The 57,671-nt window shown below is 69.6% G+C and carries 47 protein-coding genes and 1 pseudogene (1 of these 48 cut by a window edge); 37 read left to right on the forward strand and 11 right to left on the reverse strand.

All coding sequences use genetic code 11. From position 1 onward, the window contains the following. Positions 1–704: 704 nt before the first annotated feature. From AQJ46_RS30330 to ispG, 4 genes are all read left to right on the forward strand, one after another. A complete protein-coding gene (locus tag AQJ46_RS30330) occupies positions 705–2,636 on the forward strand; it encodes an acyl-CoA dehydrogenase family protein (RefSeq protein ID WP_059208580.1) in 1,932 nt (643 codons plus the stop codon). A gap of 77 nt (positions 2,637–2,713) precedes the next feature. Further along, positions 2,714–3,970: a 1-deoxy-D-xylulose-5-phosphate reductoisomerase gene (dxr, locus tag AQJ46_RS30335; protein ID WP_059208581.1), complete on the forward strand. Its 1,257-nt coding sequence runs from the start codon at positions 2,714–2,716 to the stop codon at positions 3,968–3,970. An 8-nt stretch (positions 3,971–3,978) separates the two neighbouring features. Then, positions 3,979–5,271, forward strand: coding sequence for a M50 family metallopeptidase (locus AQJ46_RS30340; protein WP_107117362.1), 1,293 nt, complete (start codon positions 3,979–3,981; stop codon positions 5,269–5,271). Positions 5,272–5,441: 170 nt separating this feature from the next. Continuing rightward, on the forward strand, positions 5,442–6,599 hold the full coding sequence (ispG, locus tag AQJ46_RS30345; RefSeq protein WP_059208583.1) for a flavodoxin-dependent (E)-4-hydroxy-3-methylbut-2-enyl-diphosphate synthase: 1,158 nt from the start codon (positions 5,442–5,444) through the stop codon (positions 6,597–6,599). A gap of 10 nt (positions 6,600–6,609) precedes the next feature. Here ispG and AQJ46_RS30350 read toward each other — a convergent pair whose 3' ends face one another. Next, positions 6,610–7,347 (reverse strand): GNAT family N-acetyltransferase, encoded by a 738-nt coding sequence (locus tag AQJ46_RS30350; protein ID WP_059208584.1) that lies wholly within the window; start codon positions 7,345–7,347, stop codon positions 6,610–6,612. Positions 7,348–7,472: 125 nt separating this feature from the next. Here AQJ46_RS30350 and AQJ46_RS30355 point away from each other — a divergent pair, with 125 nt between their 5' ends. From AQJ46_RS30355 to AQJ46_RS30365, 3 genes are all read left to right on the forward strand, one after another. Then, positions 7,473–8,321, forward strand: coding sequence for a GNAT family N-acetyltransferase (locus AQJ46_RS30355; protein WP_057616683.1), 849 nt, complete (start codon positions 7,473–7,475; stop codon positions 8,319–8,321). A gap of 49 nt (positions 8,322–8,370) precedes the next feature. After that, positions 8,371–8,901 carry a GNAT family N-acetyltransferase gene (locus tag AQJ46_RS30360; RefSeq protein ID WP_059208585.1) on the forward strand — a complete coding sequence of 177 codons (531 nt, stop codon included), beginning with the start codon at positions 8,371–8,373 and terminating at the stop codon, positions 8,899–8,901. 74 nt (positions 8,902–8,975) lie between these two features. Then, a complete protein-coding gene (locus tag AQJ46_RS30365; protein WP_059208586.1) occupies positions 8,976–10,679 on the forward strand; it encodes a proline--tRNA ligase in 1,704 nt (567 codons plus the stop codon). Between the two features lie 42 nt (positions 10,680–10,721). Here the strand turns inward: AQJ46_RS30365 and AQJ46_RS30370 are convergent, their stop codons facing one another. From AQJ46_RS30370 to AQJ46_RS30380, 3 genes are read right to left on the reverse strand one after another with little or no spacing between them, the layout of a single operon-like run. Next, positions 10,722–11,612, reverse strand: a complete 891-nt coding sequence (locus AQJ46_RS30370) for an aminoglycoside phosphotransferase family protein (RefSeq protein WP_059208587.1) — start codon at positions 11,610–11,612, stop codon at positions 10,722–10,724. Between the two features lie 28 nt (positions 11,613–11,640). Beyond that, positions 11,641–12,126 (reverse strand): ferritin-like domain-containing protein, encoded by a 486-nt coding sequence (locus tag AQJ46_RS30375; protein ID WP_059208588.1) that lies wholly within the window; start codon positions 12,124–12,126, stop codon positions 11,641–11,643. Beyond that, positions 12,123–12,644, reverse strand: a complete 522-nt coding sequence (locus AQJ46_RS30380) for a hypothetical protein (protein ID WP_059208589.1) — start codon at positions 12,642–12,644, stop codon at positions 12,123–12,125. Before AQJ46_RS30380 ends, AQJ46_RS30375 begins: the two co-directional genes overlap by 4 nt. A gap of 175 nt (positions 12,645–12,819) precedes the next feature. Here AQJ46_RS30380 and rimP point away from each other — a divergent pair, with 175 nt between their 5' ends. The 9 genes and pseudogenes from rimP to AQJ46_RS30425 all read left to right on the forward strand — a co-directional run bounded on the left by rimP (position 12,820) and on the right by AQJ46_RS30425 (position 24,686). After that, the gene (rimP, locus tag AQJ46_RS30385; protein ID WP_059208590.1) at positions 12,820–13,335 is read left to right on the forward strand and encodes a ribosome maturation factor RimP; all 516 of its coding nucleotides are present in this window, start codon (positions 12,820–12,822) and stop codon (positions 13,333–13,335) included. 2 nt (positions 13,336–13,337) lie between these two features. Beyond that, positions 13,338–14,324 carry a transcription termination factor NusA gene (gene nusA, locus AQJ46_RS30390; RefSeq protein WP_057616701.1) on the forward strand — a complete coding sequence of 329 codons (987 nt, stop codon included), beginning with the start codon at positions 13,338–13,340 and terminating at the stop codon, positions 14,322–14,324. A 129-nt stretch (positions 14,325–14,453) separates the two neighbouring features. Next, on the forward strand, positions 14,454–14,735 hold the full coding sequence (locus AQJ46_RS52610) for a YlxR family protein (RefSeq protein WP_079072482.1): 282 nt from the start codon (positions 14,454–14,456) through the stop codon (positions 14,733–14,735). A 162-nt stretch (positions 14,736–14,897) separates the two neighbouring features. Continuing rightward, on the forward strand, positions 14,898–18,044 hold the full coding sequence (gene infB, locus AQJ46_RS52615) for a translation initiation factor IF-2 (protein WP_079072483.1): 3,147 nt from the start codon (positions 14,898–14,900) through the stop codon (positions 18,042–18,044). Positions 18,045–18,181: 137 nt separating this feature from the next. Then, on the forward strand, positions 18,182–18,475 hold the full coding sequence (locus AQJ46_RS30405) for a DUF503 domain-containing protein (protein WP_059208592.1): 294 nt from the start codon (positions 18,182–18,184) through the stop codon (positions 18,473–18,475). Positions 18,476–18,511: 36 nt separating this feature from the next. Continuing rightward, a complete protein-coding gene (gene rbfA, locus AQJ46_RS30410; RefSeq protein ID WP_057616708.1) occupies positions 18,512–18,964 on the forward strand; it encodes a 30S ribosome-binding factor RbfA in 453 nt (150 codons plus the stop codon). Then, entirely contained in the window at positions 18,961–19,866 is a 906-nt protein-coding gene (truB, locus tag AQJ46_RS30415; protein ID WP_059208593.1) for a tRNA pseudouridine(55) synthase TruB, read from the forward strand. The genes rbfA and truB overlap by 4 nt, the downstream gene beginning before the upstream one ends. Before the next feature lie 306 nt (positions 19,867–20,172). Next, positions 20,173–23,611 (forward strand): annotated as a pseudogene (locus AQJ46_RS30420) (trypsin-like peptidase domain-containing protein). A gap of 124 nt (positions 23,612–23,735) precedes the next feature. Next, entirely contained in the window at positions 23,736–24,686 is a 951-nt protein-coding gene (locus tag AQJ46_RS30425; RefSeq protein ID WP_059208594.1) for a bifunctional riboflavin kinase/FAD synthetase, read from the forward strand. Positions 24,687–24,756: 70 nt separating this feature from the next. Here AQJ46_RS30425 and AQJ46_RS30430 read toward each other — a convergent pair whose 3' ends face one another. From AQJ46_RS30430 to eccE, 4 genes are all read right to left on the reverse strand, one after another. Beyond that, positions 24,757–27,753, reverse strand: coding sequence for an SCO5717 family growth-regulating ATPase (locus AQJ46_RS30430; RefSeq protein ID WP_059208595.1), 2,997 nt, complete (start codon positions 27,751–27,753; stop codon positions 24,757–24,759). Between the two features lie 305 nt (positions 27,754–28,058). Beyond that, positions 28,059–28,385 (reverse strand): DUF397 domain-containing protein, encoded by a 327-nt coding sequence (locus tag AQJ46_RS30435; protein WP_057616714.1) that lies wholly within the window; start codon positions 28,383–28,385, stop codon positions 28,059–28,061. A 137-nt stretch (positions 28,386–28,522) separates the two neighbouring features. Further along, the gene (locus AQJ46_RS30440) at positions 28,523–29,350 is read right to left on the reverse strand and encodes a hypothetical protein (RefSeq protein ID WP_057616716.1); all 828 of its coding nucleotides are present in this window, start codon (positions 29,348–29,350) and stop codon (positions 28,523–28,525) included. Further along, positions 29,350–30,675 carry a type VII secretion protein EccE gene (gene eccE / locus AQJ46_RS30445; RefSeq protein WP_059208596.1) on the reverse strand — a complete coding sequence of 442 codons (1,326 nt, stop codon included), beginning with the start codon at positions 30,673–30,675 and terminating at the stop codon, positions 29,350–29,352. Before eccE ends, AQJ46_RS30440 begins: the two co-directional genes overlap by 1 nt. A gap of 195 nt (positions 30,676–30,870) precedes the next feature. Here eccE and eccB point away from each other — a divergent pair, with 195 nt between their 5' ends. From eccB to AQJ46_RS30530, 17 genes are all read left to right on the forward strand, one after another. Continuing rightward, on the forward strand, positions 30,871–32,433 hold the full coding sequence (gene eccB, locus AQJ46_RS30450) for a type VII secretion protein EccB (protein ID WP_059208597.1): 1,563 nt from the start codon (positions 30,871–30,873) through the stop codon (positions 32,431–32,433). A gap of 314 nt (positions 32,434–32,747) precedes the next feature. Continuing rightward, the gene (locus tag AQJ46_RS30455; protein ID WP_007385064.1) at positions 32,748–33,068 is read left to right on the forward strand and encodes a WXG100 family type VII secretion target; all 321 of its coding nucleotides are present in this window, start codon (positions 32,748–32,750) and stop codon (positions 33,066–33,068) included. A gap of 67 nt (positions 33,069–33,135) precedes the next feature. Beyond that, entirely contained in the window at positions 33,136–33,429 is a 294-nt protein-coding gene (locus AQJ46_RS30460) for a WXG100 family type VII secretion target (RefSeq protein ID WP_057616722.1), read from the forward strand. 133 nt (positions 33,430–33,562) lie between these two features. After that, positions 33,563–34,861, forward strand: coding sequence for a type VII secretion-associated serine protease mycosin (gene mycP / locus AQJ46_RS30465; protein WP_404828488.1), 1,299 nt, complete (start codon positions 33,563–33,565; stop codon positions 34,859–34,861). Between the two features lie 5 nt (positions 34,862–34,866). Then, positions 34,867–35,181 carry a hypothetical protein gene (locus tag AQJ46_RS30470; RefSeq protein WP_059208598.1) on the forward strand — a complete coding sequence of 105 codons (315 nt, stop codon included), beginning with the start codon at positions 34,867–34,869 and terminating at the stop codon, positions 35,179–35,181. Positions 35,182–35,219: 38 nt separating this feature from the next. Then, positions 35,220–36,641 carry a WXG100 family type VII secretion target gene (locus tag AQJ46_RS55575; protein ID WP_079072485.1) on the forward strand — a complete coding sequence of 474 codons (1,422 nt, stop codon included), beginning with the start codon at positions 35,220–35,222 and terminating at the stop codon, positions 36,639–36,641. Positions 36,642–36,729: 88 nt separating this feature from the next. After that, entirely contained in the window at positions 36,730–38,046 is a 1,317-nt protein-coding gene (locus AQJ46_RS52625) for a S8 family serine peptidase (RefSeq protein ID WP_167368237.1), read from the forward strand. A 123-nt stretch (positions 38,047–38,169) separates the two neighbouring features. Next, entirely contained in the window at positions 38,170–39,027 is an 858-nt protein-coding gene (locus AQJ46_RS55580) for a hypothetical protein (protein WP_159064067.1), read from the forward strand. Positions 39,028–39,128: 101 nt separating this feature from the next. Further along, a complete protein-coding gene (locus AQJ46_RS30490) occupies positions 39,129–40,295 on the forward strand; it encodes a S8 family serine peptidase (RefSeq protein ID WP_059208602.1) in 1,167 nt (388 codons plus the stop codon). Between the two features lie 246 nt (positions 40,296–40,541). Continuing rightward, positions 40,542–41,066 carry a hypothetical protein gene (locus AQJ46_RS30495; RefSeq protein ID WP_059208603.1) on the forward strand — a complete coding sequence of 175 codons (525 nt, stop codon included), beginning with the start codon at positions 40,542–40,544 and terminating at the stop codon, positions 41,064–41,066. A gap of 264 nt (positions 41,067–41,330) precedes the next feature. Next, the gene (locus AQJ46_RS30500; RefSeq protein ID WP_225887419.1) at positions 41,331–41,765 is read left to right on the forward strand and encodes a hypothetical protein; all 435 of its coding nucleotides are present in this window, start codon (positions 41,331–41,333) and stop codon (positions 41,763–41,765) included. An 87-nt stretch (positions 41,766–41,852) separates the two neighbouring features. Next, on the forward strand, positions 41,853–44,042 hold the full coding sequence (locus AQJ46_RS30505; RefSeq protein WP_059208604.1) for a DUF6571 family protein: 2,190 nt from the start codon (positions 41,853–41,855) through the stop codon (positions 44,040–44,042). 71 nt (positions 44,043–44,113) lie between these two features. After that, a complete protein-coding gene (locus tag AQJ46_RS30510) occupies positions 44,114–44,683 on the forward strand; it encodes a hypothetical protein (protein ID WP_225887424.1) in 570 nt (189 codons plus the stop codon). A 171-nt stretch (positions 44,684–44,854) separates the two neighbouring features. Next, entirely contained in the window at positions 44,855–45,772 is a 918-nt protein-coding gene (locus tag AQJ46_RS30515; RefSeq protein ID WP_225887420.1) for a hypothetical protein, read from the forward strand. Positions 45,773–46,017: 245 nt separating this feature from the next. Further along, positions 46,018–46,341 (forward strand): hypothetical protein, encoded by a 324-nt coding sequence (locus tag AQJ46_RS30520; RefSeq protein WP_059208606.1) that lies wholly within the window; start codon positions 46,018–46,020, stop codon positions 46,339–46,341. After that, a complete protein-coding gene (locus tag AQJ46_RS30525) occupies positions 46,338–47,468 on the forward strand; it encodes a WXG100 family type VII secretion target (protein WP_059208607.1) in 1,131 nt (376 codons plus the stop codon). Before AQJ46_RS30520 ends, AQJ46_RS30525 begins: the two co-directional genes overlap by 4 nt. Further along, the gene (locus AQJ46_RS30530; protein ID WP_059208608.1) at positions 47,465–48,916 is read left to right on the forward strand and encodes a hypothetical protein; all 1,452 of its coding nucleotides are present in this window, start codon (positions 47,465–47,467) and stop codon (positions 48,914–48,916) included. The genes AQJ46_RS30525 and AQJ46_RS30530 overlap by 4 nt, the downstream gene beginning before the upstream one ends. A 743-nt stretch (positions 48,917–49,659) precedes the next feature. On the opposite strand, the gene AQJ46_RS30535 is transcribed toward AQJ46_RS30530, so the two are convergent. Together AQJ46_RS30535 and AQJ46_RS55585 are read right to left on the reverse strand one after the other, a co-directional pair. Beyond that, entirely contained in the window at positions 49,660–51,333 is a 1,674-nt protein-coding gene (locus AQJ46_RS30535; RefSeq protein WP_159064068.1) for an outer membrane protein assembly factor BamB family protein, read from the reverse strand. Then, on the reverse strand, positions 51,333–52,823 hold the full coding sequence (locus tag AQJ46_RS55585) for a hypothetical protein (protein WP_159064069.1): 1,491 nt from the start codon (positions 52,821–52,823) through the stop codon (positions 51,333–51,335). Before AQJ46_RS55585 ends, AQJ46_RS30535 begins: the two co-directional genes overlap by 1 nt. Positions 52,824–53,321: 498 nt before the next feature. Here AQJ46_RS55585 and AQJ46_RS30545 point away from each other — a divergent pair, with 498 nt between their 5' ends. The 4 genes from AQJ46_RS30545 to AQJ46_RS30560 all read left to right on the forward strand — a co-directional run bounded on the left by AQJ46_RS30545 (position 53,322) and on the right by AQJ46_RS30560 (position 56,021). Further along, a complete protein-coding gene (locus tag AQJ46_RS30545; protein WP_159064070.1) occupies positions 53,322–53,672 on the forward strand; it encodes a hypothetical protein in 351 nt (116 codons plus the stop codon). A 68-nt stretch (positions 53,673–53,740) separates the two neighbouring features. Next, on the forward strand, positions 53,741–54,055 hold the full coding sequence (locus AQJ46_RS30550; RefSeq protein ID WP_057616756.1) for a hypothetical protein: 315 nt from the start codon (positions 53,741–53,743) through the stop codon (positions 54,053–54,055). Further along, positions 54,052–55,353 carry a putative T7SS-secreted protein gene (locus AQJ46_RS30555; protein WP_059208612.1) on the forward strand — a complete coding sequence of 434 codons (1,302 nt, stop codon included), beginning with the start codon at positions 54,052–54,054 and terminating at the stop codon, positions 55,351–55,353. Before AQJ46_RS30550 ends, AQJ46_RS30555 begins: the two co-directional genes overlap by 4 nt. After that, complete coding sequence (locus AQJ46_RS30560; protein WP_059208613.1) at positions 55,353–56,021, forward strand: hypothetical protein; 669 nt, start codon at positions 55,353–55,355, stop codon at positions 56,019–56,021. Before AQJ46_RS30555 ends, AQJ46_RS30560 begins: the two co-directional genes overlap by 1 nt. A 6-nt stretch (positions 56,022–56,027) precedes the next feature. Here AQJ46_RS30560 and AQJ46_RS30565 read toward each other — a convergent pair whose 3' ends face one another. Further along, positions 56,028–57,671, reverse strand: partial view of a hypothetical protein gene (locus AQJ46_RS30565; RefSeq protein WP_059208648.1) — the 3' portion only. Its footprint extends 144 nt past the window's final position; the window shows 1,644 of its 1,788 coding nt (coding positions 145–1,788); its start codon lies off the right edge, out of view — the gene reads right to left on this strand; its stop codon occupies positions 56,028–56,030.

Here is a 57,671-nt window from a genome sequence, read left to right on the forward strand (position 1 = left end):
CTGGAGTCGGTACGTCTTGTGCGGGGCCCGCCTGGGGGTCGCGCGCGTGTTCTGGGGTCGTCCGGACCCTCGGACCCCTGCACCTGCGGCGCCGCCCTGGCCCCCGAGAGGCCGTCGGGATTCCCGGCCCGCTGGACCCGCAGGGCCGCCGCCTGGGCCTCCGGGGCGGGCCTGGATCCTCGGACCCCCCAGGGTCCCTGAGGCCGTCGACAGCGAGACGGTCGACGTCCGGTTCCGCACCTACCCCCGCAGCCTGCACGTGGACCGTCCTCCAAGCCCGCCCGGACCTCCGGTACCCGCGCAGGGCCACCCGGACCTCGCCCCTCAGGGCCTCTGAGACCGTCGGCAGAACGTCCTGCGCGGTGACCACCCCCAGGCCCGCCCCGGCCCGGCGGCAACCCTTCCCCAGGGGCACACCGACCGGAACGGCTACGCCGGGCCAACACCAGCAAAACCGCCTCGAGCTCGACGCCTTCCCCGGTCACTCGTCCGGCGGAAGCTGCTGAGCAACGGCAAATACGAGACCGGCACGCAGCTCTCCAAAGGCCCTGGCCGACTGGACACCACGTCGTTTTCCGTCGACATCGGCCGAACGGCCGCACGAAGGGTGGTGGCCTCGCCCCGGATCGGGTACATACGATCGGGTAGCACCCGTCGGTAACCATACGGCCCCCAAGATCCCGATTCACGACGAGGTGAGCCTGATGTCCGCACCATCCACCAAGCCCGTCGTCACCGAGCGCGAGGCCCGCGAGGTGGCGGAGGCCGCCCGGGAACAGGACTGGCGCAAGCCCAGCTTCGCCAAGGAACTGTTCCTCGGGCGTTTCCGGCTCGACCTCATCCACCCCCACCCGATGCCCCCCGAGGAGGACGCCCAGCGCGGCGAGGACTTCCTGGCCAAGCTCCGCGACTTCTGCGAGACCAGGGTGGACGGCGCCCTCATCGAACGCGAGGCCAAGATCCCCGACGACGTCGTGGACGGCCTCAAGGAACTCGGCGCCTTCGGCATGAAGATCGACACCAAGTACGGCGGTCTCGGCCTCACCCAGGTGTACTACAACAAGGCACTGGCCCTCGTGGGCTCCGCGAGCCCCGCGATCGGCGTGCTGCTGTCGGCCCACCAGTCGATCGGCGTACCCCAGCCGCTGAAGCTCTTCGGCACGCAGGAGCAGAAGGAGCGGTTCCTGCCCCGCTGCGCCCGCACCGACATCAGCGCCTTCCTCCTCACCGAACCGGACGTCGGCTCCGACCCGGCACGCCTCGCGACCAGCGCGGTACCCGACGGCGACGACTACATCCTCGACGGAGTGAAACTGTGGACCACCAACGGGGTGGTCGCCGACCTGCTCGTCGTGATGGCCCGCGTCCCCAAGTCAGAGGGCCACAAGGGCGGCATCACCGCCTTCGTCGTGGAGACCGCCTCGCCCGGCATCACCGTCGAGAACCGCAACGCCTTCATGGGCCTGCGCGGCATCGAGAACGGCGTCACCCGCTTCCACCAGGTCCGGGTGCCCGCGGCCAACCGCATCGGCCCCGAGGGCACAGGCCTGAAGATCGCCCTGACCACCCTGAACACCGGGCGCCTCTCGCTGCCCGCCTCCTGCGTGGCCGCCGGCAAGTGGTGTCTGAAGATCGCCCGCGAGTGGTCCGCGGCCCGCGAACAGTGGGGCAAGCCGATCGCCCACCACGAGGCCGTCGGCTCCAAGATCTCCTTCATCGCGGCGACGACCTTCGCCCTGGAGGCCGTACTCGACCTCTCGAGCCAGATGGCCGACGAGAACCGCAACGACATCCGTATCGAGGGTGCCCTCGCCAAGCTCTACGCCTCCGAGATGGCCTGGCTCGTCGCCGACGAACTGGTCCAGATCCGCGGCGGCCGGGGCTTCGAGACCGCCGATTCCCTCAGGGCCCGCGGCGAGAAGGCGGTCCCCGCCGAACAGGTCCTGCGCGACCTGCGCATCAACCGCATCTTCGAGGGCTCCACGGAGATCATGCACCTGCTGATCGCCCGCGAGGCCGTCGACGCCCACCTCTCGGTCGCGGGCGATCTCATCGACCCGGAGAAGTCCCTCGGCGACAAGGCGAAGGCGGGCGCGAACGCGGGCGTCTTCTACGCCAAGTGGCTCCCGAAGCTGGTGGCGGGTCCTGGCCAACTCCCCACCTCCTACGCCGAGTTCAAGCGCGAAGTAGACCTCTCGGTACACCTGCGCTACGTCGAACGAACGGCCCGCAAACTCGCCCGCTCCACCTTCTACGCCATGTCCCGCTGGCAGGGCCGGATGGAGACCAAGCAGGGCTTCCTCGGCCGTATCGTCGACATCGGCGCCGAACTCTTCGCGATGAGCGCGGCCTGCGTACGCGCCGAACTCCTCTACACCACCGAACCCCACGGCCGCGAGGCCTACCAACTCGCCGACGCCTTCTGCCACCAGTCCCGTCTGCGCGTCGAGGAACTCTTCGGCCGCCTGTGGAACAACACCGACGACCAGGACCGCAAGGTCGTCAAGGGAGTCATGTCCGGCACCTACGGCTGGCTCGAGGACGGGATCGTCGACCCCTCGGGCGAGGGCGTCTGGATCGCCGACGCGACCCCCGGCCCTTCGGAGAAGGAGAACATGCACCGGCCCATCCGGTGACAAGGCTGTCCCCCTCCCGCAACCCGAGAGGGGGACGCGCTGTCCTCACACACCGTCCTTACGGCCACAATGGAGGGATGAGCGACAGTCCAGCCCCTCTCGCCGACCCGCACCTGGTCTACAACCCCCTCCCGGGTGACGGTCCCAAGGACGTGGTGATCCTCGGCTCCACGGGCTCCATCGGCACCCAGGCCATCGACCTCGTGCTGCGCAACCCCGACCGGTTCCGGGTGACCGGGCTCTCCGCCAACGGCGGCCGGGTCGCGCTCCTCGCCGAGCAGGCGCACCGGCTGAAGGCGCGGACCGTCGCGGTCGCCCGCGAGGACGTCGTACCGCAGCTGCGCGAGGCGCTCAGTGGTTTCTACGGCACGGGCGAGCCGCTCCCCGAGATCCTCGCCGGCCCGGACGCGGCCACGCAGGTCGCCGCCTCCGACGCGCACACCGTCCTCAACGGCATCACCGGCTCCATCGGCCTGGCCCCGACCCTCGCCGCCCTGAAAGCGGGCCGCACCCTCGCGCTCGCCAACAAGGAGTCGCTCATCGTGGGCGGCCCGCTGGTGAAGGCCCTCGCCAAGCCCGGGCAGATCATCCCGGTCGACTCCGAGCACGCCGCCCTCTTCCAGGCCCTGGCCTCCGGGACGAGGGCCGACGTACGCAAGCTCGTCGTCACCGCGTCCGGCGGCCCCTTCCGAGGCCGTACGAAAGCCGACCTCGCCCAGGTGAGCGTCGAGGACGCCCTCGCCCACCCCACCTGGGCCATGGGCCCGGTCATCACGATCAACTCCGCGACCCTCGTCAACAAGGGGCTGGAGGTCATCGAGGCACACCTCCTCTACGACATTCCCTTCGACCGCATTGAGGTGGTCGTGCATCCCCAGTCGTATGTCCACTCGATGGTTGAGTTCACGGACGGATCCACGATCGCCCAGGCGACGCCCCCCGACATGCGCGGGCCGATCGCCATCGGCCTGGGCTGGCCCGAGCGCGTCCCCGACGCGGCGCCCGCCTTCGACTGGAGCAAGGCGTCGACCTGGGAGTTCTTCCCGCTCGACAACGACGCGTTTCCTTCGGTCAACCTTGCGAGACACGTGGGACAGCTCGCGGGCACGGCCCCGGCGGTGTTCAATGCCGCCAACGAGGAGTGCGTCGAGGCCTTCCGGGCCGGCGCACTGCCGTTCAACGGGATCATGGAGACCGTGACCCGGGTGGTGGACGAGCACGGCACCCCGCGCGGGGGAACCTCGCTCACCGTCGCGGACGTCCTCGAAGCGGAGACCTGGGCGCGGACCCGGGCCCGGGAACTGACGGCACAGACGGCGGAGGCCCGTGCATGACGACCCTGATGTTCATCCTCGGCATAGGGCTCTTCGCCTTCGGCCTCCTGGTGTCGATCGCGTGGCACGAGCTGGGGCACCTGTCCTTCGCCAAGCTCTTCGGTATCCGCGTGCCGCAGTACATGGTCGGCTTCGGCCCGACCGTCTTCTCGCGGAAGAAGGGCGAGACGGAGTACGGCATCAAGGCCATCCCCTTCGGCGGCTACATCCGCATGATCGGCATGTTCCCGCCCGGCGACGACGGCCGTATCAGCGCCCGCTCCACCTCCCCCTGGCGCGGCATGATCGAGGACGCCCGCTCGGCCGCCTTCGAGGAACTCCAGCCCGGCGACGAGAAACGCCTCTTCTACACCCGTAAGCCCTGGAAACGCGTCATCGTGATGTTCGCGGGCCCCTTCGCGAACCTGATCCTCGCGGTGGCGCTGTTCCTCACGGTCCTCATGGGCTTCGGCATCTCCCAGCAGACCAACACGGTCAGCTCCGTCTCCAAGTGCGTGATCTCCCAGAGCCAGAATCGCCAGACCTGCAAGGCCTCCGACCCCGCCTCCCCGGCCGCGGCGGCCGGCCTCAAGGCGGGCGACAAGATCCTCTCGTTCAACGGTGTACGGACGGACGACTGGAACAAGCTCTCCGACCTCATCCGCGCCAACCCCGACAAGACGGTCCCGATAGTCGTCGAGCGGAACGGCAAGGACGTCACCCTCACCGCGAAGATCGCCAGCAACCAGGTCGCCAAGAAGGACTCCAGCGGGCAGTACGTCCAGGGCGAGTACGTCACCGCCGGCTTCCTCGGCTTCAGCGCGGCCACCGGCATCGTCAAGCAGGACTTCGGCGACTCCGTGGTCTGGATGGGCGACCGCGTCGGCGAGGCCGTCGACTCCCTGGCCGCCCTGCCCGGCAAGATCCCGGCCCTGTGGAACGCGGCCTTCGGCGACGCCCCGCGCGAGCCGGACTCCCCGATGGGCGTGGTCGGCGCGGCGAGGGTGGGCGGCGAGATCTTCACGCTCGACATCCCCCCGACCCAGCAACTCGCCATGGCGCTCATGCTGGTCGCGGGCTTCAACCTCTCCCTGTTCCTCTTCAACATGCTCCCGCTGCTCCCCCTGGACGGCGGCCACATCGCGGGCGCCCTGTGGGAGTCCCTGCGCCGCAACCTGGCGAAGGTCCTCAAGCGCCCGGACCCGGGCCCGTTCGACGTGGCGAAGCTGATGCCGGTGGCCTATGTGGTGGCGGGGATCTTCATCTGCTTCACGATCCTCGTCCTGATCGCCGACGTCGTTAACCCGGTGAGAATCTCCTAGCCATACGGTGTTCGAGGCGGCCCGGCACGGTGTGTGCCGGGCCGCTCTCCATTGAGTGGGTTTGACGGCCGTGATGTGCCCGCGCCCGGTCCCTTGCCGTAATCTCGAAGTCCGGAGCCCGGCGCTGACGGGACCTGGACCTTGATCCACGACTTGGGGTTGCACAGCAGATGACTGCGATTTCTCTCGGCATGCCGTCCGTTCCGACCAGGCTCGCCGAACGCCGGAAGAGCCGGCAGATCCAGGTCGGTTCGGTCGCGGTGGGCGGTGACGCCCCGGTGTCGGTCCAGTCGATGACGACCACGCGCACCTCGGACATCGGCGCCACGCTCCAGCAGATCGCCGAGCTCACGGCGTCCGGCTGCCAGATCGTGCGCGTGGCCTGCCCGACCCAGGACGACGCGGACGCGCTAGCGACCATCGCGCGCAAGTCGCAGATCCCGGTGATCGCGGACATCCACTTCCAGCCGAAGTACGTCTTCGCGGCGATCGAGGCCGGCTGTGCGGCCGTACGCGTCAACCCCGGCAACATCAAGCAGTTCGACGACAAGGTCAAGGAGATCGCGCGGGCCGCGAAGGACCACGGCACCCCGATCCGCATCGGCGTCAACGCGGGTTCGCTGGACCGCCGGCTGCTCCAGAAGTACGGCAAGGCGACCCCCGAGGCGCTGGCCGAGTCCGCACTGTGGGAGGCATCCCTCTTCGAGGAGCACGACTTCCGGGACATCAAGATCTCGGTCAAGCACAACGACCCGGTCGTGATGGTCGAGGCGTACCGCCAGCTCGCCGCCCAGTGCGACTACCCGCTGCACCTCGGCGTGACCGAGGCGGGCCCGGCCTTCCAGGGCACCATCAAGTCGGCCGTGGCTTTCGGCGCGCTGCTCTCCCAGGGCATCGGCGACACCATCCGGGTGTCGCTGAGTGCCCCGCCGGTCGAGGAGGTCAAGGTCGGCAACCAGATCCTGGAGTCCCTGAACCTCAAGCAGCGCGGCCTGGAGATCGTCTCCTGCCCGTCCTGCGGCCGCGCCCAGGTCGACGTCTACAAGCTGGCCGAGGAGGTCACCGCGGGCCTGACCGGCATGGAGGTCCCGCTCCGCGTCGCGGTCATGGGCTGCGTGGTGAACGGCCCCGGCGAGGCCCGCGAAGCCGACCTCGGCGTCGCCTCCGGCAACGGCAAGGGGCAGATCTTCGTCAAGGGCGAGGTCATCAAGACGGTCCCCGAGTCGAAGATCGTGGAGACCCTCATCGAAGAGGCGATGAAGATCGCCGAGCAGATGGAGGCGGAGGGCATCGCCTCCGGCGAGCCGTCGGTGTCGGTCGCGGGCTGACCTCTGTGGCTCACCGGTGCCGCATCCAGACGTTCGGCTCCTGATAGACGCCGACGTCGGCGTCCCGGTCGACCCGCAGCACATTCAGCCCGTCCGGGATGACGTAGTCGCCGGACTCGGGGAGGGCGAGGTCCGTCCAGCCCTCCCACTCGGCGACCGTGCCGGTCATCGTCTGCGAGACGGGGGCCGGGGCGAGGATCCGGGCGCCGAGCCGTTCGTGGGTCCGGATCCAGGGATCGAGGGCGGTGCCGTCCTCCCGCCGCCATCGCAGGAACGACTCGATGGGCGTCAGCGGATAGCGGGCCTTGGTCGTGGGCCGCACGGGTGCGACGACCCGCGCCAGCCCCGCATCCTGTCCGGCCTCCCGCAGGGCGGTGAGCATCCGCCCGGCGAGCCCCTGCCCCTTGAGCGACGGGGTGACGATCGCCCCGCAGATCACCAGGGTGTCGGGTTCGACGCCCTGCTCGTGACCCTCGACGGCCCGCACCAGCGCGTCCGTGTATCCCGAGGGCAGCGCGTCGGCCGGGCCGTCCCACCGCAGCGGCACCCCCCACCCGGCGGCGACGGGAACCCCGTCCGCGTCCAGCAGCATCAGATCCAGCCCCGCGAAGAACTCCCGTACCCGGCCGATGTACTCCTTCACCAGCCGGTCGGCGGTGATGAACTTGGGGAAGCCCTCGCTGAACAGCTCCGCGAGCTGCTCGTCGGGCCATTTCCGGGCGTCGGATCGCACTGGGGTCGAGATCATCCGACGTTCCTATCAGCGCGGGTCGGGCGTGTCAGCAACGAACGGCCCCCGAACTGGGGGCGGCACGGCTCAGCTTCCGCAGGTACAGTGCGGAGATCAGCAGACCCCAGTGTGAGGCCCCGCCCGTGTTGACCCAGACGACCTCCCGGGTCCTCGAACCGAGCGACCTGGACGCCGCGCTCGCCGTGCTCGGCCGCGATCCGGTCGCGAACGCCTTCGTGACGTCGAGGGTGCAGGTCGCCGGCCTCGACCCGTGGCGGCTCGGCGGCGAGATGTGGGGCTGGTACGAGGACGGCATGCTCACGTCCCTCTGCTACGCCGGTGCCAACCTGGTCCCGATCTGCGCGACCCCCCGAGCCGTCCGCGCCTTCGCCGACCGCGCCCGGCGTTCCGGCCGCCGGTGCTCCTCCATCGTCGGCCCCGCCGAACCCACCGCCCAGCTCTGGCGCCTGCTGGAACCCAGCTGGGGCCCGGCGCGGGAGGTCCGTGCCCAGCAGCCCCTCATGGTCACCGACCGCATGCCCACCGACATCGCCCCGGATCCGTACGTCCGCCGCATCCGCAAGGACGAGATGGAAACGATCATGCCGGCGTGCGTGGCGATGTTCACGGAAGAGGTCGGCGTCTCCCCGCTGGCCGGCGACGGCGGACTCCTCTACCAGGCCCGCGTCGCCGAACTGGTCGGTTCCGGCCGCTCCTTCGCTCGCCTCGACGAACACGGCAAGGTCGTCTTCAAGGCGGAGATCGGTGCCGCGACGGACCGGGCCTGCCAGATCCAGGGCGTGTGGGTGGCCCCCGAGTACCGGGGCAGGGGAGTGGCGGCCCCGGGGATGGCGGCGGTACTGCGGTACGCCCTGGCGGATGTGGCCCCGGTGGTGAGCCTGTACGTCAACGACTTCAACACCCCGGCGAGGCGGACGTACGCAAGGGTGGGCTTCCAGGAGATCGGCGCCTTCATGAGCATCCTCTTCTGAGCCGACCCGCCCCCGGCACACACCTGAAACCCCCCTGTACGCTGCCCGCATGGACCTCGTCATCGGCCCCCTGGACCTGTCCGCCCACGTGGACGAGGCCCTGGCAGTACAGGCCATCGCCTTCGGCCTCGGCGCCGACGAGGTAGCGGTCCGCCGCCAGATCGTGCTCCGCCACATGACCTATCCCGGCGCGAGGGCCCTCGGCGCGACCGTCGGAGGAAACCTCGTCGGATTCGTGTACGGCATGCCCAACAACCGCACCCACTGGTGGTCCACCGTCGTGGAGCCCTACCTCCGCGCGCAGCACAACGACATCTGGCTCGACGACTCGTTCGTGATCACCGAGCTCCATGTCCACCCCCACCACCAGAACCGCGGTATCGGCCGCACCCTGATCACCGCGATCACCGACAGCGCCGCCGAGCCCCGCTCGATCCTCTCCGCGATCGACACCGACAGCCCCGCCCGCGGCCTGTACCACTCCCTCGGCTACCAGGACCTCGCCCGCCAGGTCCTCTTCCCGAGCGCCCCGAAGCCGTACGCCGTGATGGGCGCCCCCTTGCCCCTGCGCCGCCGCTGAACCGATTTCCACCGGCACAGCCCGCCCGGCTAACCTCCTAGCCATCACCCTTATCCGGCAGGAGTACGAGAACCATGGCGAAAGCACCGGTCCAGCGCATGTCCCAGTTGATGGCGAAGACGCTGCGCGACGACCCGGCGGACGCCGAGGTCCTCAGCCACAAGTTGCTCGTCCGCGCCGGGTACGTCCGCCGGACCGCGGCCGGCATCTGGAGCTGGCTGCCGCTCGGCAAGAAGGTGCTGGCCAACGTCGAGCGGATCGTCCGCGAGGAGATGGACGCGATCGGCGCCCAGGAGGTGCTGCTCCCCGCCATCCTGCCGCGGGAGCCGTACGAGGCGACCGGCCGCTGGGCCGAGTACGGCCCCGAGCTGTTCCGCCTGCAGGACCGCAAGGGCGGCGACTACCTCCTCGGCCCGACCCACGAGGAGATCTTCACCCTGCTGGTGAAGGACCAGGCGTCCTCCTACAAGGACCTGCCGGTCATCCTCTACCAGATCCAGAACAAGTACCGTGACGAGGCCCGCCCGCGGGCAGGCGTCCTGCGCGGCCGTGAGTTCCTGATGAAGGACTCGTACTCCTTCGACACCGAGGACGAGGGCCTGGCCCGGTCCTACGCCCTGCACCGCCAGGCCTACCAGAAGGTCTTCGAGCGCCTGGGCCTCGACTACCGCATCTGCGCCGCCACCGCCGGCGCGATGGGCGGCTCCAAGTCGGAGGAGTTCCTCGCCCCCGCAGAAGCCGGCGAGGACACCTTCGCCGACTGCCCGAACTGCGACTTCGCGGCCAACACCGAGGCGATCACGTACGAGTTGAAGCCGGTGGACGCGGCCGGCGTCGCCGCTCTCGAGGAGATCCCCACTCCCGACACCCCGACCATCGAGACCCTCGCCGCCCACCTCGGCGTCGAGGCCTCCGACACCCTCAAGAACCTCCTCGTGAAGGTCGACGGCGAGATCGTGGCCGTCGGCGTCCCCGGCGACCGCGAGGTCGACATGGGCAAGGTGGAGGCGCACTTCGCGCCCGCCGCCGTGGAGCTGGTGAGCGCCGAGGACTTCGTCGGCCGTCCCGACCTCGTCCGCGGTTACGTCGGTCCGCAGGGCCTGGGCGAGAAGGTGAAGTACATCGCCGACCCGCGCGTGGCCCCCGGCACCGCCTGGATCACCGGCGCCAACAAGGAGCACACGCACGCGAAGAACGTCGTCGCGGGCCGTGACTTCGAGGTCGACGAGTACGTCGACGTAGTGGTCGTCCAGGAGGGCGACCCGTGCCCGAAGTGCGGCACCGGCCTCAAGCTGGACCGCGCCATCGAGATCGGCCACATCTTCCAGCTCGGCCGCAAGTACGCCGACGCCCTCAAGCTCGACGTCCTCGGCCAGAACGGCAAGCCGGTCCGCGTGACCATGGGCTCCTACGGCATCGGCGTCTCCCGGGCGGTCGCAGCCCTCGCCGAGCAGACGGCCGACGACAAGGGCCTGTGCTGGCCCGCCGAGGTCGCCCCGGCCGACGTGCACGTCGTCGCCGCGGGCAAGGCCCTCCAGATCGAACTGGCCCTCGACGTCTCCGAGAAGCTGCGTGAGGCGGGCCTCAGGGTCCTTGTCGACGACCGCGCCGGGGTCTCTCCGGGTGTGAAGTTCACCGACTCCGAGCTCATCGGCGTACCCAAGATCCTGGTCGCGGGCCGCCGCTCCGCCGAGGGCGTCCTGGAGCTCAAGGACCGCCGCAGCGGTGAGCGCGAGGAGCTGACGGTGGACGAGGCGATCGCCCGCCTGACCGCTTGAGCGTACGGCGGCGGTCGCACCGGCGGCCGCCGCCCTACGGCCTCAGAGCCACCCGGCGAACTCCAGCAGCAACTCGGCATCCTTGGGCCGTCCCACCCGTAGCGCCCGGACCCCCGACTCCACGGCTCGGAACAGCGTCCACCCCCGCAACCGTTCCTGATCCACCTCAAGTGACTCCGCGAGCCGCTTGATCCGCCGGCGGGTCGTAGCCGCCCCCGACGGGGAGGCGATCAGGTCCTCCACCCGGTCCCGCACCAGCCGGGCGAGATCGAACGCACACTCCCCGACGACAGGATCGGGCCCGACAGCGAGCCAGGGCGACCGCACACCGGAAAGCACCTTGCTCTGCCGGAACGTCCCGTGCAGCAACCGCTGCTCCGGTGGCGCGGCCAGCAACGACTCCCGCGCATCGAGAGCCGCGCTCACCAGCCCCGCCACCTCAGCGGAGGCACCCCGCATGACCGCGGCCTGTCGCCCGGTCCGCTCGGCCACCGTCTCGAAGACATGGTCACCCGGCGGCTCCACCCACAGCCGCCGCAGCGCCCCGGCAGCCTCGAGCAGCGCTTTCGCCTCCGGCAGGGACCGCACGGACACATCCGGATGCAGCCGCTCGAGCAGCAGCACTCCCTCGGCGGCAAAGGGCTCCAGCAGTTGTACGGCCCCTCGTCCCTCCCAGTGCGCGAGCGCCGCCCGCTCGCTCTCCGGCCGGGCCCGGGCCGGGGCCAGCTTGAGCACGGCCGGCGTCCCGTCAGCGCGCCGCACGAGCACCACGAGGCTGCTGCGTCCCCCGGGCACCTGAACCCGCTCCACGGTCAACTCGCGCAACGCGACCGCCTGTTCGGCAGTCTCGGGCAGCCTCTCCACCCAGTCGTCATCGTCCGGCGCGCTCTCGCCGAGCGCCCGCACCAACCGCTGCGGTGGTTCGAAAGCCATGCGCGAGTCGTTTCCTTCCAGTACCGGGTTACGCCGAGGGAGCCGACGAAGAAGCCGGGCCATAGGCCGAGGACGACATCGTGACCGCCCGCTCGGCGAGCCCAGGGAAGGCTACGCTCTCGCCGCGCCAGCGCACCGCCCGCACCGCTGCCTCCCGCAGCGCCTCGGCGGCCGTGCTCCGCCGCCCGCCCTCGGTTGCCCGCACCAGGTCGGAGTACACCCCGGCCACCCGCTCCTCCAGGTCGGCGGCGAGCCGTACCGCCGCTGCCGAGTCCGGCACCGGAAAGGGCAGCGCGTACGCCGCGGCCGCGGCCACCGGCTTCCCGCCCATGTTCCGCACCTGGCGCACCAGCCCGTCCCGCCGGGCCCGGTGGGCGTCATAGGCGGCCCGGGCCTCCGCTCGCCGGCCCACACCGATCCGGCCGCCGACGACGCCGTAGCCGTACACGGCCGCGTGCTCGGCGGCCAGCGCCTTCTGGAAGGCCTCCAGCTCCTTGTCGTCCCCGTCGCTCACCGGCTCCCCTCCATCAGCAGATACGCGTGCGCCGCACCGGCCGCCGCCACCGAGGCCAGCAGCCGGGCCAGCTCGCCCGGTACGTCCAGCAGCGCCTTGGCCCGCCGGTCCGCGAGCGCCCGTTCGGCGGCGGCGAGCTGGGCGAGGGCGTCCTTCTCGGTCGTGGGCACCGTGACCGAGGGCGAGGGCGAGGCCGGCGACGCGGTGGGCGAGGACGTGGCGACCGTCTCCCCGAACGCCTCCGCATGCCGTACCGCTTCCGCCCGCAAGGGCCCCACCTGCTCCGCCAGCGCCGGATACGCGGCGAGGACGGCGTCGTACCGTTCGACGATCCCCCGGCTGTCCCGAGCCGCACGCGCGCGTGCCCGCTCGACGACGGACGGACTGCCGGCGGTGCCCTCCTCGGTGCTCCCGGTCCCGTCGGAGCAGCCGGCCAGCAGGGCGCCCCCGGCGACCGAGGCGAGCAGGGATCTTCTGCGCGGCCCCGAAGGGACGTGCGGCGGAGGGGGGTACGGCACGACAGACGTCCTCGGGAAGCTCGTACGAACACACGGGCGGGAGGTCACCCCGCTGGCGATCACGGTACCCGCGCATCCGAGGTCACCTGGACGGCAACACCCCCTGCGACCGGATACCCTTTCACCAGACACGCGACCTACCCACAACAGCACACGCGGCCGAGGAGTCACCCGGATGAGCACGACCCAGAGCGAGAGGCTGCGAGAGCTCCTGGAACCGCTCGTCACCTCCCAGGGCCTGGATCTCGAAGAGATCGCAGTGGACTCCGTAGGACGAAAGCGAGTGCTGCGCGTCGTCGTCGACTCGGACACCGGTGCCGACCTGGACCAGATCGCCGAGGTGAGCCGCGCGCTCTCGGCGAAGCTCGACGAGAGCGACGCGATGGGTGCGGGGGAGTACACCCTCGAGGTCGGTACCCCCGGCGCTGAGCGCCTCCTCAAGGAGCACCGTCACTACGTGCGCTCCGTGGACCGGCTGGTGAAGTTCCAGCTGACCGAGGGCGGCGGCGAACTGGTCGCCAGGATCCTGAAGGTCGACGACGAAGGCCTCGATCTCGAAGTGCCCGGCGTGAAGGGCCGCAAGGCCACCGCCCGCAGACTCGCCTTCTCCGACGTCGACAAGGCACGCGTGCAGGTCGAGTTCAGCCGCAAGGACAGCAAGAACGAAAACGAGCAGGAAGAGGAGGCGTAGCCGTGGACATCGACATGAGTGCCCTGCGGGGCTTGGTACGGGAGAAGGAGATCTCCTTCGACCTGTTGGTCGAGGCGATCGAGTCGGCCCTCCTCATCGCCTACCACCGCACCGAGGGAAGCCGCCGTCACGCGCGCGTGGAGCTCAACCGCGAGAGCGGCCATGTGACCGTGTGGGCGAAGGAGGACCCCGAGGACCTGGAGGAGGGTCAGGAGGCCCGCGAGTTCGACGACACCCCGTCCGGCTTCGGCCGTATCGCCGCCACCACCGCCAAGCAGGTCATCCTGCAGCGGCTGCGCGACGCCGAGGACGACGCGACGCTCGGTGAGTACGCGGGGCGCGAGGGCGACATCGTCATGGGCGTGGTCCAGCAGGGCCGCGACCCGAAGAACGTGCTCGTCGACATCGGCAAGCTGGAGGCCATCCTGCCGGTGCAGGAGCAGGTCCCCGGTGAGACGTATCCGCACGGGATGCGGCTGCGGTCGTACGTCGTACGAGTGGCGAGGGGTGTGCGCGGTCCGTCCGTCACCCTCTCGCGCACGCACCCCAATCTGGTGAAGAAGCTCTTCGCCCTGGAGGTGCCGGAGATCGCCGACGGGTCCGTCGAGATCGCCGCCATCGCCCGCGAGGCCGGTCACCGCACCAAGATCGCCGTACGGTCCACCCGTTCGGGCCTGAACGCCAAGGGTGCCTGCATCGGCCCCATGGGCGGCCGTGTGCGCAATGTCATGGGCGAGCTGAACGGTGAGAAGATCGACATCGTCGACTGGTCGGACGACCCGGCCGAGATGGTCGCCAACGCGCTGTCGCCGGCCCGGGTGTCCAAGGTCGAGGTCGTGGACATGGCCGCCCGCTCCGCGCGGGTGACGGTCCCCGACTACCAGCTCTCCCTGGCCATCGGCAAGGAGGGGCAGAACGCCCGGCTCGCGGCCCGGCTCACCGGCTGGCGGATCGACATCCGGCCGGACACCGAGCAGGCCGGCGAGTAGCGCCGGCGCGTGGCGTCGGCGGATGGCGCCGGGGAATAGATCCAAGCCGTAGGTGGCTTAGATCACGACAACAACCGTTCGATCGCTGCCCCCAAGGGGTGAGGTCGGTACGGGGAGGTAGACTTAAGAGTGTCTGGCCGGACGCCCGCCCGCGCATGCCCTGAACGCACCTGTGTGGGTTGCAGGCAGCGAGCGGCCAAGACCGATCTGCTGCGGATCGTGGCGATCGAGGACGCATGCGTCCCTGATCCTCGCGGTACGCTGCCCGGCCGGGGTGCGTACGTACACCCCGCCCTGGTCTGTCTCGACCAGGCGGTACGCCGCCGGGCGTTCACGAGGGCGTTGCGCGCCCCGGGAGCGCTCGACATAAAGGCGTTGCGCCAGTACGTCGAGCAGACAGACAGTTGCTGAGCAGGCAACACCGTAAGAAGCGTCGCGCGGAACCCCCGTGCGGCCCTGGTACCCCGCGAGTTGGAAGTAGGTCGAGATTGCGATGAGCACTCGATGAGCACGCGATGAGTACGCCCATGAAGTAGCGACGGTCCGGACGCACCCGGACCTAAAAGGAGCGAAGTGGCTAAGGTCCGGGTATACGAACTCGCCAAGGAGTTCGGGGTGGAGAGCAAGGTCGTCATGGCCAAGCTCCAAGAACTCGGTGAATTCGTCCGTTCGGCGTCTTCGACCATCGAAGCGCCCGTTGTCCGTAAGTTGACGGACGCCCTCCAGCAGGGCAACGGAGGCGGCAAGCCCGCCCCCGCACGCAAGGCTGCCCCGGCCAGGCCGGCAGCCCCCTCTCCCGCGCAGGCCGCCCGTCCGGCTGCCCCGCGCCCGCCGGCTCCCAAGCCGGCCGCCGCCGAGAGGCCCGCGGCTCCCGCCGCCCCGGCCGCTCCCGGCTCCCGTCCCACTCCGGGCCCGAGGCCCGCGCCTGCGCCGCGGCCCGCCCCGGCGTCCCCGGCTCCGACCACACCCGAGTTCACGGCACCCCCGGCGGCTCCCGCCGCACCGGCCTCTCAGGGCCAGGGCCAGGGTTCCGGCCCGCGTCCGGGTGCTCCGCGTCCGGCCTCCCAGGCCCCGCGTCCCGGCGCCCCGCGTCCGGCCGGCGGTCCCGGCCAGGGCGGCCAGGGCCGTGGTGAGCGCGGCGACCGTCCCGGCGCTCCGCGTCCGGGCGGCCAGGGTGCCCGTCCCGGCGCCCGTCCGGCGGGTCCCCGTCCGGGCAACAACCCCTTCACCTCTGGTGGCTCCACCGGCATGGCGCGCCCGCAGGCGCCCCGTCCGGGCGGTGCCCCGCGCCCCGGCGGCCCTGGCGGTCCCGGTGAGCGTTCCGGCGGCGCCCCGCGTCCGCAGGGTCAGGGCCAGGGCGGTCCCCGTCCCCAGGGCGCGGCGGGCGGTCCCCGTCCGCAGGCTCCGGGCGGCTCGCGTCCGAGCCCGGGCGGCATGCCCCGTCCGCAGGGCGGTCCCCGTCCCGGCGGCGGCGGCCCCGGCGGCCCGCGTCCCAACCCCGGCATGATGCCGCAGCGTCCGGCTGCCGGCCCGCGTCCCGGCGGCGGTGGCCCCGGTGGCCGTGGTCCCGGTGGCGGCGGCGGTCGCCCCGGCGGCGGTGGCGGCGGTCGTCCCGGTGGCGGCGGCGGTTTCGCCGGTCGTCCCGGTGGCGGTGGCGGCGGCTTCGCCGGTCGTCCCGCGGGTCCCGGTGGCGGTGGCGGCGGTTTCGCCGGCCGTCCGGGTGGTCCCGGCGGTGGCGGCGGCGGTCGTCCCGGCTTCGGTGGTCGTCCCGGTGGTCCCGGTGGCCGTGGTGGCACGCAGGGCGCCTTCGGTCGTCCCGGCGGTCCCGCGCGTCGCGGTCGCAAGTCGAAGCGGCAGAGGCGCCAGGAGTACGAGGCCATGCAGGCCCCGTCGGTCGGCGGCGTGATGCTGCCTCGCGGCAACGGCGAAGCCATTCGCCTGTCGCGCGGTGCCTCGCTCACCGACTTCGCGGAGAAGATCAACGCCAACCCGGCGTCGCTCGTCGCGGTCATGATGAACCTCGGCGAGATGGTCACGGCCACGCAGTCCGTCTCCGACGAGACGCTGCAGCTCCTCGCGGGCGAGATGAACTACACGGTTCAGATCGTCAGCCCCGAGGAGGAGGACCGCGAGCTGCTCGAGTCCTTCGACATCGAGTTCGGCGAGGACGAGGGCGACGACGAGGACCTGGTCGTCCGTCCGCCGGTCGTGACCGTCATGGGTCACGTCGACCACGGTAAGACCCGACTCCTCGACGCCATCCGCAAGACGAACGTCATCGCGGGCGAGGCCGGCGGCATCACCCAGCACATCGGTGCCTACCAGGTCTCGACCGAGGTCAACGAAGAAGACCGCGCGATCACCTTCATCGACACCCCGGGTCACGAGGCGTTCACCGCCATGCGTGCCCGTGGTGCCCGGTCGACGGACATCGCGATCCTGGTCGTCGCGGCCAACGACGGCGTCATGCCGCAGACGGTCGAGGCGCTCAACCACGCCAAGGCGGCCGACGTCCCGATCGTCGTCGCGGTCAACAAGATCGACGTCGAGGGTGCCGACCCGACCAAGGTGCGCGGTCAGCTGACCGAGTACGGCCTGGTGGCCGAGGAGTACGGCGGCGACACCATGTTCGTCGACATCTCCGCCAAGCAGGGTCTGAACATCGACTCCCTGCTGGAGGCCGTGGTCCTGACGGCCGACGCCTCGCTCGACCTGCGGGCCAACCCGAACCAGGACGCGCAGGGCATCTCGATCGAGTCCCGTCTCGACCGCGGCCGCGGTGCCGTGGCGACGGTCCTCGTCCAGCGAGGCACCCTGCGGGTCGGCGACACGATGGTGGTGGGCGACGCCTACGGCCGCGTGCGCGCCATGCTCGACGACAACGGCAACAACGTCGCCGAGGCCGGCCCGTCGACGCCGGTCCAGGTCCTGGGCCTGACCAACGTCCCGGGTGCGGGTGACAACTTCCTGGTGGTCGACGAGGACCGTACGGCCCGTCAGATCGCCGAGAAGCGTGCCGCCCGCGAGCGGAACGCTGCGTTCGCCAAGCGCACGCGTCGCGTCTCCCTCGAGGACCTGGACAAGGTGCTCAAGGCCGGCGAGGTCCAGCAGCTCAACCTCATCATCAAGGGTGACGCTTCTGGTTCCGTCGAGGCTCTCGAGTCCTCCCTGCTCCAGCTGGACGTCGGCGAAGAGGTCGACATCCGCGTCCTGCACCGCGGTGTCGGTGCGGTCACGGAGTCGGACATCGACCTGGCGATGGGCTCCGACGCCATCGTGATCGGCTTCAACGTCCGCGCGGCAGGCCGTGCGGCGCAGATGGCCGAGCGCGAGGGTGTGGACGTCCGGTACTACTCGGTCATCTACCAGGCGATCGAGGAGATCGAGGCAGCCCTCAAGGGCATGCTCAAGCCGGAGTACGAAGAGGTCGAGCTCGGTACGGCGGAGATCCGCGAGGTCTTCCGCTCGTCCAAGCTGGGCAACATCGCCGGTGTGCTGGTCCGCTCCGGCGAGGTCAAGCGCAACACCAAGGCGCGGTTGCTGCGTGACGGCAAGGTCGTCGCGGAGAACCTCACCATCTCCGGTCTGCGCCGCTTCAAGGACGACGTCACCGAGATCCGCGAAGGCTTCGAGGGCGGTATCAACCTCGGAAACTTCAACGACATCAAGATCGACGACGTCATCGCGACGTACGAGATGCGCGAGAAGCCGCGCGGCTGACCGTCGTAACACGCGATCGGGGCCGGTCGGCGGACGTAATATCCGTCGATCGGCCCCGGCCGTTGCGTGTACGGTTCCCCGTACCGGCGTCCAAGCGCGGCGCCCGTACCCCGAACCGGCGGGACATCCGGACACACATGTATGTGGGGACTCTGTCCTTCGACCTGCTCCTCGGTGACGTCCACTCGCTGAAGGAGAAACGCTCTCTCGTCCGTCCGATCGTGGCCGAGCTCCAGCGCAAGTACGCGGTGAGCGCGGCGGAGACGGGCAACCAGAACCTCCACCGCAGGGCCGAGATCGGGCTCGCGGTGGTCTCCGGGGACACGGGACACCTCACCGACGTGCTGGACCGCTGCGAGCGGCTGGTTGCCGGGCGGCCCGAGGTGGACCTGCTCTCGGTTCGACGCAGGCTCCACAGCGACGAAGACTGAAGCAAGCAGCAAGACAGTTACTAAGGAGACGGACCAGTGGCCGACAACGCGCGCGCCAAGAGGCTGGCGGACCTCATCCGAGAGGTGGTGGCCCAGAAGCTGCTGCGCGGGATCAAGGACCCGCGGCTCGGCTCACACGTCACCATCACGGACACCCGGGTCACGGGTGACCTGCGGGAGGCGACCGTCTTCTACACGGTGTACGGCGGCGACGAGGAGCGGGCGGCCGCGGCCGCCGGGCTGGAGAGCGCCAAGGGCGTGCTCCGGTCCGCCGTCGGGGCGGCGGCGGGCGTGAAGTTCACCCCGACGCTGACCTTCGTGGCCGATGCGCTGCCCGACACCGCCAAGACCATCGACGACCTCCTCGACAAGGCGCGCCAGTCCGACGAGAAGGTGCGCGAAGTCTCGGCCGGCGCCAAGTACGCCGGCGAAGCCGACCCGTACCGGAAGCCGGGCGACGAGGACGAGACGGACGACGCCGCCGAATGACCCAGAAGACTCCGCCGCCCGACGGCCTTGTCATCGTCGACAAGCCGTCGGGCTTCACTTCGCACGACGTGGTCGCCAAGATGCGCGGGATCGCCAGGACCCGCCGCGTCGGACACGCCGGCACCCTCGACCCCATGGCGACGGGGGTGCTGGTCCTCGGTGTCGAGAAGGCCACCAAGCTCCTCGGGCACCTCGCGCTGACCGAGAAGGAATACCTGGGCACGATCCGGCTCGGCCAGACGACGCTGACCGACGACGCGGAGGGCGAGATCACGGGGTCGGCAGACGCCTCGAAGGTCACCCGAGAGGCCGTCGACGCCGGGATCGCCAAGCTGAGCGGCGACATCATGCAGGTGCCGTCCAAGGTCAGCGCCATCAAGATCGACGGCGTGCGCTCGTACAAGCGGGCGCGTGAGGGCGAGGACTTCGAGATCCCGGCTCGCCCCGTCACCATCTCGTCCTTCGCGGTCCACGACGTCCGGGACGCGGTTGCCGAGGACGGCACGGCCGTTGTGGATCTGGTGGTGTCGGTGGTCTGCTCGTCCGGCACCTACATCCGGGCCCTCGCCCGCGACTTGGGCGCCGGCCTGGGCGTCGGCGGCCACCTGACGGCTCTGCGCCGCACGCGCGTGGGCCCGTACAAGCTGGACTCGGCCAAGACCCTCGACCAGCTCCAGCAGGAGCTGACGGTGATGCCGATCGCCGAGGCCGCGACAGCCGCGTTCCCCCGCTGGGACGTCGACGACCGCCGGGCCAAGCTGCTCACCAACGGCGTACGGCTCGACATGCCCGACGAGTACACGGGCGCCGGTACGGTGGCCGTCTTCGACCCCGAGGGCCACTTCCTGGCACTGGTCGAGGAACACAAGGGCAAGGCGAAGAGCCTGGCCGTCTTCGGCTAGGCACCGAGGCTGTTTGCCCGTGGAGCGGCGATCACGGGGTTGTGCCGCCGCTCCACGGTCCCCCCTCGGTTCCCCCACCCCTAGGGTGTATCCGCCCGTCCCCATCCATTCACCCGCGTGGGCAGGCGCTCGGAGTGAACCGGGGGAGTGGAAGGGGGCGCGTTCACCACACGATCTGTGCCGCCGATCACCGCGCACCTACCGTCGAAAACAGGAACGTGCGTACGGCGGGGAGGTACGGCCATGGCGGCAGAAGGTGACCCCGCCGACGGAACGGAGCCTCTCGCCTCCGGCGGCGGCGCGGAGATGCCACAGCGTGAGCTTGGTGGGATCGCCGAGCTCGTCGATCGCGAGGTTCGGCAACGGGGCCGGGAGCGTGACGAGGGGCTCGTGCGGATTCTTGATCTGGTCGGCCGGCCCCGGGGGATCGGGTTCGTGGCCGATCGGCGTGGCACCGTCGTCACCAGCCATGAGGCCGTCGACGGGCCGGCCCGGCTCGTGCTGCACGCCGGCGGTGACCGCGGTTGCGTGGTGTCCGCCGATGCCGTGACCGCGCTGCCCGAGCTGGACCTGGCGCTCGTCCGTACCGAAGGACTCGGCGTGGACCCGTTGCCGGTGTCCGTGCGCGACACCGTCGAGACCGGCACCTACGTCCGGCTCTCCGCCGGCTGCTGGCGCGAGGCCCGTGTGCTCGGCGCGGCCTCCGTGACCTACACCGCCACCGACCGCTTCCATCTCCTCGAAGACGTCCTGGAGTTGGCGATCGGCACCGCGGGACGGGACGCCCTGCGGCTGGGCGGCGGGGCCGCCGGAGGCCCCGTGCTCGACGCCGGGACCGGCGCGGTGGTCGCCGTCCTCGGCACCGCCCTGCAGTGCGGCCACCGCGACAGCGGATACGCGGTCCCGCTCCGCCCCGTCCGGACCGGCCCCCTCGCCGACCTGCTCGCGGAGAACGCGGCGACGGTCCCGGCGTACGGCGCCGACCTCAACCTCGCCGGCGTGCTGGAACTGACGGCCACCTCGGTGGCCCAGGACGGCCCGCCGGGCGGGCTCGCCGGTCACGTGGGCCGGGCAGACCCGACCGAGCCGGTCGAACGGGCCGCGGTCACCAGGGAGTTCGCCGCCTTCACCGAGGGCCCGGCCGGCGTCCTCGGCCTCGTCGGACCGCCCGGCAGCGGCCGTACGACACAACTCGCGGCCCTCGCCGCCCACCGCCACCGGGGTCCCGCCCCGGCCCCCACCCTCTGGCTGCGCGGCGCCGACCTCGAGGACACCGACGCCTCGGTGGCCGATGCGGCGAGCCGGGCTCTCACCAGGGCCGCCCGGATCGTGGCGACCTCCACGGACACCGTCGCCGCCGACCTGGGCGACACCTCCCCCGAGCGGCTGGCCCGGCTGGCCGGCACCGCGGGCCGCCCCCTGTTCCTTCTCCTCGACGGCCCCGAGGAGATGCCCCCGGTCCTGGCCCACCGCCTCGCCGAGTGGACGGAGGGCACGGCGCAGTGGCTGGCGGAGACGGGGGCGCGGCTGGTGGTGGCGTGCCGGGAGGAGTACTGGGAGGGCGCGGACCTCCCGGAGGAACTGCTGTACGGCAAGCCGGAGAGGCACCTTCCGCCCTGCGTGCGCCTCGCCGACCTCACCGACGAGGAGGCCCACCGCGCCCGGGCCAACCACTCCCTCCCCGAAGGCATCCTCACCGCCCCCGACGACCGGCACCCCCTGACCCTCAGGCTCCTCTCCGAGGTCCGCGCGGCTCTCCCGGACGCCCCTCACACCCCCGTGGACCGCGACGAGGTCTTCTCGGCGTACCTCGACCTGATGTGCCTGCGCATCGCGGTACGGCTCGCCACAGCGAGCGGTCTGCGCGGCACCGCCGTCCGCCGGCTCGCCGCGAAGGTCTCCGGCCAGGTCCACGAGGCCGCCCGCCGCAGCCTCGGTCCCGGGCAGGGGGAGCTGGACCGGGAGTCGTTCGAGGCGGTGTTCCCCTGGGGCCGGGCGCCGAAGCGGCTCGGCGGCACCGGCTGGGCCTCCGCCGTCCTCACCGAGGGCCTTCTCGTCCCCGCCGGCAGCGGCTACCGCTTCGCCCACGAGGAACTCGCCGACTGGATCCAGGGCACCCACCTCGACCTGGACGGGGCCCTGCTCGCCCTGGTCCATCGCCGCCGCACCGGAGGGGAACACCCCCTCCCCGTCCCGCACCACCGCATCGGCCCCGTCGTCCAGGCCCTGCTCCTCGTCGCCCGCCAGCACGGCGCACCGCAACTGGCGTACCGACTGGAGGAGTTGCTCCACGCGCTCGACGCCGACCCGCACTCGTGGTGGGCGGCCCACCTCCTCACCGAGACCCTGCTGCGCCTGCCCGACGCGACGCCGTACACCGATGTGCTGCGGCGGCTCACCGACCGCCTCGTGGACCGGCGCCGCCGAGAGGAACCGGTCCCGCCCGCGTTCGGGCCTTCCTTCTGGAACGCCCTCCCGCTCCCGTCCGGCGCCCGCTTCGACCTGCTGCGCCGCCTCGTCCTCGCCGACGGGCCCCCGCACGAGCCCGGCCCCCGGTTCCTGGACGCCGTGGCAGAGTTGCTGGCCACGCACCCCACCGCCGTACAGCCGCATCTCACCCGCTGGTTCGACGACGAGCGGCCACTGCCCGCGACCCCGCACGCGACCGTGGCGAAAGCCGCGCAGGCGCTGCTGCACACGCACCGGACCCGGGCCCTGGACGACCTCACCGAGGTGCTCGTCGGCTGCGCGCACCGGCGGGCCGACGAACTGCTCGCCGTGCTGGCCGAGGACGAGCCGTCGGCGGTGTGCCGGGCCGTGGACCGGTGGGCGCACGACGAGCGGCCGGCACGGCGGGTGGCGGCGGTGGCCTACGGACTGCGGGCCGCCCCGCACGTACGCACCGAGGCCGACCGCGAACTCCTGCGCTTACGCCGCCCTCGCACTGCTCGCCCGCCCTGAGGACCGCACCCTGCACGGCGGTGCCCTCGCCCTGCTGGTCCGCGACCCGCGCACGCGTGCCCGTCATCTCCCACAGGCGCTCGGGCACTTCGCGGCCGGCGACCCGCAGTTCCCGCCCGGCGCACTGGTCCCCGCGCTCGCCACCGACCCCGATCCGGTCCTGGAGGCCTTCCGGGAGCGGCTGCGCGGACCGGGTGGCGGGGAGGCGCTGCGCACGCTCGCCGACGTCACCACGCCCGCCCTGGCCCGCCGGGTGGCCGTGCTGGTGCGGGAGGCGGTGCAGCGGCGCCCGGAGACCGCCGGGGACGCGGCCGCGTACGTCGACCGGCGCCTCGACCAGGGTCCCGCTGCCCGGGCCGTGCTCCTCCCGCTGGTCACCGGACTGCTCGACGGCGCCTCGGAACGGGTGCGGGCCGCGCTGGCGGCCGTGCTCGTCGGCCCGGGCACCCCCGCCTCCGGCCCGCTGCGCCAGGAGCTCCTCGGACACCTCCTGGACCACGAACGGGAGCCCGCGGTCCTGGTCGCCCTGCTGCCCGCGGCCGCCGCGCGCGGCGGGGACGGCGTCCGCGACCTCGTCCGGCGCACGGGCCTCCTCCTCGTCCGCACCCCGCTGGGCGCGACGAGTTTCGACCGCGCTCTCGTCGACCTCGGCCGGCATGTGCCCGGGTTCGCCGCGCTGGTGGCCGGCTGGCTCGCCGACGCCCCGCAGGAGTGGGCGGGGGTGGTCGGCCCCAGCACCCGTCGGATGATCGAGAACCTGGCGGATGCACGGGTTCCCGCCTGACTCCGCGTGCGTCGGGTCACAGCCCCCATGCCGATGCGAGCGACGGGCACGCGGCATGGCACCCTTAGACCTGCGTAAGTCGCAAGAGTCAATACGGACACGGGTTCGACGAGGAGCGGTCACAGTGCAGCGCTGGCGTGGCTTGGAGGACATCCCCGAGGACTGGGGGCGCAGCGTCGTCACCATCGGTTCCTACGACGGGGTCCACCGCGGGCACCAGCTGATCATCCGGCATGCCGTGGACCGGGCGCACGAGCTGGGCGTCCCCTCGGTCGTCGTCACCTTCGACCCGCACCCCAGCGAGGTCGTCCGCCCCGGCAGTCACCCGCCGCTGCTGGCCCCGCACCACCGCCGCGCCGAGCTCATGGCCGAGCTGGGCGTGGACGCGCTCCTGATCCTCCCCTTCACCACGGAGTTCTCGAAGCTCTCGCCCGCCGACTTCGTCGTCAAGGTCCTGGTCGACAAGCTGCACGCCAAGGCCGTCGTCGAGGGCCCCAACTTCCGTTTCGGCCACAAGGCCGCGGGCAACTGCGACTTCCTCGCCGAGCAGGGCAAGACGTACGACTTCGAGGTCGAGATCGTCGACCTGTACGTGTCGGGCACGGCGGGCGGTGGCGAGCCCTTCTCCTCCACCCTGACCCGGCGTCTGGTCGCCGAAGGTGACGTGGAGGGCGCCGGGGAGATCCTGGGCCGCCCGCACCGGGTGGAGGGCGTGGTCGTCCGCGGGGCCCAGCGGGGGCGCGAGCTCGGCTTCCCGACCGCCAACGTCGAGACCCTCCCGCACACCGCCATCCCCGCCGACGGCGTCTACGCCGGCTGGCTGCACGCCCAGGGCGAGGCGATGCCGGCCGCGATCTCCGTCGGCACCAACCCGCAGTTCGACGGCACCGAGCGCACGGTGGAGGCGTACGCGATCGACCGCGTCGGGCTCGACCTGTACGGGCTGCACGTGGCGGTGGACTTCCTCGCCTATGTGCGCGGGCAGCAGAAGTTCGAGTCGCTGGACGCGCTGCTGAAGGCGATGGCCGACGACGTGCAGCGGTGCCGTGAGCTGATCGAGGGCGCGCAGGCCTGAGGCGCGCAGAGACGAGAAAAGAGGGCCGGCACCTTTGTGGTGCCGGCCCTCTTTCGCGCACTGCTTTCGTCTACTGCTGCGGTGGCTGTCCCGCGTTCGGGTCGTACGGCGGCTGCGGGAACCCGGGCTGCGGCTGACCCGGCTGACCGGTCTGCCAGGGCTGGCCGGGCTGTGCGCCGGGGAAGCCCTGGAACGGCGGCTGGGGCTGTTGCGGCTGCGCGGCCGGGGCCTGCTGGTGACCCGGCATCGGGGGAGCCATGGTCGGCGGCTGGTGGCCGCCCTGCCCCGTCCACAGGCCCTGCTCCTGCTGAGCCCGCACGAAGTCCTCGGCCACCATCGCGGCGAGGTCGAAGTACGCCTCCCGGACCTTCGGCCGCATCATGTCGAGGTCGACCTCGGCACCGGCCGCCAGGTGCTCGTCGAACGGTACGACGATCACGCCCCGGCAGCGCTGCTCGAAGTGGGTGACGATGTCCTCCACCTTGATCATCTTGCCGGTCTCGCGCACACCCGAGATCACGGTGATGGACCGCGAGACCAGGGACGCGTACCCGTGCGCCGACAGCCAGTCCAGCGTCGTACTGGCGCTGCTCGCGCCGTCCACCGACGGGGTCGAGATGATGATCAGCTGGTCGGCGAGGTCGAGGACCCCGCGCATGGCGCTGTAGAGCAGACCCGTGCCCGAGTCCGTGAGGATGATCGGGTACTGGCGGCCCAGCACGTCGATCGCGCGCCGGTAGTCCTCGTCGTTGAACGTCGTGGACACGGCAGGGTCGACGTCGTTGGCGATGATCTCGAGGCCCGAGGCCGCCTGGGACGTGAACCGGCGGATGTCCATGTACGAGTTGAGGTACGGGATCGCCTGGACCAGGTCACGGATGGTGGCGCCGGTCTCGCGCCGGACCCGGCGGCCGAGGGTGCCGGCGTCCGGGTTGGCGTCGATGGCGAGGATCTTGTCCTGCCGCTCGGTGGCGAGGGTGGAGCCGAGGGCGGTGGTCGTGGTCGTCTTGCCCACGCCGCCCTTGAGGCTGATCACCGCGATCCGGTAGCAGGACAGCACCGGGGTGCGGATGAGGTCGAGCTTGCGCTGCCTCTCCTGCTCCTCCTTCTTGCCGCCGAGCTTGAACTTCGAGCCACCAGGAGTGGGACGGCTGCTCTTGGCCTTCTGCTTCTTGCTGTTGACCAGTCGGTCCGAGGTCAGCTCGACCGCGGCGTTGTAGCCGAGCGGCGCGCCCGCGCCGGCGACCTGCTGCCGCTGGTCGTGCTGGACGGCCGCGGGCCAGGCTCCACCGGTACGGGGGTCCACGCCGGGCTGGCCCGGAGCGCCCGCGTAGGGGCCGGGCTGCGGTGCCTGCGGCGGCTGCTGCCCCGGGAACTGCGGCTGCCCCGGCTGGGCCTGCGGCTGTGCCGGGGGCGGCGGCACGGGCTGACCCGGCTGGCCGGGCTGTGCGGGGGCCTGCTGCTGGGGGTAGCCGTAGCCGCTCTGGTCGGGCTGGGGTGCGGGCGGTTGCGGGAAGCCGTAGCCGCTCTGCGGGTTCGGGGGCGCGGGCTGCTGGGGGTAGCCGTAGCCGCCCTGGCCGGGCTGGGGGGCAGGGGGCTGGGGGAAGCCGTAGCCGCTCGGCGGGTTTTGCGGTGTCTGTGGGTACTGCGGGTTCTGTGGGGCGGGGGGCTGTGGGTAGCCGTAACCGCCCTGTGCCGCCTGGCCCTCGGGCTGCGGCGGCGCGGCCGACCAGCCGCCGGGCGCCGGCTGCGGTGCCTGGGGCGCGGCCGTCGGCTGTGCGGGCGGGAGCGGGGCACCGGGCTGTCCACCCGTCGTCCACTCCGGAGCCGACGTCGGTGCCGTACCGGGGGCCGCCGACGCGTACTGGGGCGGGAGCGGCGGGACGGCGCCCTGGGGGGCCGGCGGGGGACGCCAGCCTTCCTGCTGGGCGTCGGGCTGCTCGGGGGTGGGGCTCTGGGCCGGCTGGGGCTGCTCGGGTACGGCGGCCTGCGGTGCCTGGGGCTGGTCAGGTGCGGTGGTCTGCGTGGTCGGGGCGTCGGGCGCGGCTGCCTGCGGTTCGGCGTCACCGGCCGGGGCGGAGGCCGGGGGCGTGTGGGCTTCCGGTGCCTCGGGCGCGGTGGCTTCGGCGGTGGGCGCCTGGGGGGCGGCCGTGCCCTCGTCGGTTCCGGTCTCGTCGTCGGAGGCGGATGTGGCTCCGGCCCCGCTCGGGGACGGGGCCGCCGGTGCCTCGGCGTCCGCCTCGGTGGACCCTTGCGGGGCTTCGGCAGGGGCGGGCGGTTCGGGGGCGGTGGGCGCGGAGGGTGCCTCCGGCGACGGGGCTGAGGGGGGCTGCGGGGCGCTCGTCGTCGTGGCGGAGGTGGAGGGCGCGTCGATACGGCTTTCCGCTTCACCTCCGGCGGAAGCCGCGCCGCCCTCTGCGGTGGGGGCTGTCGGGGGTGCGGGAGCCACGGGGGGCGCGGGAGGTGTGGGGGCTGTAGGGGCGACGGGGGGTGCGGGAGCCACCGGGGCAGCGGGGGGTACGGGAGCCGCCGGCGACGCGGTGGGGGCCGTAGGAGGAGTGGGGGCCTGCGGGTAGCCGTAGCCGCTCTGGGGGTTCGGCGGCGCGGGGGGCTGAGGGTAGCCGTAACCGGTCTGCGGGTTCGGCGGCGCGGGGGGCTGAGGGTAGCCGTAACCGGTCTGCGGGTTCGGCGGCGCGGGCGGCTGAGGGTAGCCGTAGCCGCTCTGCGGGGGCTGGGGGGCCGCGCCGGGGTTGCCCGCCCACGGCGGCGGCGGAGGCGTCGCGCCGGCCGGGCCCGCGGACGGGGCGAACTGCGGGCCGGGAGCGGGAGCCGACGGTGCGGAACCGGACGTATCGGGGTAACCGGGGTGCGGTGCAGGCGCGGTGGGGGCAGCGGCGGGCGCGGGAGGTTCCGCCTCGGCCTCGGGCGCCGCACTCTGCGTGTACCAGGCAGGCGCGGCGTAGTCGATGGTGAACTCGCCCGTCATCTCGGTGGCGGACTCCGCGTCGGACTGGTCGTCGCTGGGCGTGGTCCAGCCCGCGCGCAGCCCGTCCCGATCGCTCTGCACAATTCCTCCTGGTGTGGGGTCGAGCACCCTCGTGCCGTGTGGGCACTCATGTGCCGGGCTGGGGGCGACCGTTCCTGGTGTCCGATCCGTCTGAAGTCCCCTGGACGCGAACAACCCACCCGTGGGTTCTTACGTCGCACCCGCATCAAGCGTAAACGCCACCGGCGTCGGCGGGGCAGGCCCGTCCGCTGTGCTCTCGCGCCCAACGGACCGGTGCCTGCCGCGATGTCGGCCTTGTGACGGTTGTCCGTCTCTTGAAACCCGGGGCGGTTGGCTCTGTCCCGGCCGGGGCCGGGCCGTGGTGCCTACTCCGCCTGCTCCGCGGTGAGCCCGCCCTGGTGCGGTGCGGCCTCCAGGTCGAACTCGCCGTCGCGTGCGCCGAGTACGAAGGCCCGCCACTCCGCCTCCGTGTACCGCAGCACGGTGTCCGGGTCCAGGGAGGACCGCATGGCCACCGCGCCCTCGGGGAGGTAGGCGATCTCGACGCGCTCCTCGTGCTCCTCGGTGCCGGGCGCGCTGTGCCACTCGACGCCGGAGATGTCCAGGCCGTACAGCTCGTCCCGTTCCCGCGCCTTTCGCGCCTTGACGTCCTCGTCCGGGGTCTTTGCGGCGATGTCGTCCGCGTCAGTCATGGTCGGCGGGCCCTTTCTCATGAGCGAACCTCGTGCACGAGCACCCTACTTGGCCTGGGCCCTCTCACACGGCGCAACGGTTCGGTCACGAACTCGGGTGAGGGGCCGACACCTTGGCCGCGCCACGAGCCCGCCCGTCAGTCCATCCGGCGGGGCGCCCCGAGGAGACCGGTCTCCGCGTCGGTGGGCTGGGTCATCACGTACTGCCGGTGCTTCTGTGTGCACCACAGGGCGACGTTGTCGGCGAGGGACGGCAGCGACGCGGCGTCGCCCTGGGGCAACCGCATGGACTTGCCGACCACTTGGGACTCCTGCGGAGAGATCCGCTGGACCCCGACGACGTCCGCGTTGGCCAACAGTCGCGGGGCGGTCGGGCCGAGGTAGGGGAGCAGGGTCAGCACCGACTGCCAGGGCGCCGTGGTGAGACGGCTGCGCGGCGGGCGGATGCCCAGGTCGCGGATGATGAGCACCGGGCTGGCCGGGGAGGGGCCCTGTGGAGCGATCCGCCCCACCTGGTGCACCGTCACACACTGCTGGCCGCCGCCGGCCGCCTGCGCCATCGGTGCCCACAACTGCGGACGCGCCGTCTCCACGGCCACGCGCGCGCCGATCGCCGCCGCCCGCAGGGCGATGACCTGGGCCATCCAGGTGCCGCCCACCAGCACCATGTCCAACCGCGTGGGGCGGCACAGCCCCAGCACCGCGGGCTGGTTGTCCTGGTCGATGCCGAGGATCAGACCGTCGTCGCCGACGGGCAGCGTCAGCTGCGCCAGGACGTCGGCGTCGACGAGGTGACGCTCACGCCGGGGACCGAGCAGGCCGAAGGCCTCGCGCAGACGCCGCTCGGGACCGATCCGGGCGGGCTCGGGGGAGCGGGGCAGATGCCCGGGACGCTGTCCGGGGAAGCCCGGCGTCGACGATCCGAAGCCGGAGCGGCCGGAGGAACGGACGGTGGGAGCGGACATCAGCGGGTACCTCCCAGCGGCAGGGTGGCCAGAACTCCGGGCAGCTGCTCACGGTCGAGCCGTACGAGACCGACCTTGAACGCGGACGCGGCCCGCTCCAAGTGCTCGGCGGCTTCGCCCAGTTCGTTCTCACCGCGGCCGGTCAGGCGCACATGCCCGGACAGGGCGAGGACCTTGCCCCGGCGCCTGCTGATGGTGAGCGAGAAGGTGCTGGCCAGCGTGGGCGCCGAGGTCAGCGCGCCGACCAGCCGGGGGAACGCCGGACCGCCGCCGCCGAACTGCGGCCATCGGGAGATCCAGTACGTGGTGTGCAGCCGGTCGTCGCAGCGCCAGGTACGGGTGCTCTCGGCCGTACGGCGGCCCGAGCGGCTCCCGTCCAGCGCGGCACCGCCGGTCGTGGCCATCGGATTGACACAGCTGGAGGTCGCGATGGCGCCGCAGATGTCCGACTCGCTCAGCACCTTGGCCTGCATGCCGACTCCCATGAGACGGCTGGCGAGTTGGTCGGCGACGCGCAGCAGCGCCCGCCGGGCCCCCTGCATACCGCCACCACGGGCTTCCACGGCCTCGGGGCACAGCTCCGGGTCGAACTTGAGGGCGACCCAGGTGATGCGCAGCCCCGGTGTCATGCTCTGGGCCTGCAGCGGCCCGTAGGAGCGGACCGCCATGGCCTGCGGAGGCAGATGCGGTGCGGGTGCGGGCTGGGTGTGCTGGACGACCTGGACCGAGGCGAGCCGGATGTCGTCCACCTCCAGCAGGCCCTGCAGCAGATCGAGGGGGATGTCCCCGGTGCCGTAGGAAGGACGCAGCGGGGTGTCGGCGGCCTGCACCTGCACCAGCGCGGTGAGGAAGGTGCCGTCGCCGAGCATGCCGATCTCACGCTGCTCGCGGTCCTGGAAGCTGTAGGTGCGCAGCGCCGGGTCGCACTCGACGGCCGGGGCGAACCCGGGGTCGGTGCCGGGGGGCACGGGTTCGGCGTTGCGCTTGCGGCGGTCGCCGAGCGCGCGGGCGGTGCTGAACCACTCGGGCAGCGGACGCCCGCGCCGGCGCAGCAGTCCGGCCAGGACCAGCGGTACGGCCAGCACGATGCCGACGGTGAGACCGATGGGGCGCAGCAGCCAGCCGATCAGCAGGACCGCGGCGGCCAGTTCGAAGCCGACCAGGTGCTGGACGCGGATGGGGCCGATGCTGCCGGGGCGCCTGGCGAGCGACGGCGAGGCCGGACTCGGGCGCGTGGACGGCTGTGCCGGTTCCGGCCCCGGCCCCTGGTTCTCCTGGGTACGACGGCTGCCGTTACGCCGCCGGGACCTGGTCGCAGTGCTCATCCCCCGGTACAACCCCTTTGCATTGTCTGGCCGCGACTTGAGCTGGCGGCGGATCACCGTACCCCGTACCGTACGGTGCGATCGTCACACGGCATAGTAGAGGCCCCTGCAGGAGCAAACGCCACGGACTACCGGGCGGCCCTGGGGAGTTCCGCATTCGGCAACAAAGCGAAAAAACGGGGAGTTGACCCATCGATGGCGACACGTCGGGATGAGCTGAACGCTTACTCCTTCGCGCGCAGGCGCACGGTGGCGGCGTTTCTTCAGCCGTCACCGCACGGTTCGGAAGAGGCGGCACCGCGTCCCCTCAAGACCGTCCTGCCGAGTCTCGGTGTGGCGGTGCTGGTGCTCATCGGATTCGGCGCCTGGGGCATGCTCAGCCCGACCGCTCCGAAGGGCTGGAACCAAGAAGGCAAGAACATCCTCGTCGGCAGCGAGTCGACGACGCGCTATGTCCTGGTGAAGACCAAGGGCGAGAACAAGCTCAGCCTGCACCCGGTCCTCAACCTGGCCTCCGCCAAGCTGCTGCTGAACGGCGAGAACCCCCAGGTCATGAAGATCAAGGAGTCGGTGCTCGACAACAGCAAGTACCCGATGGGCGCCACCGTCGGCATCCCCTTCGCCCCGGACCGGCTGCCGTCCGCTTCGGACGCGGAGACGGTGAAGACCTGGGCGCTGTGCCAGTCGCCGGGGCAGGACGGGCAGCCCGTCAGCGCCACCTACGTGCTGGACAAGAGCGACTACAACAAGCTGCTGCACACGAAGGGCGAGCTGAAGCCGGGCCACGTCCTGTACATCGAGGGCCCGAAGGACCCCACCTCGCTCAGCGGCAACGGTCCGCGGTACATGGTCACCGATGACGGGAGCGCCTACCTGATCGGCGGCAAGGACTGGCGGCTCGACAGCAAGAACTCGCTGCAGGACATCGAGCGGGCCGTGTTCGGAGTCGGCAAGCCGCAGAGCGTCAGCCCGGACTTCCTCAAGACGCTGAACATCGCGGGAACCCTCGAGTTCCCCAACATGGGGGCGGAGGCGGGGGCGGAGGCGAATGTCGAGGGGCTCGCTCCCAACCTCTCCAAGGTGGGCATGATCCTCGAGGCCGGTTCCGGAGCCGTGCAGCAGAAGTACGTCGTGCTGAAGGACAAGGTCCAGCCGGTGTCCGACTTCGCGGCGCAGATGTGGATGCGCAGTCCTTTCATCAACTCCGTGTACGCGGGCAAGACCCCCGCGCCGGTGGAGGTCGGCTTCAACGACATCCACCCGGATACCGGCGAGTGGATGGACGAGATGAGGTGGCCCGACGAGCCGGTGGTCCAGGCCAACACGCACTGGGAGCGGGGCGGCAACAAGATCTCGTGCAGCGTCTGGCACGGCGGTGAGAAGAATCCGAGGACGGGCTCGGAGCTGATGACGGTGTGGACCGGCTCGGACTACCCCAAGGACCTCTCCCAGAGCGGTTCCCGGACCTACGTCTCGCCCGGCAGCGGCCTGCTGTTCAAGCGCCTCACGGGTGCCGACGCCGGTGGCGGCAGCACCTTCCTCGTCACCGACACCGGCCTGCGCTACTCGGTCCCCGCACGCAACGACAGCGCGGTCACCGGCGGCGAGAAGGCAGACACCCAGCAGACCAACACCGCCCAGGTCAGGCTCGGTTACGGCAAGATCAAGCCGGTCGCGGTGCCGGCCGCGTGGGCCGATCTGCTGGCGGCGGGGCCGGAGCTCAGCAGCGGGAACGCGGAGCAGGCGCAGGGGTCGTAGGCCGGCGTCCGGGCCGCAACGAGGGCTCTCCGCCAGGCTGTTGGGGCTGGGGGAGGGCCCTCGCGGTGTCTTCCTCCGTCGCCTTCGTCGGCCGCTTTGTTGGCCGCGCGCGTCGCGCGCGCATAGCAAACAACTTGTGAAAAAGGTGAGTTGAGTTCATCGCGATCTTGCTACAGAACCCTTCGGATGTTCGTTCTGTCGGCGGATGCGTCTAGAGTGGTGCCAGACCAGACTGGCTACGCCTGCCGCCCTTCGGCGGCGGTGTGCCGTGTGTGGGTCGACTCAGAACTCCTACGTCTCATGGGGGACACAACATGGCTGGACAGCAGTTCACCATGACCGAGGAGGAGATGGTCGCGTTCAGCGGCAAGATCTCCTCGGTCAACTCCTCGATCCAGGGCGAAATCTCCCGTCTGCAGACCGTGATCGACACGATCACGGGCGGCTGGAAGGGCTCGGCGGCCACCGCGTACAACAACCTGCAGTCGCAGGTGAACCAGGATGCCAACAAGATCAACCAGATCTTGAACGACATCAAGGAAGCGATCGACCAGAGCACCAAGGCCTACGCGGCTTCGGAAGAGGAGCAGCGCGCGTCCATCCAGAACATCGCGGCCTCGTCCCCCTTCGGATGATCGGACCCGTGCGCCGCGGCGCACGTCCGTGACCGACCATCCACACATCTGAGGAGACATAGAAGAGATGTCCGGGCAGATTCTTGTAAATTTCGCCACGATCTCCCAGGCCGCGCAGGACGTCCGCAGCACCGCGGGCAAGATCCGTACGCAGCTTGACGAGCTGGAGAGCGGCGTCAAGCGCATCTCCGCCAGCTGGGAAGGCACGGCGCAGGAGTCCTACCGCGCCAAGCAGGCCGAGTGGGACCAGCGCGCCGCCTCCATGCAGCAGACGCTGGAGGCCATCGCCAAGGCCCTCGACAGCGCCGCCCAGAACTACCAGGCGACCGAGTCGAAGAACGCCCAGATCTGGGGCGGCTGACGTGACCGCTTGATGGGGGCGGGTGCGCTGTCGCGCGCTCGCCCCCATCGGCGGTTCACGGGGCGTATGGACTTTTCCGCTCATAGCTGGTTCATGCGCCCCGTACAGGAACAAAACGGGAGGACGTAAGACAGTGGGATCCGGGGCATCGCGCACCGCGCGTCGAAGCGCCGCAGGCACCGCCGCCGTCGCGGTACTGGCCTGTGGGCTGCCCTTGGCGGGGGCCACACCGATTGCCGCCGCCGAGCGCGTGCGGACCACCTTGGCCGACGACGACGTGCGCTTCCAGGTCGACGACACCAGCTGCTCGTTCCCGTCCGACATCATCAAGGGAACGCCCTGGTCGCTGCAGCGTGTCGTTCTGGACCAGCTATGGCAGGACACCAAGGGCAAGAACGTCAAGGTCGCCGTCATCGACACCGGTGTCGACACCGTCAACGCGCAGCTCAAGGGCGGCGCCGTCGCCAACGGCAAGGACTTCCTGCACCCGGGCGGCAACGGCAAGACCGACAAGGTGGGCCACGGCACCAAGGTGGCGGGCATCATCGCGGCCCGGAAGCTCGACGGCACCGGATTCATCGGCCTCGCCCCGGAAGCGACGATCATCCCGATCCGCCAGAACGACGACCAGGGCAGCGGCAATGTCGACACGATGATGCAGGCGATCAAGTACGCGGCCGACGCCGGCGCCAAGGTCATCAACATCTCGCAGGACACCGCTTCGAAGATGGACCCGACGGTCGACACGGCTTTCCGGGCGGTCATCAAGTACGCCCAGGACCAGAAGGACGCCCTGATCGTCGCGGCGGCCGGCAACGACGGTGCGGACGGCAAGATCAAGGAGACGTACCCGGCGGCGTACCCGGGCGTGCTGGCGGTCGCGGCTTCCGACCGCAACAACGCCCGTGCCCCCTTCTCCCAGTCGGGCCCGTTCGTGGGCGTCGCGGCGCCGGGCATCGACATGGTCTCGACCGTCCCGGTGGGCGGCAACTGCGTCGACCAGGGCACGAGTTTCGCGGCCCCGTACGTCTCGGGTGTCGCGGCGCTGATCCGCGCCAAGCACCCGGAGTGGACCTACAAGCAGGTCATCACCCAGATCGAGCAGACGGCGGACCGGACCAAGGCGGGCCGCGACGACTTCGTGGGCTGGGGCGTCATCGACCCGGCCGCCGCGGTCAACGACGACACGACGGCGCCCTCGGCCGACGGCCCGAAGCCGGACTCGGTCGGCCCCGCGGGCGACTCCGCCAACGTCCAGGCCGCGACACTGGTCCTCGGCGAGTCCGAACAACAACGAACGGAACGCTACGCGCTGTACGTCCTGGCGGCCGGGTTCGCGTTGGTGCTGCTGCTGTTCGGGGGCGGGCGGGTTCTGAGCGACTGGCGACGTAAGCAGGGTGTGGGTAACAACGTGGAGTCAACGGGGAGCTGAGCATTATGGCTGAGCAGTACAAGGTCGATCTGAGTGAGATCGAGGGGACGATCACCAAGCTGAACGCTGTCCTCAAGAACATGTCCGCGTCCAAGGCGAGTGTAAAGAACAAGACGTATCTGCCGCAGGGGGCTCTTGGGACTGGGTTCGGGGAGGCAGAGACGCTGTACACGGCTCATGATCAGATGAAGACGGTCCTTGAGGGTGTCGTCCAATACCTCGAAGACCTACTGGACGACTTCGGGCAGAAGACGAAGAAGACGCATGATGCGTTCAGCGACGCTGAGGCGGAGAACTACTCCGCGTTCCGAGGGAAGTGACAGGTGTTCTGCTACATGGAGATGAGGGGGCAGTAACCATGGGCGACAAGGGCATCGGCGACCTGCAATACGTGCCGGCAAACCAGTGCTTTGCGGCAAAGCCCACCACGAAATTTGGGCTTGAGTGCGACATGGACCAGATGAAGGCGATGGTCCAGGGCGCAGACGCGGGAACGGTCCAGTCGGTCGCACAGGGCTGGGCAGATCTCAGCAATGACCTCGTCGGCAGCGGCGGCATCAAGGAAGCTCTTGATACCGCTGTCCAGCACGTCCTGGGGCATTGGGAAGGTCAGAGCGCAGATCTCTTCAGGGAGCGGGCCAAGGAGATCAGTAAGACGCTCACCGACAGTGCCGGGTATGCGGACAACGTCGCGGCGTCCCTCCGTGGCGCGGCTGCGATCCTCTCGCGTGTCAAGGACACGGTTATGGCGATGGAGAAGCCGGGCAAGCTCTCCAGCGCGGCGGACTTCATAGGAGATCTTGGCGACCGGGATGGAGGTCCGGCTGCTGACAACGCCCTTAGGAGTGGGGCCAGTTCGGGGGATGTCCTCGCCAATAAAGAGGGCAGTCTGTCGGCGGGACGAGAAGCTCAGCTCAAGATGGCTGAGCAGATGGAGATTTTGGGGGCGGCCTACAACAGTCGGGCCCTGGAGATGGGGAGGTGGAGGGGCAGTATTGACGATACCCAGGACTACCCTGGCGATCCCAGCGGCGGCGTTGCCCCTGCTCCCGTGATTATGCCCACAGGGACCGCAACGCGAAGCCCGCAAAAGGTATCGGGGGGCGCTGCTCGTAGTGGTGGCCAGACCAGCACGATCGGCTCCTCCAAGCCTGTGGCTCCGCCTTCGGGCATCACAGGTGGCGCGCATAAGGCGACGCCGCAGACCCCGAATGTCGGCACAGCGATTGATGGCATCACCGGTGGACGGACTGGTGCGCCGACGGTCGGCGGGGCAGGCATGGCCGGTGGTGGATCTGTCAGTGGTGTCGGTGGCATCGGTGGTGGTGTCGGTGGTGCTGGCTTCGTCGGTGGTGCGGTTGGAGGTGCGGCTGGAGCTGGTGCCGCTCGCGGCGGCATGGTCGGTCGTGTCGGAGCTGCGGGCATGGCAGGTCGTGCCGGTGCCGGTGCCGGCGGCGTGGGCGGCGCAGGCGCTGCCAAGGGTGCAGCCGGACGTGTAGGAGGCACGGCTCGTGGTGGCGTAGTCGGTGGCACGCCCAAGTCCGGTACAGGCGCGGGTAGGGGCACTGCCGGCGGTTCGGGCCTACACAGCAGCCGCGGTGCCGCAGGCAAGGGAGGAGCCAGCGCCGTTCGCAAGGGGGGCGTCGCAGGCGCCCCCGGTTCGCGCACTGGCCGCCGCAAGGAAGACGAACAGCACGAGGGCGAGCGTCCCGACTACCTGGTCGAGGACGAGGAGACCTGGACCCCGCAGACCAACGCGGCCCCTCGAGTCATCGAGTAGTCGTCTGAGGTCCAGTGGCAAGTGACAGGATGCGTGGGCGTGGTCAGAAGACCACGCCCACGTTAGGTAACGGGAGATGGAACACGGAATGGCCTTCAAGCGAACGGCACATGCGCTGAGTGTTACAGCATTGACTGGCGCTCTGGTCCTGGCAGCGGCTCCGGCTTCCTTTGCCGACCAGACCAGAGATGACCAGTGGGCGCTGGACGCATTGCAAGCCGAATCGGTTTGGAAGGTCTCCACCGGCAGCGGTGTCACTGTTGGTCTTATTGATAATGGTGTCAATTCCGACCATATCGACCTGAAGGGCAACGTGCTCAAGGGGCGAGACTTCGAGGACGATGACGATGATGCAAGTCCTGAAGGAGCCAATTCGGGCTCAGGTCACGGCACGGGAATGGCTTCGATTATTGCTGGCCATGGTCATGGTCTAGAGGGAGATGATGGTGTCAAGGGGTTGGCGCCAGACGCTAAGATTCTCCCTATTCGGTCGGGTACCAATGGCTATGCGGATGCGATCCGCTACGCCGTGGATCACGGTGCCTCAATCATCAACATTTCCGAATTTCAGACGCAGGATCTCCCGCAGGACCGAGAAGCTGTGACATATGCACTTGCGCATAATGTCTTGATCGTCTCAGGTTCGGGCAACAACGGTAGCACCAATATTCAGTTTCCCGCGAAATATCCTGGTGTGCTAACTGTCGGTGGCGTGGACAGTAGTGGAAAAGTTTGGGAGAAATCTAACTACGGGCCTGAGGTTCTTCTGACTGCGCCAGCTACTCGCATTGTGCACGCAGGGTGGCCAGGCAATAGTAAGCTCGGTATCGGAGACGGAACTTCAGACGCTACTGCCTACGTGTCTGCTGCCGCAGCGTTGATCCGAGCAAAGTTCCCTGACCTCACGGCGGGGCAGGTTGCCAACCGGCTCGTGAAGACCGCTGTCATCCCCGCATCGGTGAAGGGTATCTCCCTGCCGGACGAGAAGTACGGTTATGGGATCGTTAATCCGCTTAATGCTTTGACGAAGAATATTCCTGCGGGATCCAAATATGGGCCGCTCAACGTCTCAGGCGACAGTAGCTCGTCCTCTGCTCCGAGCGCTGGCAACTCTGCCACTGGCAGTGCTGCTGAAGACGAAAAGGGAGACCAGAACCAAGTACTGTTTCTCGTCATCCTTGCCGTCACTGCCGTGGTTGTAATTGGTCTTATTGTGCTCCTGGTTGTGAAGCTGTCCCGGCGCAACAAGAACAATGGACCTGGGGGCTCGACCGGTCCGTCTCACTACGGCCAGCCCTCGGCCTCCCCGCAGCAGAATCCGTACCAGCAGCACGTAACCCCGCAACAAAACCCGTACCAGCAGCAGTCCACCCCGCCTCAGGGCCAATGGCCGCCTCAGCAGTAGCTGCCTGAAATAGATTGGCACCAACCGCGCGTGACATAGCCGAACCTCACGTTCGCGTGGAAATGCGAAATAACGAGGGCACGCCTGGGTTGTTTGCTTAAGTCGCTAAAAAGGGAAACTCAAGTGCACTCCAGCCAACCTCCGGGATATACGCCCCCCGGCTCATCGGCATATGGTGGCTTTCCTCAAGGAGCCTCGCCTACTTCACCGGAAGTTCCTTATCCGTCCTACCAGTCGACACCGCCGGCGAAGTCAAAGGGGCGTGCCCGTAAAACCTTCGGTATCCTGCTGATGGTGTTCGGTGTTTTTCCGCTTCTCGGTTCGGCCTTGACCGTCTACAAGACCATTCAGGACTCCAAAGAGCAAAATTCGAACGATGCGTTCATCCCCAAGGCATGGCATAACCTTCGGAGTGACGACATTTTTCCTGCCCGTTTTACTAGCAGGACTGTTGGTGACGATTCAAAGGTTTGGGCACGTCAAGGGATCGCCGAAGGTGCTTCATGCAAGGAGGCGTTCTCCGCTGATTTTTCGGGAAACGTGGCCGACGGGTGCAAATTTGTGCTGCGAGCGACTTACACGGACGTGGGCGGCGAGATGGTCGCGACCGTTGGCCTAGTGGTGGCCAATACGCCGGCCGCCGCCGAGGCAATCGAATCCCGGATCGAGAGGATTCAGAGCGACGCGGTGGGTTCCGACCGAGCGCCTACGGTTCGGCCGTTTGCCGTTCCTGGTACGCAGGCGGCCGCCTGGTCGGAGAAGATGGGTATCGGTGGTGCTGCGACGCAGGTCTACCTGCCGGATTCGCCGTATACCGTAACCATCACCACGGGGCCCACGGACTCCGCCCGTCCAGTCGGTCAACTACCTGAACCATGGGCCTTCATTGGCTTTGAAGAGAGAGCCCCCTACAGAAACACAGCGAAAGCTCTCGCGGCGATCTATGCCGATGATCTGCGGCGGACGGTGTTGGGCAAGTGATCAAGCGAATTATGAAGAGCGCGCTCCTGGCAGGAGTCCTGACAGTGGCCAGCGTGTCAGCTGCCTCAGCCGCCCCTGCACGGGGCTGGGAGCTACCGGCCATGTCCGTCCCGGCTGCCCACACCATCAGCCAGGGCGAAGGCGTCACGGTTGCGGTCGTTGACACTGGCATCCGTACTGACCATCCCGTGCTGAAGGGCCGTGCGACGGAGGGACCGGACTTTCTCCAGGCGAATGATAAGTCTGAGTCATGGTACGGCGAGCATGGCACGGCGATGGCATCCAGCGTCCTCGATATTGCCCCCAAAGCGAAGATTCTGGGGCTGCGCGTAATCCGGGATGAGGACGACCCCAACTATCAGGGGGGCAAAATGAGTAACCCTGATGCGCTCTCGCAGGCGATCATCTACGCAACGGATCACGGAGCCGATGTTATCTCGATGTCCATCGGTTCCAGGACCCTCTTGAATAGTTACGACGAGAAGGCCCTGAAGGCTATTGATTACGCCCTGTCTAAGGGCGTCGTACTTCTTGGCGCAGTAGGCAACCTAGGGGACACGTCAGAGGGGGGCGACAATGCTATTTCTTATCCGTCGGCCTACCCGGGCGTCATCACTGTGGCGGCCTCAACCCCGGACGGATCGCGCGCATCGTTCTCGTCCGTGCACTCATACGTTGACATCGCCGCTCCGGGCGTTGCCATCTACGAAGCGGACTACCGATCCAGCGGTCGTACGTCCGGCGAGGGAACATCTACAGCCTGTGCACTGGCTGCGGGCGTAAGTGCGCTGATCGTCTCGAAGTATCCGGATCTCGCGCCGCGTCAGGTGGAGAAGGTCCTCGAAGAGACTGCTTCACATTCCTCCCGTGGGTACAGCGCGGAGACCGGCTATGGAGTGGTCAACGCGAAAGCGGCACTACAGGCTGCGGCCAAGCTCGCTCCAGAGAAGAAGGTAGCGATCGGGGACACCGGGACCGGTTTGCACTTCGGCCCCGGAGACGACGGCACGCCCAAGACGTACTCCCAGGGTATGGACTTCTTCAAGGTTGGGCTTGCGGCCGTCGGGTCCCTCACCACGCTCCTCTTCATGCTCGGCGGCTTCTGGCTCTTCAAGAGCGGTCGTCGACTGCAACGTCAGGGGCCCGGGGGCGGTGGGCCTGGCGGTTCTGTCGCGTATCCGCAATACGGCCAACAGCCTGTCCCGCCACAGCAGAATCCGTACCAGCAGCCCACCCCGCCTTCTGGTCAGTGGCCGCCGTACCAGTAGACGCAATCAGGCCCGAGTGACTCACCTGCACTGGACCGGAGGCCACCATCGTCTCCGCGGCTTTCAGCTCTGCCCAGACGGTCTGCCCGACGCGGCCCTCGCGTTCTCGTACATCCCAGCGATAGGTCAAGACTTTCACAGCAGTCCGCAGCTGGTTCCACGCTGTCCAAGGCTGCGAAGGACAGTCCCGCTGCCGAGCCGAACGGTGTCGACAAGCTCTCCGCGAAGGAGATCTGCAACACGGACATGAAGACCAATGCCGGGGCGGGATCCTGTCGCGACAAGATGGAGAGCGACGGCAACAAGAGCGAGCTGCGGCTCTCCGCCACGGAATATATGGGCAGCGTCATGATCTCGGAGAAGGGTTCCTTCGCCAAGCCTGATTCGACCTACGCCGAGAGCAGGAACTCCGCGCTCAATGAAAGGCTTTCTCCGCCGAGAAGTGGACCCACGGCACGCCGAGCAAGGCACTCATGTCGAAGCTGCTCCTGGTGTCACCAGGAGCAGTTCGGCGCCCCCGACCCGCTCGATGCCGACAGCAAGGCGACCAAGGGCAACGTGACCACGGTGGACGGTCAGCAGGCCGTGGCGGTCGTACTGGCGGAACATGGGGAGTCCGTCACGTGGTACGTGGCGACCACTGGCAAGCCGTACTTCATCAAGCAGGACAGCACCCGTGACAACATGCAGGACCTCACGGACTCCGACTTCGGTAGGCCGGTGGGTGCGAAGGCGCCGGCCGGGTCCGTCGTGGAAGAGTCGGCCGTCTGATCTCCGGTGAGCGGCTGACGGCCCGGCGGGTACCCACCGGGCCGTTCGTGTTCACTTATGCGTCCCACAGTGCGGCCAACAGTGGGCCGCGCAAAGGAAGATCCGGTATCTTTCGGCCTGCTGATTGGCATGTCCTTGCCTAGGTCGCCGAGCGCGAGGCTCGGCCGGAGTGGGCACCTCACGTCGTACGGATGCAACGAAATCCGTCGGCGAGTGAATGGACCGGGCATGCCCACCACTTACACAACGGGGATGGGACAAGGGATGAGTACTCCCTTCGATGCACCGCAGCAGAGCGGATCCACTCAGACGCGGCTGAACTCCGTGCCCGCAGAGGGCGGTGGCGGGGGCGGCGGTGGCGGTACCAACGTCGACACACAGCGCCTTGATGAGGCTGCCAACGCGCTCGTCGAACTGCGCGGTGACACCGAGAACGTCGACAACGGCGCCGACGACGACTGCCTGAGCGCCTCCAGGGGGCTGAACAAGCACAGTGCCGGGGGCATGGCCGAGGCGGGCTCCTGGGCCACCGCCGGTTCCCTGGTGACCATGGACGTGCGTTGGGGCTCCCAGGTCCTCAACCTCAAGAGCCTGCTCCAGGACATCAGCGACAAGCTCCACACCACCTCCGGCCACTACACCAGCACCGAGCAGGAGGAGCAGGCCCGGCAGCGCTCGATCAGCACGCCCTTCGGGTGAATGGGGCCGCCCGGGCCGTCGCTCCTAGCGCTGCCCGGGTGAGCCCATCGAGTCGGACCGGATCCCCCTCACAAGGAGCAGTCGCACATGGTGTCCATCCCCTACCTCGACAAGGCCGACCTCGGCCCGCTGGCCGACGCCGCCGCGTCCTGGAAAGCGTTGCCGGCCAAGTACGACGCGTTGCAGCGGGAGTTCGAGCAGCGGGTCATCAACCACCTCAGGGGCCACTGGGAGGGTGACGCGGCCGAGGCTGCCTTCGTCACCATGGGCAAGGCCCGTACGGAGTACGAGAACGCCGCCACCGAGGCGGAGCGCATCGCCAAGCTGCTGCTGGACGCGCACGGCGAATTCGCCGCGTCTCAGAAGCAGTTGCACGCCCTGCTCGACGAGGCCCGCAACGACCACTACAAGGTCTACGACGACGGGCGCGTCGAGGACGTCGACCCGCGGCAGGACAGCCCGACCGCTTCCGCTTCTCCGGGTCTCGCCGAGGAACGCAAGAAGAAGCTGGACTCGCTCGTCTCCCGGCTGACGCGGGTCCTGGAAGTGGCCACCGCCGCGGACGAGGCCGCCAGTTCGGCTCTGGAACGCGACGCCAACGGCGACAGCCAGTCCTTCAACACCAGCGTCTACACCACCCTCGACTCCGTCGAGGCCGACCAGGCGGCCGCCCTGATGAACAAGAAGGGCCGGCTCTCCGACGCCGAGATCACCAAGCTCAACCTGCTCCTCTCCGCCAACAAGAACGACCCAGAGTTCTCAAGGGACTTCGCGGTCAAGACCGGTGGCGAGAACATGCTGAGCAAGTACAACGAGCTCATGAGCCCGCCAGCCGGCACCACGCTCTCCAAGGCGCAGCTGGCCCAACTCAAGGAGCTCAAGGCGAACCTGGGCACCACCATCGGCACGGCCACCACGTCGGACGACAACGGGAAGCCCGACAAGGACATCACCAAGTTCCAGAACGACCTGCTCAAGGCGGGCCAGCGCGACTTCAACGCCAACCCCACCGAGTCGCCGTACGGCCTCAGCGGCTACCAGCTCACCAGCAGCCTGATGAGCGAGGGCAAGTGGGACAAGGACTTCCTCCAGGACTACGGCGACGCGCTGATCACCGCGGAGAAGAACGGCGCGAACGCGGGGCAGAACCCGGACGCGTACTGGGGCTATCCGCGGACGCTGGGCACGACCAACATCGGGGCGCTCGACCCCATGACGGGATTCATGGACGCGCTGGGGCACAACCCGGACGCCTCCACCGAGTTCCTTACCTCCGAGGCCACCATCGACGGCGAGAAGGTCGATCACCTGGACTACCTGCTGAAGGACCGACACTGGCCCGAGGGTCCCGGCTACACGGGCGATCCCGGGAACCCCAGCGGGTACAACAACCTCGGGCATGCCCTGGAGTCCGCGACCTCGGGCCGCTCGTTCGACGACGACGGTGCTCCGGTCAAGCACACAGCCGAGCGCGCAGCCCTCATGAGCCACGTGGTCGACACCGTTGGCGGCGATCCTGGCCTGGCCAGCGGCTCTCCCCGGGACGCGTTGCGTGACAGCCTGGGCAACATGACGGCCGAATACATGGCGGACGTCCAGGCTTCCATCGGAAACGAGCAGGGCACGATCAAGCCCTTCGGGGCGGATGCCAATCTGGACACGGGCAAGCTCCAGCCGTTCCTCGCGACGGTCGGTCGCGACCCGGATGCCTATGTCGCGATCACAGAGGCCTCGCAGGCCAACACCGCCATTTGGATGCAGCAGGTGGCGGAGAGCAACCCGTCGGACATGGCCACCGCGATGGAAAATGTGGCCCACCCGGGCGGCGTCGTGGCGGGCATCCTCAGCGATGCACGTGACCAGGCCATCTTCGAGGAGCATTCGGCGTCCGACAAGGACTTCAACGACGCGGTGGCTCTGGGCGACAAATGGGCGGGCCGGGGTCTGGGGATGGCGGTCGGCGCGGCGACGAACACCGCAGCTCCGATCGTCGGAACGATCGCAGGCTGGGCGGTGGAGGACATCCAGGCACTCGTGGTGGACCAGGTCCAGCAGGACACCGTGGACGAGGCCAAGCACGAGGCGAGCGAACGGTATGCCGAGGGCAGGGAAGCAGTCAGGTCTTCGAGCGCGGAATCACTTCGCCAGGCCATAGCGCACTCCGGTGTGCAGACGTCCGACAAGGACATCAATGTGTATGCCGAAGCCGCGGCCCGGGCCGCGGAGGACGGATACTCCGCAGGAACCACCTGGAACTCCTCCACGAGCGGACGGTGATCACGAAAGTGCCCAGCCTTCTGGAACCACGCGTCCGCTCCGGGCCACCAAGGACACTCTGGCCGTTGACGGTGGTCGTCACCGCGATGTTGGCCGTGTCCGGCTGTAGTAGTGGGAACGACGACGCAACGGACAAACGCAGCACGTCCGTTTGCGACGGCAAGCTCCACGGCGACGTGTTTCGTACGCTCGTGGGCAGTGACGGCGTGAAGTCCGACGAAACTCACGACTTCTCTCCCAAGAAGTGGACCGCGGGCGGCAGGTGCTACCTGTACGGCAAGGACCACGCCGTCAGGATCGACTACCTCTGGAAGACGGACACGACCCGCTCCGGCGCGTCGCCCAGCCCCGATGCCGGGGGGTTCACGGTCGGTTCGGCCCATGGGTACATCGACACGAACCGAGCGCGGGTCGTCATTCCGTGCGCTGCGCCGGGCAGTGCCGCAGGTGACGAAGGAGTGCTCGAGGTCGAGGTGAAGGACCTGCCGCCGGCACGCATCTTGGACGATGAGCTGCGCGAGGCATTCACGTCCGCGGCGACCATTGCAGCGCGTTACCTGGGTGGTGACGTCTTCAAGTGCTCCGCGGTCCGACCCGGGGCGAACTCTGGTTCAGCGTCTCCGAGTCCCTCGGGCAGCTGAAAACGCAGACGGGATTTGCTTCAAGTGAAGTGGAACTACCAGGCACTGCTCCGGGGAAACGTGAAGCGTCGGCTGATCGGTTCGGCCGTGGCGCTGGCCGTTCTGGGGGCCGGGTACTACGGATTCCAACTCCAGTATCCGGCCGACAAGACCGCGCGGGTGTGCAGTGGGATGCTTCCGGTCGACCCGGTCCTGAGTCTCGCGGGGAAGTCGAAGCTCTCTCTGCTCGGTTTGGGCTTCCACGTCTCCAGCAAGCAGTTCGACGTCTCCAGCGATGTGACGGAGCCATCCGGTCTGGCGACGACGTGCGATGTCGACGGCGTCGTGATATCGATCGAGACCACGTCCGGTGCTCACAACGCATACGGGTTCTATTCCTTCCAGCGTGACCAGGAGTCCTTTCCCGTACCTCTGGACGCGGGTTGGCAGGGATTCATGGTCACCGACGAGGACGAGGCCACGGCGTCGGTGCTTCTCAGTTGTAAGAACTGGACGCCGGAGGAAGGCAGCGGAATTCTCGTGGTGGGCGAGTCGCCCTACGGCAGGGAGGCCACGCAGGCCGTCCGGCTCGACCTCGCCCGTACGGTGACCGGTGCAGCCCAGCGTGCCGCAGAGAAGACCGGCTGTGCGACGGAGCCGGGAGACTCGGGAAAGCTCACCGCTCCCGCTGCCGAAGCCACGACCGTGCCGGCGAGCGATGCCACGGGGACCTGCAAGGGAATGACGGCAAGTAAGAAGGTGCGGGAAACCGCCGCTGGAACGTCACCGGCCGAAGAGTGTCTGCTCGTCGGCGGTTTGCAACTGGCCGCGGCATACGGTCCCTTCAGTGATGCTTCCCAGGCTGTGGTCAACGGCAAGTACGGCGGCCACGACACCCCCTCGGGGGTCGACAGGTCCACGGCCTGGACGTCAGCCACCTGCCCGGGCGCCCTGGGCATCGGTTACTACCATGCTTCGCCGGTCGAGGGCAGCGACCGGAAGTTCAGCTCGGACCCGCTCACGAAAGAGGAGCGCGCGGATCTGGAGCACTTCGCGGAGCAGTCAGCGGCCCGGCATGGCTGCAGCACGCCGACGGGGTCCGCTCCGTGAACCGCCACGAAGCGCCCTTGCTCGACGACACCGTGGCGGTCAGCCAGCATTGAGCAACTCCTGCGGCGTTGCCTCCCCTTGTACGACGGCCTGGACCACCGTGGGCTGGTCTCGCCGGGCGGCGTCCCGGAAAGCCCCTTGATCATTGGGGAGATTCAACCACGCGGCGGGCGTGGCACTCGGCCTGCGTACCCCCATCGTGTGCAAGCGCGTGACTCTTGGGCGGACGCGAGGTTGAGCGTCGCGTGTCCGGTGACTTCTACCTACAACCGCAAGAGCTGGCAGAGCTGGGGAACGCCTTCGGAACGCGGGCGTACGACCTGGCCAGCGCAGTCAAGAACTTTCAAGGAGGGACGGGGGACGAGCAGATCCACGACGGCTTCGGGTTCCTGACGGAGTCGGAGGAGGTTACGGCGGCCTACGTCGAGTTGGCCGCGGAGATGGCCGTATCGCTTGGGGAACTCGCGCGGCATCTCGATGAGGTGGGGCAGGCACTCAGGGGCAATGCGAAGAACTCCGAGGCGGCTGACGATGCTCTCGCCGATCTGTTCAAGGGCGGCAAGGGATGAGCGAGGAGAGCGTCGCCGAGAAGGTCTACGAGGCCGGGATCGAGGTCGTGAATCCCGGTGGCCGTCCAGATGTGCTGCGGGCCGCGGCCAAGGGCTGGCGGGCGATGGGGGAAGAGCTGGAGGAGGTGTACTCCGCGCTCGACCGGCAGGTGCAGGTGAGGCTGGGTGAGCACTGGCGGGGTGAGTCCGCGGAGGCATTCCGCGAGCACTGGGAGAGGGTTGGGCACGGGGTTGAGGAGACCTTGCCGCTCTTCGAGGAGGCAGCGAGGGGGCTCGAGGAGGCGGCCGACCACATCGAGGAGATCAATGCCGACATCCACAAGATCTACCTCGAGATCGGCGTCTCGATCGGTGCGTCCGTCCTGCTCTCCTTCGTCACCGTCGGGTTCTCGGCGGCGGCCGGGGCGGCGAATGCGGTGCGGTTGGGGGCGCAGGCCGTGGATGCGGCCACGAAGTTGGGGCGACTGCTGGCGGCTGCGGCCCGTGCGTTCCAGAGCATTCGCACATGTGTGAGGGGCCGGCAGTGGCTGAGCCTGGGCGTCGAGCTGGGTGTGCAGTGGGCTGCCGGGACGGGTTCCGGTGTCGTAACGAGCTTGGCCACCGGCGATGACCCTGAGTTCAAGAGCAATGCCCTCAACGGTGTTGTGGGCGCCTTCGGCGGCAAGTTCGCAGCGGGTCGTCTGGCCTCGCAGTTCGACGGGGGCATGGCCGCGACCGCTGTCGACGGTGTGACGCTGGGGGCCTTCTCCTCCGTTGCCGGTGACACCGTCCACAACATTCGCAGCGGAGAGCGGTTCGACGCGTCGCAGATGGCGCTCGGAGCAGTCGCCGGAGGACTCGCTGGTGGAGCCGGGAGCACGGCCGTTCACCGGGCCACGGACGGGCGCACGCTCTCTGCGGCACGGAACCTGGCGGGGGATGTGGCCACCAACGCTCCCATCGGCTTCGCTCTCGGCGCGGGCGGCAACATCTCCAAGCACAGCGACGCGGCCGTCAATGGCGATCCCAACGCGGACGAGGAAGAGGCCCGACCCGGTGCGGCCGAGGACACGCGGAAGAGTGCGGGCGCAGCTGCCGAGGTCCTGCGGAATCGGCCCGACCCTCAGCGGTACGGAGCGTTCGGATGAGTGGTAGGTGGACCCTGGACAAGGGCGTGAACGACCTCCGTCCCTTCCCGCGCTGCGGGCGGTTCGTCACCGTGGCCGTCCCGCTCGCTCTCACGGCGCTGACCGCCGCCTGGCTGTTCCAGGGCGCCGCACCGGCGCGCACGGCTGTTCTGTGGTGCTCGCTGATTCTGCTCGCCGCGTCCCTGGCGATCTGGTTGGTGGCGGTGCTGCGCGACGGCGGTCGGTCCCGCAGCGAGACGTACCAATGGGCAGTGCGGACAGCCTCGGTGTCCCCAGGGCTCGGCGAAGGCGCCGTGCCTCGGCGGCTGAGCGGTGCACGCTGGCAGACCGTCCGTTACGGGGGCACGGTGGTCACCGCTTTCACACTGGTGGCTCTCTGGGTGACCCTCGCCGCCGCCGACGCACGGGGAACGGGCACGAGTGCGGTGCTGGCCCAGGAGGGTGCGGTGATCGAGCGGCATCCCATCGTGAAGATCGAGAACCAGGAGGCAGGCAGTGGCCCCCGCTCCTCCGCCACGGCTGACTACACAGTCCTGCTTCCCTCGTCTGCCGGAGAGGGTGGCGTGCCCGTGACCTTCCGGGCGAACACCAATCGACGCCAGGGGATCGGCAGCGAACTGTTCGTGGCATCCGTCCCGGGGCGGCCCGAGCTCGGCGCCGTCGGGGACGACCGGCTCGACGAGGTGGAGCGCCAACTTGCCGGACGGGCTGTGGAGTTCGACACCATGGTGGTGATCGGGCCCTTCTGGGGCCTGGCGACCCTCGCTGCCCTCATCGGCTGGTGGCTGACTGAAAGCATCCGGCGCCCCGCCCGCACGGTCACCCCCGACTGGCATTCCCTGCGAGTCGCGGTCGCCGGCACCAAGGAACACACCGAAACGCCCCCGCCCGGAAGCCCGGAAGCGGCCGATGAGAAGAAGCGTCGGGAGAACACCCGGAGGTTTCAGTGCCTTGTGCTGGAAGGCTGCGGTCAGGAAGTTCCCTTCCAGTCCCAGATGGGACTCGAGGCAGCGGGAGAAGCGCTGTCCGGTGCGCATGGCTGGCTGCTCTGGCACCCCCTCCAGAGGCGACGCCGTGACATGCTCGCCGAGCTGGTGGGTGACGACGGCTGGCAGTTGCCGGGCATGATCCCGATCCAGGCAGTCGAGCGGATCGCAGCGGAAGGGCTCACTGAACCCGCGCGCCCTGACCCCGAACGCCGGGTCCGGATGCTCGACCTCGGAGCGGGCTGGCTCGTGACGGCATCCGTACCGGGAGTCGTCGGATTCGCGGTGGCGTTCGGCTGCCTGGCCACCCTGCTGCTCGTCCCGGACGGTGGGGCTTGGCGGTGGTGGACCGCCCTGGCGGGTGTCCTGGCCACTGCAGTCGGCTTCACGGTGCAGGCGATGGGGCGCATCGGTGACTGCGACCGCAACGGGGACGCGGCGTCGTCGCAGCCCACTGCGTGACTCCCGGAACGATCGAAGTACACCCAGGCCTTCAACCGATGGCCGAAGCCGTCACGCCTGCCGGTGCCTCTTGCTGACCACAAAGCAGAGGCCACACGCCGCAGCCGCCGCGAGCACCAGGCCAAGCCGGGCTGAGCCAGTCTCCCCGCAAGGCAGGTCGAACGCGGCCTTCGGTGTTTCCTCCACGGCGAAGACCAGCGGGACGGCGTTGACGTAGCCGAGGAAGGCGCCGAGCGCGGCGATGACGGCTCCGCCGCTCCCGGCACCGTTGTTGCCGCGCCCTGGCCGAGAACGATCGCGCCGACCGGGCCGCCGCCGATGGCCAGGCGCTGCCCGAGGGACTGCGGCGGCTTGAACGCAGGTGCAGGGTGTGTCGGCGGATGCCCGGGGACGGACGACGGGCCGAACCCCGGCTGCTGCTGCGGCTGAGCGGGCTGCAGATGCGGGTGGTAGCCGCCCTGTGGCTGCGATGGCGGCGGGTTCGGCGGTAGGGACGCGTGTGAAGGGTCGGCGGAGGCGCCCGGACCCCGCCCGGAAGCCCTCGCCACGGCCGCCGATTGCGTCGTCCCCGTCCCGCTACTGGCCCAACTCGCTTCCCGGTACTGGATCTACGACCCGCACCCCACCGGCAGCCGGGACTGTTCCGGGCCGACGAGGCCCGCCGCGCGGTACCGATCGGGACAGAAGGCTCCCGTCGCCGGTACGCGGGCGACGGGAGCCTTCTGGGGACCACAGCCCCTCGGTCAGTCCGTGGTGGGGAGGGCCACCAGGGTGTACGGCGTCTCCCCGTAGACGGCGGAAGGGTTCGGCTCGGACACATAGAGTCGGCCCTCGTGCCAGTAGGGCCGGGCCCATATCGACATGCCCTTGTGGACGTCCTCCGGGTACTCGACGACGGTCTTCGTCGAACCGTCCTTCGCATCGAACTCCACCAGCTCGGGGCCCTTGTCGTTGTCGTTTGTGGTCTTGTACGCGAGGATCCGGTCACCTCCGGCCGCGGGCAGCGGATAGAACGACCTGAACTCGACCGCGTCGGTCTTCCACAGCTGCTTGCCGCTGTCCAGGTCGTAGGCGGCCAGCAGCTCCTTGCTCTTCTCGCCGGTCACATCGATGACGAAGGTGTCGCCCAAAGCGCCCGCCTCCGACCAGGGGCCGCCCAGCGAGTCGTCGGTCCTGACGTACTCGGACGGTACGGCGGGGGAGAACTGGCTGCGCACCTTGCCCGTCTCGTCGTCGAGGGAGAAGAGCACCTCCCCGTCGTCGCCGTGCCGGATGAGGACGACGGGAGAGGTCGAGACGACGTCGCGGCCCTCGATCTCGCCGAAGCTGTCCTTGGGCACCTTGTGGTGGTAGGTCCAACGCGCCTGTCCGGTGGCCGGGTCGACCAGCGAGACCTCGTCCCAGTTCTGGCCCCAGTCGGGGTCGTCGAAGTCGCTGATCTGGCAGCCGCGCACCCGGATCAGTGCCTTGCCGCCGGTGAACTCGCCGGCGCCGCAGTCCTGTGTCGCGAACTTCTTCGGGTCCCAGGCCGTGGTGCCGTCGGTCGCCTTCAGCGCCAGCGTCACCTTCGCGGCGTTGACGACGACCACATCGCCGGCCCGGGCCACCGACACCTCGTCCTTCGACGTGGTGCCACCCGGCTTGAGATCCTTGTCCCAGAGTTGCTTTCCGGTGCCGAGGTCATAGGCCACGAGGTGGTCGCAGGCCCTCCCTTCGCCGTACGCGACGATGCCGATGTCGCCGGAGGAGTTCTCGGGCGCGACGCACGCCTCGCTGCTGTCGCCGGGGAGTGCCGTCGCCCACAGCTGCTTGCCGCTGTCGAGGTCGTACGCCTTCACGCCGTTGGGCAGGGTCTGGACCACCGCCCTGTCGGTGAACCAGGTGCCCCGCGTCTTCGCCCCGAGGGCCGCGTCGACGTCCTCGCCCTGCTGCTTGGAGGCCACGCTCCACAGCACGTTGTTGCTCGCCGAGCCGACGAGCATGTACCAGGCCCCGAAACCGGCCCCGCTCAGCACGAGCACGGCCATGACGAGCAGCACGATCATCCCGACCGGCTTCTTCCGCGCGTTCCCGGGCTGGGCCGGGCCGACGGGGCCGCCGGGCCCGGGATACCCGTACGGCTGCGGGGGCTGGGGCGGGAACCCGTAGCCCTGCTGCCCGGGTTGCTGGGGATGGCCGTAACCCTGCGGCCCCGGTTGCTGCGGATGGCCGTAACCCTGCGGGACCCCGTACCCCGGCGGGGGCGCCTGCTGCGGTCCGCCGTACCCATAGCCGTACGGCTGCGGTGGCGGACCCTGCGGTGGCGGACCCTGCGGCGGTGCCGGGGGTTGCCGCGGGTACCCGTAACCCGGCGGGGGGACGGGCGGAGGCTGCTGCCCGTACGGGCCGGCGGAGCCCTGACTGCCGTCTGTACTCATCAGCTGTTGCTCCTCACGTAACCCGCCCAGGCGGCCTGGAACTCGCTCTCCCCCATGCCCGTGGCCTCGCGCAGCTGCTGGTCGAGCTGACCGGGGTGGCGGTACTGGTCGGTGACGAACCGAAGAGCCGCGGCCTCGCCGTTCTTCTCGGCCATGAACCGGATGGCCAGGTAACTGACCGTGTAGTTCGTGGAGACCTCGTCCCCGGCCCCGGGATCCTCGGGCAGCGTGCCGCTGAACTCCTTGCCGGTGACGTCGTTGCGGATGGTCCACGCGCCGAGCTCACTGTCGAAGCGGAACGCCACATAGTCGGCGAAACCCTCGACGACCCACCAGCGGGTGCGGGACTCGGCGGCGAACCCGCCGGAGGCGGCCTCCAGCGGCTGTACGACGGCGTGCGCGAACTCGTGGTGGGAGATCTCCTGGACGAGCTTCGGCCAGTACGTCGCGTTGGTGAAGCGGTTCCCGGACATGTCCATCTTGACCCGGGCACCGCCGTATTCCAGGTCCTTCTCGTCACCGCCGAACCCGGCGTCGAAGGTGGGCATCGCCACGCTCTGCCCGGCCTCCCAGTCGACGGACTGCGAGCCGTACAGGGAGGAGTAGGTCTTGCGGTCGGGTTCGAGAACCGTCACGAAACCCGTGGGCGTCTCGGTGTCCTCGGGGCCGTTCGCCCTCCACAGCTCGATGTCGTCCTTCGCCGCCTTCTCGATGTACGGCGCGTAGCGGTCCGTGTCGGCGGCGTGTTTCTTGTCCGAGATCGTCAGCGTGTGGGCCTTCTTGACGACGTGCATGTCGTCGTAGAGGTCCCAGGGAGCCGGGTAGAACACATAGCTCTTGGCACCGAAGGCGCCGGGCGCGGGGCCCACCTTGGTGATCCGCGGCTCGGCGTCCTTCGACTCCCGCTTGATGATCCACCGGTACCACTCGGACACCGGCCGGACGTCCACGTCCTGGATCTTGTGGACGAAGGCGACGTCGAGGGCGACCGAGGCCCCGTCGCCGTACTCGTCGGTGCTCGTGCCCGTCGTGTTGAGGATGGCGTACTCGGCCTGCGCGAAGGGGATCTTGCGCAGATTCTCGAAGAGACTCTTCTGCGTGTCCTTGGCCTCGCCGGTGAAGGGGGCGAGATACGTGTCCTCCTCGCCGCTCCTCAACGCCTGACTACGGCCGTCGAGCAGCTCCTGGATGTCCTTGGCGCTCAGCAGCTGCTCGCCCTGCGCGTTGCCCGCCGCGGTGGGCAACGCGCCGCCGCCGAAGGCCTGGTACGCGGCGAGCCCGCCGATGCCGAGAACGGCGAGCACGGCCAGGACGACCACACCGATGACGGCCTTCTTCAGGCCGCTCCCGCCCCGGTCACCGCCGGATCCACCGGGAGGCTGCGGTTGCGGGTACGGCATGTGGGGCGGCGCGGGCCAGCCCTGAGCCGTGGCGGGCGGTTGCGGCGGATAGCCGTAGTGACCTGGCGCGGCCTGGGGCGGGTAGGGCACGCCACCCGGCTGCGGCTGCTGCGGCTGCTGCGGCTGCTGTGGGGCCCACCCTCCCTGCCCCTGTGGATACGTGCCGCCCGGCCCTCCGGGCGGCGGAGGGTACGACATGAACCCGGTCCCCCATGAGTCTCGATGACGTGGGGGAGCCCGCAGAGAAATGGAACATGACGCTCAAGTGATCAACAGCTCCCCCGTAATGCTCATGTCACCCTACAAGTACGCCGGTTCTGGTCGATGCCGCCCCCATCCCTTGCTCATCCGGGCGGAAAAAGATGGTGATCCACGCGGAAAGGGCCAGTGTCGGTGAGGTGGGACTCGCGGGGTGGCCCGGTGAACGCATGTGATGAATGCGTGAAGTCAAGGCGTGGACCAGCGCTTATGCGGCGGCGCGGCGGGCGCCGTGATGTGCCGGGTCGTCCCTCCATGGGCAGACGTGCGAACGAAAAGAGTCGCTAAGGTGCGGGCCCTCTGCTGTTGTCACCCGGAGGTTCCCCCTCGATGCCCATGGCCGGTGTTCTGCTCGCGGCCCCGCCCGGCGGCGCCGTCAGCCCGGTTGCCCTCGGGGCCATCGGTGCCGGCATCGCCGCGCTGGTGCTCGTGAACCTCCTGATCGCATGGTCGTCGCGCCGCAAGCGCAGGAAGGTCCCGGCCGAGCAACTGCGCGAGGAACTGCGCGGGGAGATCCGGAACGGCGCCCCGAACGTCCGCGGGCACATCCGCGTCAATCCGGCCCGCTATCCGGGGATCTCGGTCGGGCAGGCCGAAGCCCTCGCCGCCGAAGAGGGATTCACCCGGCAGACCCACGGCACCAAGGGAATGTGGCTTTTCCTGCGCCGTGTCTCCGACTGAAGCGCAGGACTGACGCACGGGTCTCCGACTGAAGCACAAGGTCTCGGACGGAATACGGGGGAAGGAACATGGCCGATTTCAAGGTCAGTCTCGATGAACTGCGCAGGCTGAAGAAAAAGCTCGAGGACAGCGAGTCACAACTCGACGAGGCGATGCGCCGGATGAAGGACACCGGGCCGAAGGACCTGGGCAAGCGCGTGCTCGACAAGGCATGCGAGGACTTCCAGGAGAGCTGGGAGTTCGGGCTCGGCAAGACGCGGGAACGGATCAAGGTCCTCAACGAGGCCCTGCCCGCCATCATCAAGGCGTACGAGCAGACCGAGCAGGAGATCCAGGGCGCGTTCGCGCACACCGGAGCCCACACCCCAGGGGTGGCGCAGTGAGCGACGACTGGAGCGGCCTCGGCTGGAACCCCACCCCCGGCCACCCCCACCTGGCGACCGACCTCTCCGACAGTCTGCTGCACACCGCCGAAACCCTGCAGACCACGCACCAGTTGCTGGACTCCCTCTCCAAGGAGAGCACCTGGTGGTCGGGGGAGGCGGCCAAGGCGTTCACCCAGAAGGTGACGGACCTCCCCGACTACCTCCAGCGCGCCCATGACTCCCTCCAAGCCGCGGGTGGCGAGATAGCCAGGTGGAGCGACACCCTGCACGATCTGAAAGTCAGGGCCGGCCACTACGAGGCGGACGCCGAGGAGGCGCGCAGGAAGGCCGACCAGGCGGAGCGGGACTACGAGAGCGCCCGGTCCGACCCGGATCTGCGACTGGCCGGCCGGATGTTCACCGACAAGGCGCAACTGGACGACGCCCAGGCCCGGTTGAACGGTGCCAACGAACGGCTCGACAGCGCGGGCAGGACGCTGAACAGCGCCCGCAACCGGCTCCAGGACCTGATCGACGACGCCAGGAAGCTGGAGACCCAGCACGGCGACCGGGCCCAGGAGTACGCCGACGCGATCCGCAGGCACGCCAGCGACTACGCCCCCGAGGGCGGGGCCTGGGAGAAGTTCAAGGACTGGTGGAACGAGCACGGCGGCGATCTGCTGACCGTAGCGGCAACGGTCGTCGGCATCGCCGCGATCTTCTGCCCCGTCCTCGCGCCCCTCGCCATCGGCCTCAGCCTCGCCGCGGCGGCCCAGCACACCTACCAGTACGTCCGGAGCGGCAAGGACATGTGGCCGCCGACGTCGAAGAACCTGAGCGAGTGGGCCACGCTCGGCGGCGACCTGCTCGGTGCCGTCCCGGGCGTGGGTCCCGCCATCGACGGTACGAAGGCAGCCATCGAGGGAGGCAGGACCGCGTTCGAGGCGGCCCGGGGAGCCGAGACGCTGGCCCGCACCGGGGCCACCGTCTCGCAGGCCGTGAAGAGCGGCGGTGAGGCCTTCAACTGGGCGGCGAAGGCGGCGGACCCCTCCAACCCGCTCGTCGCCAGGCCCGTCGAGTGGGCCGCCGCGAAGCTCGGCTCCTCGCAGGCCGCCGGCGCGATGGCCGCGGACGTGACACAAGCGGTGACGACGGGAGCCCTCGCCCTGCCCACGGCCATCACCCTCGACCCCCACTACACCGACGCGTGGGCGACCCCCGCCACGAACGCCACCGTCGCGGGCGACGGCGTCATGGCGGGCGGGCTCGCCGTCGAACCCCTCCAGAAGATCTTCGCCGTGGCCAGGGCCCTGTGATGGCCACCGCCGACAGTGGCCGGCCCCTGCCCCTCTGGTACACCCTGCCGGAGGGCTTCCGGCCGGTGGATCTCTGGGCCGATCCCGAAGTGCGCATGGAGGCCCACTACACCGCGCTGGCCGAGCTGTGCCCCGACGCGACGACCGGCCAACTGGTCGCGAGCGCCCTCGGCTTCGAGGCCGCACTGGGCCGACTGGTCGAGGACGGACTGGTCCACTTCAGTTCCTTCGTCCTGCGCACGGACGACGACCTGCTCCTCACGGGGATCTGCCAGATCTCCGTGACCGACCGCCCCGCGGGCGACCCTCACCTCTACCCGCACAGCGCGCTGCGCGCCCACCCGGACCAGCCGGACAGCCACAAGGCGGTCGTCGAACTGCCGTCGGGGCTCGCCGCCGTCGTGGTGGCGGATCAGGCCGTCACAGTCCCCGGAACGCTGTTCGGCGTCGAGGGCGAGAGCACCTCGGCCGTCCGCACCGCCACGTTCCACCTCGCGTTTCCGCGGATCCCGCAGGCGGTGGTGGTGTCCCTGTCCACCGAGATCTTCGAGGCGGAGGAGGAGTTCCTGGAACTGGCCACGCTGGTGGCCGCCGGGATCTCCTTCACGGCCCCGACGCCGGGCCCGGTCCCGAAGAGTGCCCCCGTCGCCGCGAGCCCCTTCGGATAGGGCGTCTCACAGCTCCCGGAGCGCGTCCAGACGCAGCTGTACCGCGTACAGACCCTCGGGATCCCCGATGAGGAGCAGGCCCCCGGGGGTGAGCGAGAGGGCATCGCACGGCCGCAGCAGGGGCAGGACGCGCACCTCGCCGGAGAGCACGTGCCACAGGTGCAGCTCACCGTCGCTCCAGGCCACGGCGAGCACCGGACCGACCGGGGTGTCGGCCGCGGCAAGGGCGGTGACCAGATACCGACGTTGCTGTACCGGGACGGGCATCGGCTCCGCGGAGGCCGTCTCCCACAGCCGCACCGAGCCGTCCGACGCGGCACTGAAGGTGAGGGTCAGTCCGTCGGCGGTGCCGACGCAGGCGGCGGCGGTGACCGGCTGTTCGTGGACGTGGCAGGAGCGCGGAGTATCCTGATATTCGCTCAGGGACCACACGTGAACCGCGCCGCTCCGGTCGCCGACGACGGCGTACGGCCTCTGCGGGCCACCGCTGCCGAGCGCGCTGACCTGGGACTCCTCCTCGGCGAGGGCAGCCGAACCATGGTGCTCGGCGATGTGCCCGAGCACGATCGCGGCGGTCGGGTCGTCCTCGGGCACGAGCGGCAGCAGCGCGTCGGACCGGTCGAACATCAGCACCGAGCGGGCGTCGCGCGGGGCGACGGAGCGCGGTCGTACGAAGGATGACGGGGAACCGGCACCCCCGCCGACAGCCCCGGCCGACGCACCGCTGACCAGGTCGTAGATCCGCGGCCGCCCCGTGGCGTCGGCCGCCAGAACCCGTCGCTCCTCGCCCGGCACCAGGGCGAGCGCGATCGCCGCGAGGCCGGGCCGGGCCCACACCGCGGTCCACCAATGGCGCTCGGCGAGGGGCTGAAGGTACTCGGTCAGCGCCGGGTCCGTGCCCACGGCGGCGGTGTGCAGCAGGGCGGCCCGCTCGGCGCTGTCGGTGTGATACGCCGTCAGTTCGGGTGCGGCACGCCTCCACACCTCGCGCAGCCGCCCGGGAACGGGGATGCGTGCGTCGGCGAGAGCGGCGGTCAGCGCGGCGGCAGATCCGTGGACGAGGAAGCCGGGGTCGGTCAACAGGTCGCGTACGGCGGCCCCTTCGTCGTCAGCGCGCAGCGCCGCGTCGAGGATGTGGCGGCGGACCGCGTCGGGCGCCTGGGACCAGTCCGGCCGGTCGTCGGAGGTGTGCGGGACCGCCGCGAGGAGTTCCGGGTACGGGGCCTCGCCCGCACGCGGCGCCCCGGCGCTGTCGCCCAGGTCGACGACCTCTGCGCGGTCGGCGGTCAGCAGCCCTGATTCGCCCACCTCAACGGCCGCACGCACATGGGGGAGTGTCAGCAACGGCTCCAGCACCTCGGCGACCAGGGCCTCGGGCGCCCCCGTCGGCAGATCCGCGGGTCCCGCCCCGGCCCGGTGCAGATCGGGTACGAGGAGCAGCAAAGGCCGCCCGTCCAGGGCCACTTGGTCCAGCAGCCGGACCGGGGACAGCGGACCGTAGCCGAGCTGCCGCCCCAACTCCCAGGCGAAGCTCTCGGCTGTGAGCCCCTCCGACGGGACGGTGGCATGGACGGTGATCCCCGGCCGGTCGATCGTCCCGGCCAGGAACCAGGCGAGCAGACGGCTCTTGCCGCTGCCCTCGGCGCCCCG

This window comes from Streptomyces canus (assembly GCF_001514145.1).
In the GTDB taxonomy this organism is placed as follows: Bacteria; Actinomycetota; Actinomycetes; order Streptomycetales; family Streptomycetaceae; genus Streptomyces; species Streptomyces canus.

Excerpts from the sequence above, each read along its gene's own strand:
- AQJ46_RS30515 (WP_225887420.1), top strand. The coding sequence starts at position 44,855 with ATGCTTCCGGTCGACCCGGTCCTGAGTCTCGCGGGGAAGTCGAAGCTC.
- AQJ46_RS30440 (WP_057616716.1), bottom strand. The coding sequence starts at position 29,350 with ATGTCCGCTCCCACCGTCCGTTCCTCCGGCCGCTCCGGCTTCGGATCG.
- AQJ46_RS30370 (WP_059208587.1), bottom strand. The coding sequence starts at position 11,612 with ATGGCTTTCGAACCACCGCAGCGGTTGGTGCGGGCGCTCGGCGAGAGC.
- AQJ46_RS30340 (WP_107117362.1), top strand. The coding sequence starts at position 3,979 with ATGTTCATCCTCGGCATAGGGCTCTTCGCCTTCGGCCTCCTGGTGTCG.
- rimP (WP_059208590.1), top strand. The coding sequence starts at position 12,820 with ATGAGCACGACCCAGAGCGAGAGGCTGCGAGAGCTCCTGGAACCGCTC.
- AQJ46_RS30490 (WP_059208602.1), top strand. The coding sequence starts at position 39,129 with ATGTCCGTCCCGGCTGCCCACACCATCAGCCAGGGCGAAGGCGTCACG.
- AQJ46_RS30470 (WP_059208598.1), top strand. The coding sequence starts at position 34,867 with ATGGCTGAGCAGTACAAGGTCGATCTGAGTGAGATCGAGGGGACGATC.
- AQJ46_RS30460 (WP_057616722.1), top strand. The coding sequence starts at position 33,136 with ATGTCCGGGCAGATTCTTGTAAATTTCGCCACGATCTCCCAGGCCGCG.
- AQJ46_RS30500 (WP_225887419.1), top strand. The coding sequence starts at position 41,331 with ATGAGTACTCCCTTCGATGCACCGCAGCAGAGCGGATCCACTCAGACG.
- AQJ46_RS55575 (WP_079072485.1), top strand. The coding sequence starts at position 35,220 with ATGGGCGACAAGGGCATCGGCGACCTGCAATACGTGCCGGCAAACCAG.
- AQJ46_RS30455 (WP_007385064.1), top strand. The coding sequence starts at position 32,748 with ATGGCTGGACAGCAGTTCACCATGACCGAGGAGGAGATGGTCGCGTTC.
- AQJ46_RS30360 (WP_059208585.1), top strand. The coding sequence starts at position 8,371 with ATGGACCTCGTCATCGGCCCCCTGGACCTGTCCGCCCACGTGGACGAG.
- AQJ46_RS30350 (WP_059208584.1), bottom strand. The coding sequence starts at position 7,347 with ATGATCTCGACCCCAGTGCGATCCGACGCCCGGAAATGGCCCGACGAG.
- ispG (WP_059208583.1), top strand. The coding sequence starts at position 5,442 with ATGACTGCGATTTCTCTCGGCATGCCGTCCGTTCCGACCAGGCTCGCC.
- AQJ46_RS30505 (WP_059208604.1), top strand. The coding sequence starts at position 41,853 with ATGGTGTCCATCCCCTACCTCGACAAGGCCGACCTCGGCCCGCTGGCC.
- dxr (WP_059208581.1), top strand. The coding sequence starts at position 2,714 with ATGAGCGACAGTCCAGCCCCTCTCGCCGACCCGCACCTGGTCTACAAC.
- eccB (WP_059208597.1), top strand. The coding sequence starts at position 30,871 with ATGGCGACACGTCGGGATGAGCTGAACGCTTACTCCTTCGCGCGCAGG.
- AQJ46_RS30550 (WP_057616756.1), top strand. The coding sequence starts at position 53,741 with ATGGCCGATTTCAAGGTCAGTCTCGATGAACTGCGCAGGCTGAAGAAA.
- AQJ46_RS30365 (WP_059208586.1), top strand. The coding sequence starts at position 8,976 with ATGGCGAAAGCACCGGTCCAGCGCATGTCCCAGTTGATGGCGAAGACG.
- AQJ46_RS30330 (WP_059208580.1), top strand. The coding sequence starts at position 705 with ATGTCCGCACCATCCACCAAGCCCGTCGTCACCGAGCGCGAGGCCCGC.
- AQJ46_RS30435 (WP_057616714.1), bottom strand. The coding sequence starts at position 28,385 with ATGACTGACGCGGACGACATCGCCGCAAAGACCCCGGACGAGGACGTC.
- AQJ46_RS30545 (WP_159064070.1), top strand. The coding sequence starts at position 53,322 with ATGCCCATGGCCGGTGTTCTGCTCGCGGCCCCGCCCGGCGGCGCCGTC.
- truB (WP_059208593.1), top strand. The coding sequence starts at position 18,961 with ATGACCCAGAAGACTCCGCCGCCCGACGGCCTTGTCATCGTCGACAAG.
- AQJ46_RS30495 (WP_059208603.1), top strand. The coding sequence starts at position 40,542 with ATGAAGACCAATGCCGGGGCGGGATCCTGTCGCGACAAGATGGAGAGC.
- AQJ46_RS52625 (WP_167368237.1), top strand. The coding sequence starts at position 36,730 with ATGGCCTTCAAGCGAACGGCACATGCGCTGAGTGTTACAGCATTGACT.
- AQJ46_RS30530 (WP_059208608.1), top strand. The coding sequence starts at position 47,465 with ATGAGTGGTAGGTGGACCCTGGACAAGGGCGTGAACGACCTCCGTCCC.
- AQJ46_RS30535 (WP_159064068.1), bottom strand. The coding sequence starts at position 51,333 with ATGAGTACAGACGGCAGTCAGGGCTCCGCCGGCCCGTACGGGCAGCAG.
- eccE (WP_059208596.1), bottom strand. The coding sequence starts at position 30,675 with ATGAGCACTGCGACCAGGTCCCGGCGGCGTAACGGCAGCCGTCGTACC.
- AQJ46_RS30405 (WP_059208592.1), top strand. The coding sequence starts at position 18,182 with ATGTATGTGGGGACTCTGTCCTTCGACCTGCTCCTCGGTGACGTCCAC.
- AQJ46_RS30525 (WP_059208607.1), top strand. The coding sequence starts at position 46,338 with ATGAGCGAGGAGAGCGTCGCCGAGAAGGTCTACGAGGCCGGGATCGAG.
- AQJ46_RS30560 (WP_059208613.1), top strand. The coding sequence starts at position 55,353 with ATGGCCACCGCCGACAGTGGCCGGCCCCTGCCCCTCTGGTACACCCTG.